This is a genomic window from Sphingomonas jeddahensis, from assembly GCF_001981525.1.
Taxonomy (GTDB): Bacteria; Pseudomonadota; Alphaproteobacteria; order Sphingomonadales; family Sphingomonadaceae; genus Sphingomonas; species Sphingomonas jeddahensis.
The window spans coordinates 1-57,671 of sequence record NZ_MPSB01000012.1 but is presented as its reverse complement, the minus strand read 5'-3'; the positions used below and the strand labels follow the sequence as shown (position 1 = coordinate 57,671).

At 65.6% G+C, this 57,671-nt stretch carries 48 protein-coding genes (1 of these 48 running past the window's edge); 19 read left to right on the top strand and 29 right to left on the bottom strand.

Annotated features, from left to right (window positions below; translation table 11 throughout):
• Positions 1-1,086, bottom strand: the start of a protein-coding gene (locus SPHI_RS12200) for a TonB-dependent receptor (RefSeq protein WP_076745231.1). 1,383 nt of this gene lie to the left of the window's left edge; only the first 1,086 of its 2,469 coding nucleotides appear in the window; its start codon is at positions 1,084-1,086; its stop codon lies beyond the left edge, outside the window.
• A gap of 158 nt (positions 1,087-1,244) precedes the next feature.
• Between SPHI_RS12200 and SPHI_RS12195 the strand changes: the two genes are divergently transcribed.
• The 5 genes from SPHI_RS12195 (at position 1,245) to SPHI_RS12175 (ending at position 7,165) form a co-directional block, all read left to right on the top strand.
• Positions 1,245-2,153 carry an aldo/keto reductase gene (locus SPHI_RS12195; RefSeq protein ID WP_408640489.1) on the top strand — a complete coding sequence of 303 codons (909 nt, stop codon included), beginning with the start codon at positions 1,245-1,247 and terminating at the stop codon, positions 2,151-2,153.
• Positions 2,150-3,226, top strand: a complete 1,077-nt coding sequence (locus tag SPHI_RS12190; RefSeq protein WP_076745229.1) for an LLM class flavin-dependent oxidoreductase — start codon at positions 2,150-2,152, stop codon at positions 3,224-3,226. The genes SPHI_RS12195 and SPHI_RS12190 overlap by 4 nt, the downstream gene beginning before the upstream one ends.
• Before the next feature lie 180 nt (positions 3,227-3,406).
• Complete coding sequence (locus SPHI_RS12185; RefSeq protein WP_076745228.1) at positions 3,407-3,991, top strand: NADPH-dependent FMN reductase; 585 nt, start codon at positions 3,407-3,409, stop codon at positions 3,989-3,991.
• The gene (locus tag SPHI_RS12180; protein WP_076745227.1) at positions 3,988-5,982 is read left to right on the top strand and encodes an alpha-glucosidase; all 1,995 of its coding nucleotides are present in this window, start codon (positions 3,988-3,990) and stop codon (positions 5,980-5,982) included. Before SPHI_RS12185 ends, SPHI_RS12180 begins: the two co-directional genes overlap by 4 nt.
• A gap of 145 nt (positions 5,983-6,127) precedes the next feature.
• Positions 6,128-7,165, top strand: a complete 1,038-nt coding sequence (locus SPHI_RS12175) for a YeiH family protein (RefSeq protein ID WP_076745226.1) — start codon at positions 6,128-6,130, stop codon at positions 7,163-7,165.
• Here SPHI_RS12175 and SPHI_RS12170 read toward each other — a convergent pair whose 3' ends face one another.
• The 5 genes from SPHI_RS12170 to SPHI_RS12150 all read right to left on the bottom strand — a co-directional run bounded on the left by SPHI_RS12170 (position 7,166) and on the right by SPHI_RS12150 (position 13,100).
• Positions 7,166-7,984: a DUF4336 domain-containing protein gene (locus tag SPHI_RS12170; protein WP_083719970.1), complete on the bottom strand. Its 819-nt coding sequence runs from the start codon at positions 7,982-7,984 to the stop codon at positions 7,166-7,168. It abuts the gene before it with no gap.
• A 119-nt stretch (positions 7,985-8,103) separates the two neighbouring features.
• The gene (locus tag SPHI_RS12165) at positions 8,104-9,879 is read right to left on the bottom strand and encodes a class I adenylate-forming enzyme family protein (RefSeq protein ID WP_076745225.1); all 1,776 of its coding nucleotides are present in this window, start codon (positions 9,877-9,879) and stop codon (positions 8,104-8,106) included.
• A gap of 68 nt (positions 9,880-9,947) precedes the next feature.
• Positions 9,948-10,475 carry a VOC family protein gene (locus tag SPHI_RS15000; protein WP_158049697.1) on the bottom strand — a complete coding sequence of 176 codons (528 nt, stop codon included), beginning with the start codon at positions 10,473-10,475 and terminating at the stop codon, positions 9,948-9,950.
• Between the two features lie 139 nt (positions 10,476-10,614).
• Entirely contained in the window at positions 10,615-11,286 is a 672-nt protein-coding gene (locus tag SPHI_RS12155) for an OmpA family protein (protein WP_076745224.1), read from the bottom strand.
• Entirely contained in the window at positions 11,283-13,100 is a 1,818-nt protein-coding gene (locus tag SPHI_RS12150; protein WP_076745223.1) for a cation:proton antiporter, read from the bottom strand. Before SPHI_RS12150 ends, SPHI_RS12155 begins: the two co-directional genes overlap by 4 nt.
• 100 nt (positions 13,101-13,200) lie before the next feature.
• Here SPHI_RS12150 and SPHI_RS12145 point away from each other — a divergent pair, with 100 nt between their 5' ends.
• The 4 genes from SPHI_RS12145 to SPHI_RS12130 are packed head-to-tail and all read left to right on the top strand — an operon-like array spanning position 13,201 to position 16,014.
• Positions 13,201-13,518, top strand: a complete 318-nt coding sequence (locus SPHI_RS12145) for a hypothetical protein (RefSeq protein ID WP_083719968.1) — start codon at positions 13,201-13,203, stop codon at positions 13,516-13,518.
• Complete coding sequence (locus tag SPHI_RS12140; RefSeq protein ID WP_076745221.1) at positions 13,515-15,104, top strand: PepSY-associated TM helix domain-containing protein; 1,590 nt, start codon at positions 13,515-13,517, stop codon at positions 15,102-15,104. The genes SPHI_RS12145 and SPHI_RS12140 overlap by 4 nt, the downstream gene beginning before the upstream one ends.
• Complete coding sequence (locus SPHI_RS12135; protein WP_076745220.1) at positions 15,101-15,385, top strand: DUF3325 domain-containing protein; 285 nt, start codon at positions 15,101-15,103, stop codon at positions 15,383-15,385. Before SPHI_RS12140 ends, SPHI_RS12135 begins: the two co-directional genes overlap by 4 nt.
• On the top strand, positions 15,385-16,014 hold the full coding sequence (locus tag SPHI_RS12130) for a DUF4198 domain-containing protein (protein WP_076745269.1): 630 nt from the start codon (positions 15,385-15,387) through the stop codon (positions 16,012-16,014). Before SPHI_RS12135 ends, SPHI_RS12130 begins: the two co-directional genes overlap by 1 nt.
• A gap of 16 nt (positions 16,015-16,030) precedes the next feature.
• On the opposite strand, the gene SPHI_RS12125 is transcribed toward SPHI_RS12130, so the two are convergent.
• The 5 genes from SPHI_RS12125 to SPHI_RS12105 form a co-directional block, all read right to left on the bottom strand.
• Positions 16,031-17,806 carry an SLC13 family permease gene (locus tag SPHI_RS12125; RefSeq protein WP_076745219.1) on the bottom strand — a complete coding sequence of 592 codons (1,776 nt, stop codon included), beginning with the start codon at positions 17,804-17,806 and terminating at the stop codon, positions 16,031-16,033.
• Positions 17,807-17,931: 125 nt separating this feature from the next.
• Entirely contained in the window at positions 17,932-19,299 is a 1,368-nt protein-coding gene (locus tag SPHI_RS12120) for a PepSY-associated TM helix domain-containing protein (protein WP_076745218.1), read from the bottom strand.
• An 11-nt stretch (positions 19,300-19,310) separates the two neighbouring features.
• Positions 19,311-21,506 (bottom strand): TonB-dependent receptor, encoded by a 2,196-nt coding sequence (locus tag SPHI_RS12115; protein WP_076745217.1) that lies wholly within the window; start codon positions 21,504-21,506, stop codon positions 19,311-19,313.
• 108 nt (positions 21,507-21,614) lie between these two features.
• The gene (locus SPHI_RS12110) at positions 21,615-22,043 is read right to left on the bottom strand and encodes a hypothetical protein (protein WP_076745216.1); all 429 of its coding nucleotides are present in this window, start codon (positions 22,041-22,043) and stop codon (positions 21,615-21,617) included.
• Between the two features lie 133 nt (positions 22,044-22,176).
• Positions 22,177-23,073: a fatty acid desaturase family protein gene (locus SPHI_RS12105; protein WP_076745215.1), complete on the bottom strand. Its 897-nt coding sequence runs from the start codon at positions 23,071-23,073 to the stop codon at positions 22,177-22,179.
• 16 nt (positions 23,074-23,089) lie between these two features.
• On the opposite strand from SPHI_RS12105, the gene SPHI_RS12100 reads away from it, so the two are divergent.
• Positions 23,090-23,920, top strand: a complete 831-nt coding sequence (locus SPHI_RS12100) for a hypothetical protein (protein WP_144036199.1) — start codon at positions 23,090-23,092, stop codon at positions 23,918-23,920.
• Positions 23,921-24,031: 111 nt separating this feature from the next.
• Here the strand turns inward: SPHI_RS12100 and SPHI_RS12095 are convergent, their stop codons facing one another.
• The 7 genes from SPHI_RS12095 to SPHI_RS12065 form a co-directional block, all read right to left on the bottom strand.
• Positions 24,032-24,667, bottom strand: a complete 636-nt coding sequence (locus SPHI_RS12095) for a CoA transferase subunit B (RefSeq protein ID WP_076745214.1) — start codon at positions 24,665-24,667, stop codon at positions 24,032-24,034.
• The gene (locus SPHI_RS12090) at positions 24,667-25,374 is read right to left on the bottom strand and encodes a CoA transferase subunit A (RefSeq protein ID WP_076745213.1); all 708 of its coding nucleotides are present in this window, start codon (positions 25,372-25,374) and stop codon (positions 24,667-24,669) included. Before SPHI_RS12090 ends, SPHI_RS12095 begins: the two co-directional genes overlap by 1 nt.
• Positions 25,371-25,841, bottom strand: coding sequence for a MaoC family dehydratase (locus SPHI_RS12085; protein WP_076745212.1), 471 nt, complete (start codon positions 25,839-25,841; stop codon positions 25,371-25,373). The genes SPHI_RS12090 and SPHI_RS12085 overlap by 4 nt, the downstream gene beginning before the upstream one ends.
• The gene (locus tag SPHI_RS12080; protein ID WP_076745211.1) at positions 25,841-27,676 is read right to left on the bottom strand and encodes an acetyl/propionyl/methylcrotonyl-CoA carboxylase subunit alpha; all 1,836 of its coding nucleotides are present in this window, start codon (positions 27,674-27,676) and stop codon (positions 25,841-25,843) included. The genes SPHI_RS12085 and SPHI_RS12080 overlap by 1 nt, the downstream gene beginning before the upstream one ends.
• 102 nt (positions 27,677-27,778) lie before the next feature.
• Entirely contained in the window at positions 27,779-28,162 is a 384-nt protein-coding gene (locus tag SPHI_RS12075) for an endonuclease domain-containing protein (RefSeq protein ID WP_233130910.1), read from the bottom strand.
• Positions 28,163-28,293: 131 nt separating this feature from the next.
• Positions 28,294-29,895, bottom strand: a complete 1,602-nt coding sequence (locus tag SPHI_RS12070) for a carboxyl transferase domain-containing protein (RefSeq protein WP_076745209.1) — start codon at positions 29,893-29,895, stop codon at positions 28,294-28,296.
• A gap of 54 nt (positions 29,896-29,949) precedes the next feature.
• On the bottom strand, positions 29,950-31,107 hold the full coding sequence (locus SPHI_RS12065; protein WP_076745208.1) for an isovaleryl-CoA dehydrogenase: 1,158 nt from the start codon (positions 31,105-31,107) through the stop codon (positions 29,950-29,952).
• Between the two features lie 96 nt (positions 31,108-31,203).
• On the opposite strand from SPHI_RS12065, the gene SPHI_RS12060 reads away from it, so the two are divergent.
• The 5 genes from SPHI_RS12060 (at position 31,204) to SPHI_RS12040 (ending at position 36,218) form a co-directional block, all read left to right on the top strand.
• The gene (locus tag SPHI_RS12060; protein ID WP_076745207.1) at positions 31,204-32,079 is read left to right on the top strand and encodes a LysR family transcriptional regulator; all 876 of its coding nucleotides are present in this window, start codon (positions 31,204-31,206) and stop codon (positions 32,077-32,079) included.
• Between the two features lie 85 nt (positions 32,080-32,164).
• Positions 32,165-34,225, top strand: coding sequence for a glycoside hydrolase family 97 protein (locus SPHI_RS12055; RefSeq protein ID WP_083719965.1), 2,061 nt, complete (start codon positions 32,165-32,167; stop codon positions 34,223-34,225).
• A gap of 270 nt (positions 34,226-34,495) precedes the next feature.
• A complete protein-coding gene (locus tag SPHI_RS12050) occupies positions 34,496-35,350 on the top strand; it encodes an MBL fold metallo-hydrolase (protein WP_076745206.1) in 855 nt (284 codons plus the stop codon).
• A gap of 30 nt (positions 35,351-35,380) precedes the next feature.
• Positions 35,381-35,902, top strand: coding sequence for a ferritin-like domain-containing protein (locus SPHI_RS12045; RefSeq protein ID WP_076745205.1), 522 nt, complete (start codon positions 35,381-35,383; stop codon positions 35,900-35,902).
• A 4-nt stretch (positions 35,903-35,906) separates the two neighbouring features.
• Positions 35,907-36,218: a hypothetical protein gene (locus SPHI_RS12040; protein WP_076745204.1), complete on the top strand. Its 312-nt coding sequence runs from the start codon at positions 35,907-35,909 to the stop codon at positions 36,216-36,218.
• A 286-nt stretch (positions 36,219-36,504) separates the two neighbouring features.
• Here the strand turns inward: SPHI_RS12040 and SPHI_RS12035 are convergent, their stop codons facing one another.
• Positions 36,505-36,912, bottom strand: coding sequence for a lipocalin-like domain-containing protein (locus SPHI_RS12035; protein WP_076745203.1), 408 nt, complete (start codon positions 36,910-36,912; stop codon positions 36,505-36,507).
• A gap of 453 nt (positions 36,913-37,365) precedes the next feature.
• Between SPHI_RS12035 and SPHI_RS12030 the strand changes: the two genes are divergently transcribed.
• Both SPHI_RS12030 and SPHI_RS12025 read left to right on the top strand, forming a co-directional pair.
• Entirely contained in the window at positions 37,366-40,092 is a 2,727-nt protein-coding gene (locus SPHI_RS12030; RefSeq protein ID WP_233130909.1) for a TonB-dependent receptor, read from the top strand.
• 71 nt (positions 40,093-40,163) lie between these two features.
• Positions 40,164-41,198: a phosphatidylinositol-specific phospholipase C1-like protein gene (locus tag SPHI_RS12025; RefSeq protein WP_076745201.1), complete on the top strand. Its 1,035-nt coding sequence runs from the start codon at positions 40,164-40,166 to the stop codon at positions 41,196-41,198.
• 235 nt (positions 41,199-41,433) lie between these two features.
• Here SPHI_RS12025 and SPHI_RS12020 read toward each other — a convergent pair whose 3' ends face one another.
• The 10 genes from SPHI_RS12020 to SPHI_RS14900 form a co-directional block, all read right to left on the bottom strand.
• A complete protein-coding gene (locus SPHI_RS12020) occupies positions 41,434-43,053 on the bottom strand; it encodes an alkaline phosphatase D family protein (RefSeq protein WP_076745200.1) in 1,620 nt (539 codons plus the stop codon).
• Between the two features lie 82 nt (positions 43,054-43,135).
• The gene (locus SPHI_RS12015; protein ID WP_076745199.1) at positions 43,136-46,030 is read right to left on the bottom strand and encodes a TonB-dependent receptor; all 2,895 of its coding nucleotides are present in this window, start codon (positions 46,028-46,030) and stop codon (positions 43,136-43,138) included.
• 72 nt (positions 46,031-46,102) lie between these two features.
• Positions 46,103-47,056 (bottom strand): FecR family protein, encoded by a 954-nt coding sequence (locus tag SPHI_RS12010; RefSeq protein WP_076745198.1) that lies wholly within the window; start codon positions 47,054-47,056, stop codon positions 46,103-46,105.
• On the bottom strand, positions 47,040-47,615 hold the full coding sequence (locus SPHI_RS12005; RefSeq protein WP_076745197.1) for an RNA polymerase sigma factor: 576 nt from the start codon (positions 47,613-47,615) through the stop codon (positions 47,040-47,042). The genes SPHI_RS12010 and SPHI_RS12005 overlap by 17 nt, the downstream gene beginning before the upstream one ends.
• 257 nt (positions 47,616-47,872) lie before the next feature.
• A complete protein-coding gene (locus SPHI_RS12000; protein WP_076745196.1) occupies positions 47,873-48,250 on the bottom strand; it encodes a hypothetical protein in 378 nt (125 codons plus the stop codon).
• A 284-nt stretch (positions 48,251-48,534) separates the two neighbouring features.
• Positions 48,535-49,146 (bottom strand): TetR/AcrR family transcriptional regulator, encoded by a 612-nt coding sequence (locus tag SPHI_RS11995; protein WP_076745195.1) that lies wholly within the window; start codon positions 49,144-49,146, stop codon positions 48,535-48,537.
• 130 nt (positions 49,147-49,276) lie between these two features.
• Positions 49,277-49,981 carry a hypothetical protein gene (locus SPHI_RS11990; protein ID WP_096348767.1) on the bottom strand — a complete coding sequence of 235 codons (705 nt, stop codon included), beginning with the start codon at positions 49,979-49,981 and terminating at the stop codon, positions 49,277-49,279.
• Positions 49,982-50,057: 76 nt separating this feature from the next.
• A complete protein-coding gene (locus SPHI_RS11985; RefSeq protein ID WP_198927872.1) occupies positions 50,058-50,366 on the bottom strand; it encodes a hypothetical protein in 309 nt (102 codons plus the stop codon).
• Between the two features lie 204 nt (positions 50,367-50,570).
• Positions 50,571-51,260: a hypothetical protein gene (locus SPHI_RS11980; RefSeq protein WP_144036198.1), complete on the bottom strand. Its 690-nt coding sequence runs from the start codon at positions 51,258-51,260 to the stop codon at positions 50,571-50,573.
• Between the two features lie 251 nt (positions 51,261-51,511).
• Entirely contained in the window at positions 51,512-52,030 is a 519-nt protein-coding gene (locus tag SPHI_RS14900) for a hypothetical protein (protein WP_144036197.1), read from the bottom strand.
• A gap of 411 nt (positions 52,031-52,441) precedes the next feature.
• Here SPHI_RS14900 and SPHI_RS14715 point away from each other — a divergent pair, with 411 nt between their 5' ends.
• Together SPHI_RS14715 and SPHI_RS11940 are read left to right on the top strand one after the other, a co-directional pair.
• Positions 52,442-56,599: a PAS domain S-box protein gene (locus tag SPHI_RS14715; protein ID WP_083719963.1), complete on the top strand. Its 4,158-nt coding sequence runs from the start codon at positions 52,442-52,444 to the stop codon at positions 56,597-56,599.
• Positions 56,600-56,878: 279 nt separating this feature from the next.
• The gene (locus tag SPHI_RS11940; RefSeq protein WP_076745193.1) at positions 56,879-57,166 is read left to right on the top strand and encodes a hypothetical protein; all 288 of its coding nucleotides are present in this window, start codon (positions 56,879-56,881) and stop codon (positions 57,164-57,166) included.
• Positions 57,167-57,671: the final 505 nt, after the last annotated feature.

Sequence of the window (57,671 nt, the reverse complement as noted above, 5' to 3'; positions counted from 1 at the left end):
GGTGTTCGAATATTCGCGATAAGCGGTGATGCTGGTGACGGTCTGCGTGCCCAGTTCGGTGTCGATCTGGATCGACGCGCCATAGCCCTCTTCCTCCGTACGGGTGATGAGGTTCTGGTTGATGCGGCGCGTCTCGTCGCCGCGGGGCGTGGGCAGCACGGCCGAGATCGGGCTGGTGATCGGATTGCCGGCGGCGTTGAGCGGGCCAGTGCCGATCACTTCGGCGCAGCAATCGTCGTCATTCTTGTGGTAATCGGCGATGATCGCGACGGTCGTGGCGTCGCTTGGCGTCCATTTCAGCTGCACGCGGCCGCCGACATGCTCATAGCCGTTGACGCGGCGGCCACCGAAAGCGTCGTTGCGGATGTTGCCATCGAAGCGGCTGTAAAAGCCGGTAAAGCGCGACAGCAGGTTCTCCGTGATCGGCACGTTCAATGCGCCGCGAATGCGCGCCTCGTTGCCGCCGGTGAAATAGCTGCCCTCGAGATAGCCGCCGAAATCGCGCGTCGGCTGCTTGGTGACGATGTTGACCACGCCGGCCGAGGCGTTCTTGCCGAACAACGTGCCCTGCGGCCCACGCAGCACTTCCATGCGCTCGATATCGACAAGGTCGCCGAACGCCTCACCAGTGCGTGCGAACACGACGCCGTCGACCACGGCGGAGACGGACGGCTCACCGGCGATCGAGAAGGTGGTGGTGCCGACACCGCGCAGGAACAGCGACTGGTTGAGTGTGGTGCCCGACTTCTGGAAGTTGAGCGCGGGGACAAGGTTCACCGCGCCATCGAGGCCGGGCGAGCCGGTGGCGGTGAGCGCGTCGCCGCCGATCACCGATACGGCGAGCGGCACGTCCTGAAGACGCTCGCTACGCTTCTGCGCTGTGACAACGATGTCGCCAACCGACGCATCTTCCGTCGCCGGCGATTCGGCGGCAACGCCCGGCGCCGGTGCGCCTTGCTGCTGTTCGCTGGCCGGCTCGACCGTCTGCCCCTCGGGCGACATGGCCTGCGCCGAAGCGCCCTGTGCGGCGACGACCAAGCCCGCGGTTGCCGCGAGCAAAAGCGCCTTGGACGAGAAACTTACCATTACCCTCTCCTACCCCAAACCCAGTCAGACGCCGGCTTTACCCTAGCCCCGTGCTCAATGCCCACTTAGAAGATCGGCATTGGCAAAGCGAGCCGATTCACGGCGCTGTCATTATTTGACGGCTTCCCCTTACGCCGATTCGGACCTATAAGACAACGGTGTCTTATTTAGCCTCCCCCGCTCGCTCCGTCGCGCTAGGCGATACTGGTCTCACCATCAGCACCATTGCCTGGGGCATGTGGCGCTTTCGCGGGACGGATGTTGCTGCCGCGCGCGCATTGGTGGAGGCAGCGTTCGACGCGGGCATCACCTTGTTCGACACGGCCGATATCTACGGCCCCGACAACAATGAGGATTTCGGCGCGGCCGAGGCGCTGCTCGGCCGGGTGTTCGCCGAAGCCCCTGCCCTGCGTGATAAGATGGTGCTCGCGTCCAAGGGCGGCATCAGCATGGGCGTGCCGTATGATTCGAGCCCGGCCTATCTCGCTAGCGCGATTGATGCGTCACTGACGCGCCTGCGCTGCGACAACATCGACCTCTACCAGATCCACCGCCCCGACCTTCTCGCGCATCCGCAGGAAGTGGCGCGCGCGCTGGACGATGCACGCACGGCGGGGAAGATCACCGCGATCGGGGTGTCCAACCACACGCCGCAGCAGACCGCCGCGCTGGCCGAATTCCTGCCGGTGCCGATCGTCAGCCACCAGCCGGAATTCTCGGCGCTGACCACCGCGCCGCTGTTCGACGGGCTGTTCGATCAGGCAATGGCGCGCGGCATGGCGATCCTGGCCTGGTCACCGCTGGGCGGCGGGCGCCTTGCGAATCCGCAGGACGCTCGCGCCACGGCGGTAGCCGAACTGCTGGACAAGAAGGCGGCGGAGACGGGCGTCGATCGCGCCGCGGCGGCCTATAGCTGGATCATGGCGCATCCCGCGCGCCCGATCCCGATCGTCGGAACACAGAATGCGGCGCGGATCGCCACGATCCCCGACGCCTACAAGCCGCAATGGACGCGTGCCGAATGGTATGACGTCCTCCAGGCAAGCATGGGAGAGAAACTGCCGTGACGGGTGCAAGCGACCAACAGTGCGAAGTCAGCTGGTTTTCCGCGCTGTGCGATGACGATTACGAATTCCTGGGCGTTCCCGACGCCAAGCTGAAATCGAGCTGGGAACATTGCCGCGACATCGTCCTGCAGGCCGAAAGCGGCGGGTTCGACAATATCCTGCTGCCGTCGGGCTATGCCTTGGGGATCGACACCACGGCCTTTGCCGCGGCGATCGCCACACTGGTGAAGCGCATCCGCCTGCTGATGGCGGTGCGGATCGGTGAGAGCTGGCCGCCGCAGCTGGCGCGCCAGATTGCGACGATCGACCGCATCCTGGGTGGTCGGCTGACGGTGAACATCATTTCCTCCGACCTGCCGGGCGAGACTTTGGCGTCGGCGCCGCGTTACGCGCGCACGCTGGAGGCGATGCAGATCCTCAAGACGATGCTGAACGGCGAGCCGCTGGATCACCAAGGCGAGTTCTGGAAGCTGAAGCTGGATCCGCCGGCGGTGACCACCGTGTCGGGCAAGGCGCCGCCGCTGTATTTCGGCGGGCTCTCCCCGGACGCGCGCGAGGTCGCGGCGCAGGGCGCGGATGTCTATCTGATGTGGCCCGACAAGCGCGAAGCGGTACAGGCGATCATCGACGACATGACCGCGCGTGCCGCCAAGCACGGTCGCACGCTGAAGTTCGGTTACCGCGCGCATGTCGTGGTGCGCGACACCGAGGCCGAGGCGCGCACGGCCGCGGGTCGGCTGTTGTCGAAGCTGGACGCGGCGCAGGGCGAGGCGATCCGCAACAAGTCGCTCGACACTACCTCCACCGGCGTCGCCGCGCAGGCGGCGTTGCGCGAGGGCGCGACCGACGATGGCTATGCCGAGGAGAATTTGTGGACCGGTGTCGGGCGTGCGCGCTCCGGCTGCGGCGCGGCGATCGTCGGCGATCCGGATCAGGTTCTGGCGAAGCTGCGGATGTACCAGGACATGGGGATCGAGGCGTTCATCCTGTCGGGCTATCCGCATGCGGCGGAGGCGGATCTGTTCGCCCGGCATGTGCTGCCCAAGCTGAGCCACGGGCCGCTGGTGCTCTGACCTGATGTACATGGAGAGGGTGTTGGGTCCCTCTCCCGATGCGGAACCTCTCCTCCCGTTCGTGCTGAGCTTGTCGAAGCACGTGTCGCGGGCGCTGTCGTGTGGGACACGCCCTTCGACGAGCTCAGGGCGAACGGTGCGGGTTGGTCTCCTCGATCAAAGAACGTGAGGGAGAGGACGATGACCCAGAACAAACCGCTGATCGTCGGGATCGGCGGCACCACCGTGGCCGGCTCCTCGACCGAGCGGGCGTTGCAGATCGCGCTGGCCGCCGCCGCCGAAGCGGGTGCGGAGACTCGGCTGTTCGGGGGCGAAGCGCTGGTGCAGGTGCCGCTCTATACGCCGGGCCTGACGGATCGCTCAGTTATCGAGAACGAGCTGGTCGAAGCGGTGCGCGCCGCGTCGGGCATCATCATCGCATCGCCCGGCTATCACGGCAGCGTGTCGGGGCTGGTGAAGAATGCGATCGACCTGCTGGAGGAAACCGCACGCGATGCGCGGCCGTATCTGGCGGACGTACCGGTAGGGCTGATCGCGACGGCCTATGGCTGGCAGGCGACCGGATCGACGGTGGCGGCGCTGCGTTCGATCGCGCATGCGCTGCGCGGCTGGCCGACGCCGTTCGCGGCTACGATCAACAGCGCGCAATGCAAGCTCGACGCTGAGGGCGGGTGCAGCGATCCCGCAGTGGCGGAGCAGCTTCGGCTGGTCGGGCGGCAGGTGGCGGCGGCGTCGTTGCGCGACCATGCAGCGAGGGCCGCATGAGCGTTCTGCTGAAAGCGGTCGCCGGCGGGTTCGACCTGTTCGCGGGCGACGTGCTGGTGGTGCGGCACCGCGCCGAGGCGCCGGCGCTGTTCGTCGGCGCGGGGCGGCCGCTGGTCGACATGTACCGCGGCAATTACTTCCTGGAGGATCGCCTCGACGAGCGGATCGCGTTGCGCGATATATCGGTCGATGGCGATACGGTGACGTTGTCGGCGGGCGGGCGAGCGCTGCTGACGCTGACCGTCCGGGATGGTGCGATCGCCTTTGCGGCGCACGATCCGTCGCTCAACCGGCTGTGGCTGCGCTGCGTCGGCGAGGCGGGCGAGCGGCTGTGGGGCGGCGGCGAGCAGATGTCGTACGTCGACATGGCCGGGCGGCGCTTTCCGTTGTGGACGTCGGAGCCGGGGGTCGGGCGTGACAAGTCGACGCTGCTGACGTTCCAGTGCGACCGCGATCATCGCTCGGGCGGCGATTATTGGAACACCAATTACCCGCAACCGACATTTGTATCCTCGCGGCATTATGCGCTGCATGTCGACACGACGGCCTATAGCTGCTTCGACTTCCGCGATGCCGATGCGCCGACGATCGAGGTCTGGGAAATACCGGCGCGGATCGAGCTGTTCAGCGCGGATCGCTTCGCGGCGCTGGTGGAGCAACTGTCGACGCGCTTCGGGCGCCAGCCGCTGCTTCCGGAATGGGCCTATTCGGGCGCGATCCTCGGGCTGAAGGAGGGCGAGCGGTCGTTCGAGCGGATGGAGGCGATGATCGCCGCGGGGGCGGTCGTTACCGGGCTGTGGTGCGAGGATTGGGTGGGCCTGCGCATCACCAGCTTCGGCAAACGGCTGTTCTGGGACTGGAAGGCGAACGAGGCGCGCTATCCGAAGCTGCGGGAGAAGATTGCCGAACTCAACGATCGCGGCATCCGGTTTCTTGGCTATGTGAATCCGTATCTGGCGGTCGATGGCTCGCTGTACGTCGAGGCGGCGGAGGCGGGCTATCTGGCGCTCGAACTGGATGCGGACGAGCCGTATCTGGTCGATTTCGGCGAATTCGATTGCGGGATCGTCGATTTCACCAATCCCGCTGCGGCCGACTGGTTCGCCGATCGGGTGATCGGGCGTGAGATGCTCGATTTCGGGCTGTCGGGGTGGATGGCGGACTTCGGCGAATATCTGCCAACCGACGTGCGATTGCACGACGGCACGGACGGGATGCTGGCGCACAATGCCTGGCCGACGATCTGGGCCGAGGTGAATGCCCGCGCGATCGCGTCGCGGGAGAAGACGGGCGATGCGGTGTTCTTCATGCGTGCGGGATTCACGGGGGTTGGCGCGCATTGCCCGCTGCTGTGGGCGGGCGACCAGAGCGTCGATTTCTCCCGGCATGACGGGATCGGCACCGTGATCCGCGGCGCGCTGTCCTCGGGGTTGGTGGGGAATGCCTATCACCACAGCGACTTGGGCGGGTACACCAGCCTGTACGACAATGTGCGCACGGCCGAGCTGCTGATGCGATGGAGCGAATTGTCGGCCTTCTCGCCGGTGATGCGCAGCCATGAGGGCAACCGGCCGGATACGAACCTTCAGCTGGACGGCGATGCGGACGTGCTGGCGCATTTCGTGGCGATGACCAAGGTGCATGCGGCGCTGGCGCCCTATGTCGCGGGCTTGTGCCAGGAGGCGGCGGAGACCGGCTTACCGCTGCAACGGCCGTTGTTCCTCGATTACGAGGATGATGCCGGCTGCTGGGGCATCGAGACGCAATTCGCTTACGGCCGCGATCTGGTGGTGGCGCCGGTGATCGAGGCAGGCGCGGAACGCTGGTCGGCGTATCTGCCGGCGGGGGCCGAGTGGCGGCATCTGTGGTCGGGCGAGACGTTCGCCGGGGGCGCGACAGTCGAGGTGGCGGCGCCGATCGGGGAGCCGCCGGTGTTCTGGCGGACGGATAGCGCGCATGCGGCGCTGTTCGCTGCGGTGGCGGATCTGTGAGCTACGCTCCTGGCCTGCACCCCGGCGAACGCCGGGGCCCAGTTACGGATTGCGCCTTGGCTGGCGCTGCGCTCCATTGCCCAAGCCTTTCCAACTGGGCCCCGGCCTTGGCCGGGGAACTGCGGGTGGCCAGGGGAGATGTTGCGTGACGAAATATCCCACCCTCCCCCTTGCCGCCGATCTCTACAACGATCTGGAGCCATCGCCGGAGAGCAGTTGGCGCGATCTCGTGCCGGGGCTGATGGTGGCGGTGCTCGCGACCATGGCGGCGGCGTTCGTGGCGGATCATTACAGCGCGCCGCTGACGCTGATGGCGCTGCTGATCGGATTGGCGCTCAACTTTCTGGGTGCCGATCCGCGCATAGGGCCGGGGCTGGGCTTTGCGTCCAAGACCTTGTTGCGCTGGGGCATCGTGCTGGTCGGCGCGCGGATCACCTTGGGGCAAATTATCGACCTGGGGCCGCTGACCTTGCTCGCGGTGGTGGCGATCCTGTTGGCGACGCTGGGCGTGGGCGTGGTGGTGGCACGGGCGACCGGGCTGGGCGGCGCGTTCGGCACGCTGGCAGGCGGCGCGGTGGCGATCTGCGGCGCCTCCGCCGCCATGGCGCTGGCGACGACATTGGGCGAGAAGCGCGCCAATCAGGCGCAGCTCGCGCTGGTGCTGGTCGGCATCTCGGCGGCGAGCGCGACCGCGATGTTCCTCTATCCCTCGCTGGCGCATCAGCTGGGGCTGAGCGATCGGCAGGCGGGGTTCATGCTGGGCGCGTCGATCCATGACGTCGCTCAGGCGCTGGGCGCGGGGTACAGCTATTCGGACAGCGCCGGCCAGATCGCCGCAATCGTCAAGCTCACGCGCGTGGCGCTGCTCGCGCCGGTGCTGGCGCTGGTGGCGGCGTTCTTCCGCGCGGAGGATGGCAAGCGGACGGGGATCACCTTGCCGTGGTTCGTGGTCGGGTTCTTCGTATTCGCGGGAATCAATTCGACGGGCGTGATTCCGGCGGCGGCGAGCGGCGGGGCGCAGGATGTGGCGACGGCGTGCCTCGCCTGTGCGGTGGCGGCGACGGGGATTCGTGCGCCGATGAGCTCGCTGCTGGAGACCGGGTTCAAGCCGCTGCTGGTGATCATCGTGTCGTCGCTGGTGGCGCTGGCCCTCTCACTCGGCGCGGCGGTGCTGCTGCTGTAACTACGCGAGCCAAGCGAAGGCTTGGCGAAGCTGCTCGGTGCCGTTGCCGCGGAAGATGTCGCCGTGGGCGAAGAGCACCGTTTCGGGCTGGAGTGCGATCATCGTGTCCATGGCAGCGCGCACCTCCGCCTTCTTGGCGGCGAGCGCGGGGCGGACCTGAAGCCCGGTGGTGGCCGACGTAGCCCGCATGCCGCGCATCAGGACCGCGGTGACGGGCCCAAGCTTTTCGGGATCGAGATTCTCGACCAGATCGGTGAGCACCAAGGTGCGGCTGGCCTTGTGGAAGAACCACGCCTCCTCGAAGCCGCCGCCGCCGCGCACCAGCCCCTGCTCCACGTCGCCGGCCCATTCGGGCGGCGCGCTTGAGCCGAGATCGCGGTCGATGCGGACGCCCGAGCGCTGCACCTGCGGGCGGGTGCGCAGGACGGGCACGCCCCAAGTGGTGGCGTCGGGGCAGGCGCGCTGCCATTCCTGAAGAAAGGTCCAATGGGCCATGGTGGACGCGACGAGGTGGCGGATCGGGCCGATCGCCGCCAAGGCGCGCGCGAGTTCGGGCGTATAGCGCGTCGGTGAGTGCAGCAGCAGGCCGCCGTCTGCGAGGCGGATCACCGTCATGCGGATCGGCAGCTTCATGCCCATTGCGCTGAACGGCCCGCTGTCGACGATCCACAGATCGGGGCCGAGCGGCTTGGGTGTATCGAGCGGCGGATAGGTAATCGCGGTGTCGTCGCCCGCCTTGCCGCGCGCGAAATAAAGCGCGAGGCCTGCCGCGGCGGCGGTGCCGAGCAGGAGCAGGCGGCCGGTGCGTCGTTCGGTCATGGTCGTTCTCTCCGCCCTATTTCGTCACCCCGGCCTTGATCGGGGGTCCGGCTTCTTCTGCCAGCGGGCCAGGCAGCGGGACACCGGCTCAAGGCCGGGGTGACGGTTCACTGTGCACGCTATGCAGCGTCGGAGGCGCGCTGATGTTCCGCGAGTAATTGTTCGCGCAGTACGGGCTTCAGCGTCTTGCCGCTGGCGTTACGCGGGAATTCCTCACTGCGCACGGCGATGCGGACCGGCACCTTGAAGGGCGCGAGCAGGCCGGCGGCATAGGCGATCAGTTCGGCCTCGGTGGCGGAGGCGCCGGGGCGCAGCTGCACCAGTGCGCCGACTTCCTCGCCCAATATGCGGTGCGGGAGGCCGACGACGGCGGCGTCCATCACCGCGGGGTGCGCGACGAGCACGTCCTCGATCTCGACGCAATAAACGTTTTCGCCGCCGCGGATGAGCATGTCCTTGGCGCGATCGAGCAGATAGACGAAGCCCTCGTCATCGATGCGGCAGATGTCGCCGGTGTGATACCAACCGTCCGTGAAGCATTGCGCGGTAGCGTCGGGGTTGTTCCAATAGCCGGCGACCACGTTGGGGCCACGGATCCATAATTCACCGGCCTCGCCCCGGGGCAGCTCGCGGCCATTGGCATCGACCACCTTCACGTCGCAGACCGGCACGGGCAGGCCCACGCTGTCGGGGTGGCGCAAATAATCCTCCGCGCTGTTGCCGATCGAGACGGAGGAGGTTTCGGTGGCGCCATAGCCCTGCCCCGGCTTGAACCACGGGAAGAGCTCGGCGAACTTCAGCGTCAGCTCGGGCGCGATCGCGGCGCCGCCATAGCCGTAGCTGTCGAGGCTGGAGAGATCGCGACGGGCGAAATCTGGTGACTCCAGCACTTGCCACACCATCGCGGGGACGCCGGTGGTGGAATTCACCCGCTCCGCCTCGACCAGTTCGAGGAAGCGTTCGGGATTCCATTTGTGCATCAGCACCAGCTTGGCACCGGCCATAACGGTGGGGATCAGCATCGAATTGGTGCCGGTGACGTGGAAGAGCGGCACGGGGAGCAGGTTCACGCGCTGCGGCGCTTCGGGGTCAGGCGCGGGCAGCGCATCACCTCGGCGAATGGTGGCGCGAGCGTTGTTGAAGGCGATCGAGATCACATTGGTCAGCACGTTGCGGTGGGTGCCAAGCGCGCCCTTGGGGCGACCGGTGGTGCCGCTGGTGTAGAGGATCGTGGCGGGATCGTCGGTATGGTGGCCGGGATCGGGCATCGGAACGTCGGGGAGGTCGGCATAACCCTCGCGCGGGCCGATCAGATCGTCGAGCGGGATCGCGCCGGTGCCGTGATCGTCGGTGGTGCGGACCGAGATGAGGCCGTCGAGCGCGCAATCGGCAACGAACGGCGCGAGGCGTTGGAGCCGGTCGCCGTCGACGATCGCGACTCGGGCGCCCGAATTGGTGATGCCGTAAGCGAGCTCGTCGCCCAGCCCCCAGGCGTTGAGCGGGGTGACAACGGCGCCGATCGAGATGCCGGCCCAGAAGGCGATCGACCATTCGGGGAGGTTGCGCATCGCCACCACCAGCCGATCGCCCTTGCGCACGCCCAAGCGATCGTGGAGCACGCGGCCGAGCTGCCCCGCGGCGCGGAAGTGCGCGGCATAGGTCTGGCGCTCGCCTTCATAGATGATGAACTCGCGGTCGCCCCAGCTTCGGCCGAGATCGAACACCTGCCGCAGATCGTTGAGCGCAGCGACATAGGTGCGCAGGCGGACACCGCGAATCTCCTCCTCGCGCGTCTCGAACGGCGCGCCGGGGGCGGTGAGAATGCGGTAGGTTTCGTCGAGTGACACCGCCGGCCATTCGGGGCCGGCTGGCGCGACGGCGGGTCGCTGCTCCATTGGTTCATCCTCTCGCCTCGCCGGTAAGCCGGCCGTTTTAGGATGAGTGTTGGATCAGCGCTGCCGGGTCAAGCCTCCTGCGGCATCCAGCGCGGGCCGCTGTGCTGGGGATCGTCGAGCGCGAGCGGGGATGGGAGGTGGATGAACTCGACTTGGAGGCCCCAGGGCGTGAGGCCAAACCAGGCGCGGTTGCCCGCGCCCCTTTCCTTGCCGCCGAGATCGATCGGGCCTTCGCGCATGGTGCCGCCGGCGGCGCGAAATCGCGCGGCGGCGGCGTCCAGATCATCGACGTAGAGCGCGAAATGGTGGAGGCCCATTCGGCTGGGGCCATGGGGTGTGGAGCCGTGGCCGCCGTCGACCTCGAACAGTTCGACATTGGCCCCCTCACCCAGCCGCATCATGCGCATGGCGACGATGGTGGTGCCGGGTTCGAGCCCGTTCTTGTGGTGCATGTCCTCGCCGTGCTGCGACTTGCCGCCCTTTTCAATCAACGCGTAGAGCGTCCGGGCGCCGAACGCCGCCTGGAAGAACCGCTCGGCTTCCTCGATCGCGGGAACGGTGATCCCGATATGCTCGATACCCTTGATCACGCCCACGATCGTCTCCTGCCTTGCCGGGAGGACAACGGCGCTGACGGCGGACGGTTGCGGCGAGATGGTCGAGTGGGACCTATGTACTGGCCGAGACCCTGGATCTCCTTGCCTGGTGCCGTCGAAAGCCAGCCGGCCCTCCGGATCAAGTCCGGGGTGACATGGGATCGCGCGAGGGTGTCGCCGCTGCCGGGACGGTGTTTGCTTCTGCCGATGGCGGCGGTGTCCGCGCAGGCGATTGAGGGAGGCTGACTTCGATCTCCACGCGGCGGTTTCGTCCACGGCCGTCGGGATCGTCGCTGCCGTCGAGCTTGGCGTTGGGGGCAATCGGGCGAGTTTCGCCGAGGGCGACCAAGGTAATACGATCGGGCGCTACCTTCTTGTTGATGAGATAGGCGCGGACCGCTTCGGCCCGCTTGCGGGAGGCGACGAGATTATCGCCGTCATGCCCGCGCGAATCGCTGTGGCCGCGAAGCGTGATCTTCCCACCGGCGGCGAAGGCGGGTTCGGCCAGCATCGCATCGAGCGCCTGCCGCGCCTGGTCGTCGAGCACAGTGCCGGAGCTGGCGAAGGAGATCACAACGTCGAGCGGCTCAAGCGGCGGGGGTGCGGCTTCGGGCTCGACCACGTCGGGGCGCAGGATGGATTTGGGCGCGGCGGCGTTGTTGCCCAGCGCTTCCTCCGGCGGGGTGGCGAGGATGTTGTCCGTATCCTCCTCCGCCACGTTGAGCATGGGTTCGGACTCGTTGCGAACCGGCGCGGGGGAGCAGGCGGCGAGCGCCAGCACCAGCATCGGGGTGATACGTGTGATCGTCATGCCGTCGCTCCCGCCGCATGTCGCCCGCCGCCCGGCGGGACGTAGGAAATGATCGTGTCGCCGGGCTGCGGCGTCGGCCGGCTGGCGTGCGAGAAAAAGCGCAGACTGCCGTTCTTGCGCAACAGCAACAACATCTCCGCCTCATCGGGCAGATCGGCCCTTACCGCATCGGCATCGAAGCGTTCGGTGAGGCGCGTCTTGCGAAACGTCCAGCCCTGGCGATCCCGCTCGACGATCTCCTCCACGCCGTGCCCGCTGGCGAACAATGCGCGGCCGCGCAGCGAGGGTGGAAGCGCGCGGGCGTCCTCCTCGTCATCAGCGCCGCTGCCGAGCTGATACACGTTGTCGCGGCCGATCTCGGGCGCGAATTCATTGCAGACAAGCGCGTTATACGCCTCATTGTCGGTCGTCGCGGCGAGCACCTGGAATTGGGACATGTCGAGCCGGTCCTCCGTCGCTTCGGACAGGATTTCGCCGTGATAGGTCGGCACGCCGGCGTGGCGCGCGGGGGCGAGCCGCTGCCAGCTGGTATCGGCGATCGTCACCGGTACGTCGAGTTGGCGCAGCTGGCTGGCGAGCTGGAGGCTCCAGGGCGTGCCGCCGACGATCAGCAAGCCGCTTTCGCGTGCGCCGGTGACGCCGAGCAGGCGAGCGACCGGCCCGATCGAAAAACCATGCGCGACGATCGTGGCCACCACCAGGGCGAAGGACAAGGTGACCAGGATCGCACCGTCACCATAACCAAGCCGATCGAGGCGCAGCGCAAACAGGCCCGAGATCGCGACGGCGACGATACCGCGGGGCGCGATCCAGGCGATCAGCAGCCGCTCGTTCCACGGCACGCGCGTGAACAACAGGCTGAGCAGCACCGTTGCAGGACGAACAAGGAAGAGCATCGCGGCGAGGAAGGCGACGAAGCGCCATTCGAAACGCTGAAGCACCGCGAAATCGAGCTTTGCCGACATCAGCACGAACACGCCCGAGATCAGCAGAACGGTGATGTTCTCCTTGAATGGGTGGATGTCGCGCAGCGAATCCAGCCGCATGTTGGCGAGCGCGACCCCCATCACGGTGACGGCCAGCAAACCGGTTTCCTGCTGAACGAGGTTCGAGCCGACAAATACGCTTACTACCGCAACGAGCAGCACGGGCGCCTTCAGATATTCGGGCACATGGCCGCGCGGGAAGGCCCAGCCGATCGCACGCGCAGCGATCCAGCCGATCAGGCCGGCGACGACGCGGGCGGCGATCAGCGACATGACAACGGTGGCAAGGGTGCCCCCCTCGCCTGCCCGGCGCAGATATTCATAGGTGACGACGCCACATAGCGCGCCGACCGGATCGTTGACGATCGCCTCCCATTTCAGGATCGCGCGCGGACGCGCCGCAATGTTGCTCTGGCGGAGCAAGGGCAACACCACCGTCGGCCCGGTCACCACCAGAATGCCGGCGAACAGGATCGCGACCGGCCAGACCAGCCCGGCGGCGTAATAAAGCGCGAGGCTGCCAAGCACCCAGCCGATCGGCACGCCGAGAAACAACAGGCGAGTAACGGCGCCATCGGTACGACGCAGTTCGCGAAAGTTGAGGCTGAGGCCGCCTTCGAACAAGATCAGCGCAACGGCGATCGACACGAGCGGCTCGAGCAATTCACCGAACGTTCGTTCGGGCACGATCAGGCCAGTGACCGGGCCGGCAAGGACGCCAGCGACGAGCATCAACGCGATGGCGGGCCAGCCGGTTCGCCAAGCGATCCACTGGGCGCCGATTCCGAGCAGGCCGATGAGCGCGATTACAAGGGCTTGATGCTCCATCCCAGCGCCTTAACGGCGCAAACCGGTAGAAGAAAGCGAAGCCGTCGCCCTTCGAGTTATCGCTAGTGACTTGCAACAACAAGGGCGATAGAAGGCCGTCATGGCTCGAGCGATGCAGACGATGAGCGAGGGTGTGTGGAAGCGGCGTGGCGATGTGGCGCTGCGCATCGTTGCCGCCGTGCCGCTCGGCTACGCCGTGGCGAGCCTGTGGGCGATGGCATTGGCGCGGCTGCTGCCGGGATCGCCGAGCGAAGCCTCGATCGCGGCGGCACTGATCGCACTTGCGCTGTGCGCGGTGGCGGCGATGTATGCCTTTGCCGCCCGCAGCGGATTGCGCGCGTTTACCGTGCTGCTGGTGCTAGGCGCGATGGCGGGCGCGATCGCGTGGGGATCGATCGCGACGGGAGGACGGGTGTGAGCCAGAGCTTCCGGCAATCGCAGGCGACGCTGCACACCTGGTCCGGCCTGCTGCTAGGCTGGGTGCTGTTCCTCGTGTTCGTCACCGGCACGATCGCCTTCTGGCGGGACGGCATGAACCGCTGGATGCGGCCCGAACTGGCGCGGGTGGAACAGCCGATGCGCGTGCTGGCGGGGACGCAGCGTTTTCTGGAGCGCCACGCCGGCGATGCCAAGACCTGGTACATCACCATGCCGAGCGCGCAGACGCCCGGCGCGCAATTGTTCTGGATCCCGCAGCCGGCGGAGGGCGCGGCGCCGCGACGTGGGCGGCGCGACAATCAGGCGCTGATCGACGCAGACGGTGACCCCGTGGTGGCGCGCGAGACGCGCGGCGGCGAGTTCTTCTATCGCTTCCACTTCGACCTTCATTACGTGCCGGTCATCTGGGCACGCTGGCTGGTCGGGGTGGCATCGATCATGATGCTGGTCGCGATCCTGACGGGGATCGTCACCCACAAGAAGATCTTCCGGGATTTCTTCACGCTCAGGCGGCAGAAGGGGCAACGATCGTGGCTGGACGGGCATAACGCCACCGCGGTGCTGGCGCTGCCGTTCCACCTGATGATCACCTATACCGGCCTCGTTACGCTGATGGCGCTGCTGATGCCCTGGGCGACCGTGGCCAATTACACCAATGAAGCGAAGCTGTTCGAGACGTTGTTCCCGTTTGTGGAAACGGCCGAGCGCAGCGGACGGCCGGCGCCGTTAACCGACCTCACCCGCATCGTCGCCGATGCCGAGCGGCGGCTGGGCGGGCCGGCGGGGTTCATCACGGTGTCCGATCCGGGCGATGCGGTGGCGCGCGTCAGCGTGACGCGGGCGCCGACGTCGATGCTCAACACGCGCACGCCGGGCCTTGCCTATGACGGTGTGACCGGCGCGCTGGTCTGGCAATCGCCACCGCCGGGCGGGGCGGCGGCGACGGCGGGAGTGATGATCGGGCTGCACGCGGGCCGCTTCGCCGATACCGTCACGCGCTGGATCTATTTCCTGTGCGGTGTCGCGGGTACGTTGATGGTCGCCAGCGGGCTGGTGATGTGGACGGTGAAGCGCCGCGAGAAATTGCCTGATCCGGAGCGGCCGTATTTCGGGTTCCGGCTCGTGGAGAAGCTGAACGTCGCGGTGGTCGGCGGCTTCCCGCTGGGGATTGCCTGCATGCTGTGGGCCAACCGGCTGCTGCCTGTGGAAATGGCGAGCCGTGCCGAGTGGGAGATCCACGTCCTCTTCCTTGGCTGGCTTGCGGCGCTGGTGCTGACCCTGGTGCGGCGGGCGCAGATCGCCTGGACGATCCTGCTGGGCAGCACGGGCGCGCTGCTGGCGCTTCTGCCTTTCTATAATCTGCTGTGGACCGACCGCGGGATCATCAACTCGATCCTCACGGGCGATTATCTGCCGGCCGGCGTGGACATGACGTTGCTGGTGTTCGGCGCCGCGTTTGTCGCGATCGCGCGGCGGGTCGCGACTTACCAGCCGAAGGCGCGCAGGGCCCGCCGCTCGCGTCCGGCGCCGGAGGCGGCAATCGGCGGGTGGGAGCCGGCGGAATGACGCTGCTGACGCTCATTTTGTGCATCATCGCCTTTGCGCTGTTCGGGCTATCGACGCATGCGCATCACCGCCGCTGGTTTGGGGGAACGATCACCTCCGCCGGCAAAGGTGTGTTGCGCGGCCCGGCGTGGCTGGCGCTGGCGCTCGGCTTCGTCTGCGCGGTTGCGGCGAGCGGCTGGGTGTTCGGCCCAATCCTGTGGATGGGGATGGTCATGCTGGGTGCCGGATGCGTGTTTCTGTTCCTCAATCTTGCGCCTGGGCGCTTTGAAAGGTCGAAATGATGAAGAAGCTGCTGATCGCCGCCGCCCTGCTCGGCACCGCCACTACCGCTTCGGCGCATGAAGTGTGGATCGAGCGCGACGGCAGCGGGCCAGCGCGCATCTATCTCGGCGAGCCGGCCGATGTGCTGCCCGCCGGGGGCGATCCGGAGTTCAAGAACCTGAAGGCGCCCAAGCTGGTGCCGGCTAGCGACGCGGCGCAGGTGCGCAAGGCCGGCTACCTCGAAGTGGCGGCGCCCGCCGGCGACGTACGCGCCTGGGATGGCGACGTGTTCGCGCCCTGGGGCGACGAGGGCAAGAAGGAAGGCATCACTTATTACGCCCGCGCCGGCCGCGCCGAGACGCGCACGGCGATGCCGTTCGAGATCGCGCCCAAGACAGCGAACGGCAGCGACTTCGTGGTGTGGCACAAGGGGAAGCCGGTGGCGGACACCGAGGTGACGGTGGTGAGCCCCGACAAGTGGACCAAGACGCTAAAGAGCGACGCCAGCGGGGTCGTCGCGGTGCCGACGCGTGGGCCCGGCCGCTATCTGCTGAGCGCCGCTGCCAAGACGGAAGGCGGGGCGAGCGCGGGCGGGGCACCGCTGGCGGTGCTGCATGAGATTACCACCACGACGTTCGTGGTGCGATGAGGCCAGTGGCGGCCGATCAGTGGATCGGCCAGCTCCACATCACCAGCGGCGTGCCGACCAGCACGATAAGCAACGACAAGGGCGCACCGAGCCGGGCATAATCGCCGAAGCGATAGCCGCCCGGCCCGAGCACCAAGGTGTTGCACTGGTGGCCGATGGGGGTGAGGAAATCGCAGCCGGCGCCGATCGCGGTGGCGATCAGGAATGCCTCCGGGCGGTAGCCGAGATCATTGGCGAAGACGGCGGCGATCGGGGCCATCACCAGCACCGTGGCGGCGTTGTTGAGGAACGGTGTCACCGCCATCGCCACGACCATGATCAGCGCCACTGCACCCCAGGCGGGCAGGCTGGTCGCCACCTCCGCCAGGCCAGTGGCGATCAGATCCGAAGCGCCGGTGGTGCGGAGCGTATCACTGACCGGGATCAGCGCGCCGAGCATGATCAGGATCGGCCACTCGATCGCCTGATAGGCCTCGCGCGTCGGCAGCGCGCCGGTGATGACGACCACCCCTGCGGCGGCGAAGAAGGCAACCGCGACCGGCACCAGTTCCAGCGCCGTTGCCATCATCGCTGCGGCAAGCACGATCAGAGGCAGCCAGCTACGCCGCGCGCTGCCCAGCCGCAGCGTGCGCTCAGCGAGCGGCAGGACGCCCAGATCGCCCAATCGCTCCGGCAACAGCTTGAGCGACCCCTGCAACAGGATCACGTCGCCCGGCGCCAGCTTGGTCTCGCCGAGCTGATGCGCCATCCGCTCGCCCGATCGCGACAGCGCGATCAGGTTGACGCCGTAGCGCTGCTGGAGCCGCAGCCGCCCCGCGGTCTGACCGATCAGGACCGAGGTGGCGCCGATCACCCCCTCGATCACCCCGACCTCGTCGCCTTCGCTGGCACCGGGCAATTCGCGGTCCTCGCCAGCGAGAGCCAGTGAATCCTTTGCGATCACTCGTTCCAGCGCGTCCGGCTCACCCGCCAGGATCAGAATGTCGCCTTCGTGCAGTTCGACATGCCTGGCCGGCACCGTGCGCATCCCGGCGCGAACGAGATTAGTGATCGTCACTTCGTGATCGTGCCGTTCAAGAAAGTCGCGCACCGTCTCGCCGATAGCCGGCGATCCCTCCCCGATGCTCGCCTCGGTGACATAGCCTGTGATGTCGAGCGCATCGCCCATGGTCGCATTCGGCTTGCGATCGCGCGGCAGCAGGCGATAGCCGAAGGACAGAAAAATCAGCCCGACGACGAGCAGGCCCAGGCCCGTGGGCAGATAATCGAACATCGTGAAGGGCACGCCGGTCATGTCCTCGCGCACGCGGCTGACGATGATGTTGGGCGAGGTCCCGACCAAGGTCATCAGCCCGCCGAGCAGCGACGCGAAGGACATGGGCATCAGAAAGACGGAAGGGCTGGTCTCGTTCTTTTTCGCCATCTGAAAGGCCGCGGGCATCAGCATCGCAAGCGCGCCAACATTCTTTACAAGGGCGGAGGCGATGCCGACCGATGCGCTGAGCACCAGCAATTGCGATCGCACGTGCTTCACCCGCCGCGACACGATCGCCAGCGCACGCTCGATCAGGCCGGAACGCTGCATCGCCGCCGACAGCACCAGCGCGGAGCCGACAATGATGACGATATCGTCGGAGAAGCCGGAGAAAGCGTCCGCCGGCTTCACGATGCCGACGGCGAGCGCCGCGAGAAGCGCGATGATCGCCGTCACATCATAGCGGAAACGGCCCCAGATGAAGAGGCCCATCATGCCCACAAGGATGGCGATCGACAGCCATTGCGGTGTCGTCATGCCAGTGTTCCGGAGGTGCGGCGCTGGTGCGGCATGGACACGCGATTGTCTGTCATGGCGCGATAACGCGCGATCACGCAAAAGGAGCTTCGTCTTTCGCGCAATCGCGTGAACCGCTGATTTTATCAGGCCCTGGCAGCTCGGCCAAGCAGCAGGCGATCGGCAGCAGCGAGCACAAGGAGCGAGGCGCCGAAAAGCGGCAGGAGCACGCCTGCCAACGCCAACGTGGCAGCAAGACCGCCGAGCCGGGCGCCCCTCATCGTCGGTGGCGCGCCGATTGTGCCGTGCGGACGGCGTTTCCACCACATGGCAACGCCGCTGATCGTCAGCAGCCAGATGGCAAGGCACGGCACCAACATCAGCAACTGGTTCGCGCGGCCGAAGTAATTGCCCATGTGGATCTGCACGCCAAGCTCGACGGCGCGGCCGACCCAGCCGTAATCGGCGAAGCGGACCTCCGGGCCGATCTGGCGAAAGCTGTAACGATCGATGTAGATCGTGCGCTGCCCCTCGGGCTGATCGGGATAGGTATAGGCGGCGTAAACGCCGGCGGGCCCGCCCGGCAGGTGCAGGCGGTAGCCGCCCGAAAGGCCATGATCGGCGAGCAGCGCCGTCACCCGATCGACGCCGATGATCGCGGCGGCATCGCTGGTGGGGGGCGGCGCATCGTGACCGACGTGACCGGCATGCGATTGCGGCATGGGCGCGGTCTCCAGCGTCCAGGGCGCCTCGCCAAGCGCAATCTTCATCGGCACGCTGTTCGGCGCATTGTGCGCGCGGAACGAGGCGGGGTAGCCCACCCCAGCCGCGGCGCTGGCACGCTGGATCACATCGCCCTGCACCCCCGCCCAGGGCAGGCCGGTGACGAGGAGAAAGGCGATCAGCCCCGCTGTCCACAGCCCGACGGGACCGTGCAGATCGCGCCACAAGCGGCGCCCGCCCCCCGAGAGGCGCGGCCACACGGTCCCGGCCAGCTGCCAACGCCCGCGCGGCCACCAGAGAAACACGCCGGTCGCGATCAGCACCAATGTCCAGCAGGCGGCAAGCTCGACGATCCGGTCGCCCAGCGTGCCGATCGTCAGCGAGCCATGCATATCGTTGGCCCAGCCCACCGGCGTCAGCGCGTAATCGAGGCTGCCGAGCACGCGCCCCGTGCCCGGATCGGCATAAACGTGCAACTGCCGGCCTTCGCGCGGCGTGACGAACAGCAGCGCCGACCGGTCTGGTCGACCGGGCAGATCGATGCGCGACACCGCGCCGCCGGGATGCGCGGCCAGCGCGGCAAGGATCATTGCCGAGGTGGGGACACTCGTTGCCTGCGGCTGCACGAAGCGCAGATGCGGATAAAGCGTGTCGTCGATCTCGTCGTTGAAAAGGTAGATCGCGCCGGTGACGCTGAGGATCAGCAGGATCGGGGCGACGATCAGGCCGGCCCAGAAGTGCCAGCGCCAGATCGTGCGATGCAGCGCGGCGGCGCGGGTGCTGGCGTTCATGGTGGGCGCTCTCAAAACCGCGTCGCCAGCGCGATCTCAAAGGATCGCGGCGCGCCGATATAGACGTTGGTGGCGGGATAGCCGGAATATTCTCCATAGAAAGCGTCGGTCAGGTTTCGGCCGCGCAGCGTCAGCGTGGCATGCGGCGACACGTTCAGCGCGAGGCTGGCATCGAGGACGGTGTGGCCCGCGACGCGGATCGTGTTCGCCGTATCGGTGTACAAGGCGCTGGCGTGGCGAAGGAAGCCGCCGAGCGTCACCGCCGTGCCGAGCGTGTACAGCGCCGAGGCGTTGAGGGTGGTGGAGGGCACGTTGATTGGGCGGTTGCCGCGCCGGTCGACGCGCGTGCCGCCGACCAGCTCGCTCAGTTCGTCATATTGCGCGTCGGTATAAGCGATGCCACCCGACAGGTGCAGCGGTTTGACAGGCACCAGCACGGCCGAAAGCTCCACCCCCTGCGAGGACTGGCGCCCGCCCTGCACCGTCAACGACGGATCGGCGGGATCGCGGGTGAGGATGTCCTTCTGCTCGATGCGATAGGCCGCGCCGGTGACGCTGAACCGCCCGCCCCAGCCGCTTGCCTTGAATCCCGCTTCATAGGCACGGCCGCTGGTGAGGCGGAAGCGCGTGTTGGCGACCGACGCGATCAGGATCGAGGACACCGGCGACACGGCGGTGGTATATTGCGCATAGAGCGTCAGATCCTGCATCACATCCCAGGTGGTGCCGAGCCGCCATGACAGCGGATTATAGGTCGGGCGGTTGCGATCGATCGCGCCCGACACGTTCTGGATCGTCGCGCGGTCGAGATCGATATGGTCCCAGCGGATGCCGCCGACCACCAGCCAGCGCGGTGTGAGGTTCAGCGCGTCCTCGGCAAAAACGGCGGTCTGCTTCAGGCGCGAAACGAACAACAGATCCGAGGAATATACGCCGGCGCCGCGCGGCAGCGTGAAGGGCGCGGGTGCGGCCACGTCGACGGCGGGCAGGATCGTGTTGGGCGCCTGGCGGCGAAGGCTTTCGAAATCGGTGTGGTTATATTCGGCGCCGATGCTGAAGCGGTTGCGCAAGCCGGCGATCCGCCCGGCGTTCCCGATCACGCCGCGCGCGTTCCAGAAATGATGATCGTGGCGGAAATCCTGAAAGGTCTGGCGGAAGCTACCGTTCGGGAAGGCCGCGGTAGGCGCCACGAAGCTCTGCTGATCGGTGAGCAGATAGACGCGATCCGCGGTATAGCCGGTGAGATCGAGACCGAAGCTCCACCCGCTGCCGATCTGCCACTCGAGCCGCGAGCGTATGGTCGTTTCGTCGGCACCGGAATGGCCGTCCTGCGCATTATAGTTGCGGCGGCGCAGCGCGCGGTCCGCGACGAGGCCGGCGGTGCTGGTTACCGCATTGCGGGGATCGCGCGCGAACTGGCCGGGGATCAGCGGCAGGCCCTGATAGGTGGCGTCGTAGCGATCCTCGAAATGATCCACCGCGACGAGCAACGAGACGTCGGCATGCGGGCGGACCAGCAGGCTGGCGGTGAGGCCGGCGGACATTGTGTCGTTATTGTCGACATCGTACAAGCTGTCGGATCGCTGGTGGCTGGCGTCCGCACGCAATGCGACATCGGGGCCGAGCGGCACGTTGACGCCGCCGGCGGCGTACACCGTGTCGAAGCTGCCGACCGACAGCAATCCGTCCATGTGCGCCTCGCCCAGTACGGGCTTGCGCGTCACCTTGTTGACCACGCCGGCCAGCGCCCCTTCGCCATATAGGACGGAGGCCGGGCCCTTCAGCACCTCGATTCGGTCGAAATGCCAGTTGTTGCTGTCACGCTGGACGACGGTGGAGGTGGAGATGCGCACGCCATCCTGGAGGAGCGACACCGCGCCACCCGAAAAGCCGCGCAGCGACACCACGGCGGGGTTGCCCGGCACGTTGCCGGCGATCGCGCCGACCACCTGGTTGAACGTCTCGCGCGCGGTGCGCAGGCCGCGCAACTGGAGATCGTCCTGCGTCAGCAATTCGACGCTGGCCGGAGTCTCCCGGATCGACAGGCCGAGGCGGCTGGCGGCGGCGGGACGTGGGTCTAGCTTCAGCGCGTCGCGCTGGCCGACGACGATGATGGTGGTATCGGCGCGGCGCGGATCGGCGGCCTCGGCGAGGCACGGCGTGGCGGTGGCGGACGCCAGCAGGGCGGCCGCGATGGATCGGTTCATGATTTCCCCTTTGCCGGCGCGCGAGGCACGGGCCGGTCCGAACTGGTCAATGATGGAGCGGCGCAGCGCCGACCGCGCGGGGCGGTGCAGCAGGCTGCGTGCCGGTGATCAGGCCGGGAGGGGTGGGCCGCGCAGCGGCGGGCGCAGATGGCGGGTGGCGGCGGGCGGCGCCGTGCTGCGGCCGAACAGCGCCAGCGTGACGATGAACAGCAGCGCCGCGGCGAGCTGAACCGGATCCGCCCCGCCGATCGCGGGCAGGGCGAGATCGGCGAAGGCGCACGGGTTCTGCGCCTGATGTTGCGCGGGATCGTGTTGCGCGGGCTGGTGATGCTGCATGCCGGGCATGGCATGCGCCTGTTCCGACGCCGCGGGCATGGGCGCGGGGCCGTAGCCGGTGCAGACCACCAACGTCAGTCGGCCGTTCTCCACCATCGGCATGAAGCCTGCGGGGACAAACATCCGCAGCAGCAGCGCCGCGAGCAGGATCGCCGCAGCGAGCAGCGGCTGCTTCAGCAGGGCGGAACGAAGCGGCTGCACGCGCTATGCCCTAGCGGTCGCGCGATGCCCTGTCACTGACCGGTGTTGGCGTTTGGCGAGAAGCGAGCTCGTCTTCCTCGCCTTCGCGCAGATGACGGTTGAGAGCGGGAGGAATGCCGCTCTCCCACCCGCGCTAGGCCGGCAGCGGCTTCACGGCGCGGCGGATCACGTCGGCGTAGCCGCGCGAGATGCAGCTGTAGCCATCATAATAACCGCGCTGGACAAGCAGGCGGTGCATCGACCCGAGCCGGTACGGCGGGACGCCCGCGGCGAGATGGTGCTCCAGATGATAATGGACGTCATTCGGCGCGACGAACAGCTTCTCCCACCAGCGCGCAACCGTGGTGGAAGTGTTGCGGCGCGGATCGAGGTCGCCGCGCTCCTCCGCCACGCCATGCTCGCCGATCTGCCGCAGGCGGACGATCGCGGGATAGACGAACAATTGCGCCACCCACCACAGACCATAGGCCCACCAGCCGCCGGCTAGCGAGAGGATCGCGAGCAGCCCGGCGTGGAACGCCAGCCACGGCCATTGCCGCGCGAGGCGGAACTGGCGCAACTCACGCAGGAGATCGCGCGTGCCGGTGCGGCCGGTGAGATCGCGGACGAACTTGCGGCGCAGCGAGGTGCGGGTGACGGGATAAGCGTGGACGAAGCCGATGTCGGGGTCCTGCGGCGTGCCGGCGTAACGGTGATGCTTGAGGTGATAGCTGCGATAGGCAGCAAGCGAATTGTTCATGGGATGGCCGGCGAGCCACTGGCCGACGCGCTCGTTGAGCGTGCGCGAGGCGAACAGCGCATGGTGCGCGCAATCGTGGACGATGATGCCAAGCCCGAGCTGCCGCCCGGCGAGGAGCAGCACCGCGAGCACGATCGTCAGCGGATTGGGCCAGGCGATCGCCAGCGCAAACGCCGCCGCGATGATCACCCAGTTCGCCGCCACCGTCCACCAGCCGCGCAGATCGGACGGCTGCATCAGCGCGGCGAGTTCTTCCTTGGAGAGAAAATCGGTGATCGGCGCCGGCTTCATGGCTAGATCCTTACTCGTGACGTTGATCAACGATGTAACAGATAACGGTGATTACCGTCAAACGGCGTTACATGACTGGCGCTCACCGCTGTCGGCGCGTGCGCTTGCGCTGGGCTTTCTTTCCACCGCACGCGCGCCGATGCGGGTTGGCGATCTGATCCGGCGAGCGGAGGTGATGGATCTGGATGGCGCGGCGATGCGCGTCGCGCTGGGGCGGCTGTGTCGTGAGGGGATCGCGCGGCAGGTCGAGCGGGGGCTCTACGCGATCGGACCGGAGGGCGCGGTGCTTGATCGGCGTGCGCGGGGCTGGGGCGAGGCGCCGCAGCGGGTGCGGGAATGGAACGGGCGGTGGGTAATCGTTCTGGCGGATCACCTCGGGCGGAGCGACCGGCGACAGGTGCGGCGGCGCGAGCGCGCGCTGACGCTTTACGGCTTTGCGGCGACCGCGGCCGGCGGCTGGGTGCGGCCGGACAATTTGGCGGAGGGGCTGCCGGATCTCGCGGCGGAGTTGCGGGCGATCGGGCTGGACGGCGACGCGACGGTGCTAGGCGATGCGGTGGCGCTGGCGGATGATGGGTGGCGTGGGCTTTGGCCGGCGGCGGCGATCGAGGCGGGTTACCGTTTCTGGATCGCGGAGATGGCGGGGAGTCTGGCCCGGATTCCTGCGCTTTCCGTCGAGGCAGCGGCGCGGGAGACGTTGTTGCTGGGGCAGTCGGTGATCCGCGCGATCAATCGCGATCCGCTGTTGCCGGCGGCGCTGGTCGATGTGCCGCTGCGCGACGAGATGGTGGCGGCGATGCGGGGGTATGATGACGCCGGGAAGGCGTGTTGGGCGCGGGTGGATTGACGCTCCCTGGCGAAGGCCGGGGCCCAGGTGCGACCAAGCCCGGCAAAGGCCACTTCGCTCGCCGAGGCTTTCCCAACTGGGCCCCGGCCTTCGCCGGGGTTACGATTGGTGTCAACGCTCGTAATGCGCGCTGGTTTTGGCGGCGATTTCATCTGCGGTGACGCCGGGGGCGCATTCCATCAGGCGGAATGGGCTGGCGTGATCGAGGCGCTGGAAGACAGCGAGATCGGTGACGATCATGTCGACCACGTTCTTGCCCGTCAGCGGCAGCGTGCAGGCGGGGATGAACTTGGGGCTGCCGTCCTTCGCCACATGCTCCATCACGACGATGATCTTCTTGACGCCGGCGACGAGATCCATCGCGCCGCCCATGCCCTTGATCATCTTGCCGGGGATCATCCAGTTCGCGATGTCGCCATTTTCCGCAACTTCCATCGCGCCGAGCACGGTCAGGTCGATATGCCCGCCGCGGATCATCGCGAAGCTCTGGTCGGAGCCGAAATAGGCGCTGCTGGGCAGTTCGCTGATCGTCTGCTTGCCGGCGTTGATGAGGTCGGGATCCTCCTCGCCCTCATAGGGAAACGGGCCGATGCCGAGCATGCCGTTCTCGCTTTGCAGCGTCACCGTCATGCCGTCGGGGATGTTGTTCGCCACCAAAGTCGGGATGCCGATACCTAGGTTGACGTAATAGCCGTCGCGCAATTCCTTGGCAGCGCGGGCGGCCATCTGGTTGCGGTCCCAAGCCATTAAGCTGCCTCCCTCTTGCGCGTCATGCGGAACTCGATCTTCTTGTCGTAGGGTGAGCCGACGATCATGCGCTTCACATAGATGCCCGGCAGGTGGATCGCGTCGGGATCGAGGCTGCCGACCGGAACCACTTCCTCGACTTCGGCGACGCAGATGCGGCCAGCGGTGGCCATCGGCTGATTGAAGTTGCGCGCGGTCTTGCGGAAGATCAGGTTGCCGCTTTCATCGGCCTTCCACCCTTTGATGATCGACAGATCGGCGCGGATGCCGCGTTCGAGGATGTATTCCTCGCCGTCGAACTCCTTCACTTCCTTGCCCTCGGCCACCAAGGTGCCGACGCCGGTTTTGGTGTAGAAGCCGGGAATGCCGGCGCCGCCTGCGCGGCAGCGCTCCGCCAGCGTGCCTTGCGGGCAGAACTCCACTTCGAGCTCGCCGGCGAGATACTGGCGCTCGAACTCCTTGTTCTCGCCGACGTAGCTGGAAATCATCTTGCGGACCTGGCGCGTGCGGAGCAGCTTGCCGAGCCCTTCGCCGTCGATGCCGGCATTGTTGCTGGCAATGGTGAGATCCCTGGTGCCCGCCGCCTGGATCGCGTCGATCAGCCGTTCGGGAATGCCGCACAAGCCGAAGCCGCCGGCGCAGATCGTCATGCCATCATGGAGCAAGCCGTCGAGCGCGGCGGCTGCATCGGGATAGAGCTTGTTCATCGGTTCTGCGGTTCCTCGCTGGACTGACGCTGCAATAGCGCGGTGCGCAGGCAGCGGCACACCACTTCGTCGCGCTGGTTGATGAGTTCGTGGCGGAAGGTGACGAGGCCAGCGTTCGGGCGGGACTTGCTGTCGCGCAGCTCGGTCACTTCGCTGGTCGCGCGCAAAGTGTCGCCGATGAACACCGGCTTGGGCATGACGAGCTGGTCGTAGCCGAGATTGGCCACCAAGGTGCCGAGTGTCGTGTCGCCGACCGACAGCCCGACCATCAACGCGAAGGTGAAGGTGCCGTTGACGAGGATCTGGCCGAACTCGCTCGCTTTGGCCGCCTCGACGTCGAGGTGAAGCGGCTGCGGGTTGTGGGTCATGGTGGTGAAGAGGAGATTGTCGGTTTCCGTCACCGTGCGGCGGATGTCGTGGGTGATGCGGTCGCCCACCTGCCATTGGTCGAAGAAGCGGCCGGCCATTATTCGTCCTCTGCCTGGATGCGGGCGAGCAATGCGCCCTCGGTGACTTGCACGCCCATCGTCGCGTTGAGTTCGGCGACGGTGCCGTCGAACGGGGCAACCAGGCCGTGCTCCATCTTCATCGCTTCGAGCGTCAGGAGCTTCTGGCCCTTGGTGACGCGATCGCCCGCGGCGACGTCGAGCGCGATGACTCGGCCGGGCATCGGCGACAGGATCGAACCGTCCCCTGCCCCGCCGGCCGCGCGGCCGTCGACGCGCCAGGGCTTCAATTCCCATGTCTGGCCGGCTTGCGAAATGAGGACTGTATCGAGGCCGTCGCCGGCGGGTTCGATGTCGTTGATCGCAACGGGCGCGCCGTCGAGCAGAAAGGTGGCTTCGGTGCGCGGCGCGGCGTTGAGGCGGAAGCCGGCGAGCGGGTGCGCGGGGACCAGCGCGGCGGCGGCGGCGGAGAGCGCCTCGTCGTCGGGGCGTTCGGGAGGCATCAGCGCCTCGCCTTCGCGGGCAATCAGGCCGGTGTCGACGGTGCCGCCGACGAAGTCCGGGTGGTCGAGTGCCTTGACGAGGAAGCCGGCGTTGGTGCGCACCGGCCAGATCACCGCATCCTCCAGCACGTGGGAGAGGCGGGCGCGGGCGGCATCGCGGGTTGCGCCATGGGCGATCACCTTGGCGATCATCGGATCGTAGAAGGGCGAGATGGTGGCGCCCTGCTCCACCCCGGTGTCGATACGCGCGCCCTCTCCCAGATCGAACGCGTCAAGCGTGCCGATCGAGGGAAGGAAGCCCTTGGCGGGATCCTCGGCGTAGAGGCGCGCTTCCATCGCCCAGCCGGTGATGGCGAGTTCGTCCTGGCGGAGCGGCAGTGGTTCGCCGCTGGCGACGCGGAGCTGCCATTCGACGAGGTCCTGGCCGGTGATTTCCTCGGTGACGGGGTGCTCGACCTGAAGCCGGGTGTTCATTTCCATGAACCAGATGCAGTCGGCGCGCAGGCCCTCGCTGGCGTCGGCGATGAACTCGATCGTGCCGGCGCCGACATAGTCGACCGCCTTGGCGGCGCGCACGGCGGCGTCGCAGACGGCGGCGCGGGTGGCCTCGTCCATGCCGGGGGCGGGGGCTTCCTCGATGACCTTCTGGTGGCGGCGCTGGAGCGAGCAATCGCGTTCGAAGAGGTGGACGACGTTGCCGTGGGTGTCGCCGAACACCTGCACCTCGATGTGGCGTGGGCTCAGGATGTACTTTTCGATCAGCACGCGATCGTCGCCGAACGACGAAGCGGCCTCGCGACGGCAGGATTGCAGGGCGTCCTGGAAGTTTTCGGCGGCGTCGACCTGGCGCATGCCCTTGCCGCCGCCGCCGGCGACTGCCTTGATGAGCACCGGATAGCCGATCGCGTCGGCCTCGGCCTGGAGGCGGTCGGGTGATTGGTCGTCGCCGAGGTAGCCCGGGGTGACGGGGACGCCGGCGGCGATCATGCGTGCCTTTGCGGCGTCCTTCAGGCCCATGGCGCGGATGCTGGCGGGGTTGGGGCCGACCCAGACGAGGCCGGCGGCCTGGACGGCGGCGGCGAAATCGGCGTTTTCGCTCAGGAAGCCGTAGCCGGGGTGGATCGCCTCGGCGCCTGATTGTTGCGCAGCGGCTATGATCTTGTCGGCGACGAGGTAGCTCTCGCGCGCGGCGGCGGGGCCGATGGGGATGGCTTCGTCGGCGAGGCGGACGTGGAGCGCGGTCGCGTCAGCGTCGGAATGGACCGCGACGGTGCGGATCCCGAGGCGGCGTGCGGTGCGGATGATGCGGCAGGCGATCTCGCCGCGGTTGGCGATGAGGAGTGAGCGGATCATGCTGCAACACCGCGAATGTTGAGGAAGTTGAGGCGGTGGAGGGTTTTTCTCCAACGGGTGTCAACATTCGGCGGGGCGGGCGCGTGGGGCATGGTGGGGAGATTACCTTGACGGGCGGGGCGTAGGACAGCGCACATCATTCCTCCCCGGCACGGGGAGGGGACCAGCCGTAGGCTGGTGGAGGGGCTGGTTGGGCGAAGCGGCTGCCAAGATCGCTTCTACGACGCTGGGCAGGTCGGAGAGGATTGCTTGTGCGGGAATGCGCAGGACGCGGACGTTCCAGCGTGCAAGCCATGCGTCTCGGCGGCGATCTCGGGCGATCCGGTCGGGGCTGGCGTGGGCCCCGCCGTCAACTTCGACTGCCAGGCGAGCGGACGCGCAGTAGAAATCAAGGATATAGTCGCCGGCGGGATGCTGTTTGCGGAACTTCAGCTCTTGTGATTGACGCCGCAGGGCTTGCCAGAGGATCACTTCGGGCAACGTCATCTCGCGGCGCAGCTTGCGGGCTTTCGTGACGGTCGCTTGGGGGCCGGTCAGTTTGCCGCCAGCCCCTCCACCATGCTTCGCATGGTCCCCCTCCCCGTTCCGGGGAGGAATTGATGGCAGCGCGCCTTCGCTCACATGCGGAACACGCCGAAGCGGGGTGCCTCCTCTACCGGGGCATTGAGGCACGCCGTTAGCGCCAGGCCCAATACATCGCGGGTTTGCGCGGGGTCGATCACGCCGTCGTCCCACAAGCGGGCGGTGGCGTAGTACGGGTTGCCTTCGTCTTCGTATTTCTGGCGGACGGGGGCCTTGAAGGCTTCGGCTTCCTCCGGTGTCCAGTTGTCGGCGTCGCGGTGGACGGTCGCCAGCACGCTGGCCGCTTGTTCGCCGCCCATCACGCTGATGCGGCTGTTGGGCCAGGTGAACAGGAAGCGGGGCGAATAGGCGCGGCCGCACATGCCGTAATTGCCCGCGCCGAAGCTGCCGCCGATCAGCACCGTGAGCTTGGGGACGCTCGCCGTCGCCACCGCGGTGACGAGCTTGGCACCGTGCTTGGCGATCCCTTCCGCCTCATACTTGCCCCCAACCATGAAGCCCGAGATGTTCTGGAGGAAAAGCAGCGGCACGCGGCGCTGACAGGCGAGTTCGATGAAATGCGCGCCCTTTTGCGCGCTTTCGGAGAAGAGCACGCCATTGTTGGCGAGGATCGCCACCGGCATGCCGTGGATATGCGCGAAGCCGCAGACGAGGCTGGCGCCGTACAGCGCCTTGAACTCGTGGAACTGGCTGCCGTCGACCAGTCGCGCGATCACCTCGTGCACATCGTACGGCGCGCGCACGTCCTGGGGCACGATGCCGTAGAGATCGTCAGCAGGGTAAAGCGGCGCGCGGGCCGCGGCGAGGTTGACGTCCGGCTCGCGCGGGGGCAGCAGCGTGGCGACGATGTCGCGGACGATGGTCAGCGCATGTTCGTCATTCTCCGCGACATGATCGACCACGCCGGATTTGCGGCCGTGCGTTTCCGCGCCGCCGAGTTCCTCGGCGCTGATCACCTCGCCCGTCGCGGCCTTCACCAGCGGCGGGCCGGCGAGGAAGATCGTGCCCTGGTTGCGGACGATCACCGTCTCGTCGCTCATCGCGGGGACATAGGCGCCGCCGGCGGTGCAGCTGCCCATCACGCAGGCGATCTGCGGGATCTGGCGCGCGGACATGTTGGCCTGGTTGAAGAAGATGCGGCCGAAATGCTCGCGGTCGGGGAAGACCTCGGCTTGGTGGGGGAGGTTCGCGCCGCCTGAATCGACGAGGTAGATGCAGGGGAGACGGTTCTCGAGCGCGATCTCCTGCGCGCGCAGATGCTTCTTGACGGTGAGCGGATAATAGGTGCCGCCCTTCACCGTCGCATCGTTGCAGACGATCATGCACTGGCGGCCGGCGACGGTGCCGATGCCCGCGATCATGCCGGCGCCGGGGATGTCTTCGCCGTACACCTCGTGGGCGGCGAGCTGCCCGATTTCGAGGAAGGCGCTGCCGGGATCGAGCAGGCGCTCAACCCGGTCGCGGGGGAGGAGCTTGCCGCGCGAGGTGTGGCGTTCGCGGGATTTGGCGTTGCCGCCGAGCGCGGCTTGCGCGACCTTGGAGCGGAGGTCGTCGGCGAGCGCGCGGTTGTGCGCGGCGTTGGCGCGGAAGGTGTCGGTGTCGCGGGCGATGGTGGTGGTGAGCGTGGGGGCGGTCATGGCTTACAATCCCTCCCCAAGCTGCGCTTGAGGAGGATTTGACAAGAAACGCCCTCACGCGCCTGCCCCGATCAGTTCGCGGCCGATCAGCATGCGGCGGATTTCGTTGGTGCCTGCGCCGATGTCGAGCAACTTGGCGTCGCGCAGGAAGCGTTCGACCGGCCAGTCCTTGGTATAGCCCGCGCCGCCGAGCGCCTGGACCGCTTCGCCGGCGACCTTAAAGGCGTTTTCGCTGGCGAGCAGGATCGCTCCGGCGGCGTCGAAGCGCGTCGTCCGGCCGGCGTCGCACGACTTGGCGACGGCATAGACATAGGCGCGCGCCGAGTTGAGCGCGACGTACATGTCCGCGACCTTGGCCTGCATCAGCTGGAAGCTGCCGATCGGCTGGCCGAACTGCTTGCGCTCGCGCAGATACGGCACGACCACGTCGAGGCACGCCTGCATGATGCCGAGCTGGATGCCGGCGAGCACGGTACGCTCGTAATCCAGCCCGCTCATCAGCACGCCGACGCCGCCGTTGAGCGGGCCCATGACGTTGGCCTCGGGCACTTCGCAGTCGGTGAAGACCAGTTCGGCGGTCGGCGAGCCGCGCATGCCCATCTTGTCGATCTTCTGCCCGATGCTGAAGCCGGGCATATCGCGCTCGATCAGGAAGGTGGTGATGCCACGCGAGCCCTCCCCCGTCTTGGCATAGACGACCAAGGTATCGGCATAGGCCGCGTTGGTAATCCAGAACTTCGTGCCATTGAGGACATAGCCCGCATCCGTGCGCTCGGCCTTGAGCTTCATCGACACGACGTCGCTGCCTGCCCCCGTCTCGGACATGGCGAGGCTGCCGACGTGTTCGCCGCTGATCAGCTTGGGGAGAAACTTGGCCTTCTGCTCCGGCGACGCCCAGCGCGCGATCTGGTTGACGCACAAATTGGAATGCGCGCCATAGCTGAGGCCGATCGAAGCGGAGGCGCGGCTGACCTCCTCGCAAGCGATGACATGTTCGAGATAGCCGAGGCCGAGCCCGCCATCCTCCTCCGCCACGGTGATGCCGTGCAGCCCGAGTTCGCCCATCGGCGCCCATAGCTCGTCGCGCGGGAACCAGTCATCGGCGTCGATCCTGGCCGCGATCGGGGCGATCCTGTCCTGCGCGAAGCGGCGGGTCGTCTCCCGGATCATGTCGGCGGCGTCGCCCAGCGCGAAATCGAAGTCCGGCGTCATCGGCTTATCACATCCTGTCTCCTGGCGCCCTCGATAGCAGGCCCGGTGGCACCGAGGAAAATTGAGGCTGGCGAAGGCATTCTATAGATACGCTCTATGATCGACCGGTATCTGCTCCGTTATTTCCTGGCCGTGGTTGACCAGGGCAATTTCTCCCGCGCGGCGGCGCAGTGCGGCGTTTCCCAGCCGACGCTGTCGGTGGGCATCGCCAAGCTGGAGACGATGCTGGACCGGCCTTTGTTCCAGCGCAGCAACCGGCGGGTGGAATTGACCGCGGCGGGCGCGCGACTGGTGGCGCACGCGCGGCGGATCGAGGGCGAGTTCGCCGAGGCCGAACGCACCGTACGCGACGATCCGGCGGCACGGCTGGTGCGGCTGGGGATCGTGTCGACGATGCCGGCGCACTGGATCGAGCGGGCGCTGATGGCGGCGCGCGATACGGGCGAGCGGCTGGAATTGGTGGAGGGGCGGATGCGCGACCTGTCTCCGAAGCTGGATCGGGGGCGGATCGATGCGATCCTGGGACCGCTACCGACGGGGACGTCCGGCGATGCGCTGTTCACCGAAGGCTATGCGATGACCATGGCGGCGGATCATCCGCTGGCGGCGCGCGACACGGTGAGCGCCGACGAAGTGGCGGCGGAGGTGATGATCGTGCGGCGGCATTGCGAGGCGCTGACCGCAGTGAGCCGCTTCTTCACCGCTCGCGGGGTGCGGCCATTCATGGCGGCGCGCACGACCAGCGACGAACGCGCGGTGGGCTATGTCCGCGCCGGGTTGGGGATGACCGTGATGCCGCGCTGCTTCGCGCAACCGGGGCTTGCGATGCCAGCGCTCGCCGGGTTCGACGCGACGCGCACGATGGGCTTCCGGACCGCGCCAGGCGGGGACGGCCGCCTGGCTGCGAGCGCGGCCTATGTGCGCTTTCGAGACGCGATCGCTGCGCTGCATGGAGGCGGCGCGTTAGCGTGACAGACGCATTGCGCGGCTTCAGGAGCGGATCGCCGATCGCCGCTGGGACGTTCGGTGCAGGCGGCATAGTCAAACGGGGCAATCGATGAAGCTGTTCTCTCTCCTGGCACCGACGGTGCTGCTGGCGACTGCGACGGGTGCAGCCGCGCAGGACGATCTGTCGCAGAAGCTGGCGGGCAAGATCGTGGCGAAGGGCCAGTCACCCGATGGACGCATCACGGTGACGGTGAGCATGGATGGCGAGGGGCGGCCGCTTTACGCGGTGCAGGCCGGGGGCAAGCCGTTGCTGAAGGACAGCCGGCTCGGCTTCCTGCTCACGGACGCGCCCAAGATCGAGCGCGGCATGGCGTTCGTCGATGTGCGCCGCGCCTCGGCCGATACGACGTGGAGCCAGCCCTGGGGCGAGTGGAGCCAGATCCGCGACCACCACAACGAAATGACGGTGCGCTTTCGCGAGCAGGCGGACCTGAAGCGCGAAATGAGCGTCACCTTTCGCATCTTCGACGATGGCGTGGGGTTTCGCTACACGCTGCCGGCGCAGCCAAACCTGAAGCAGGTGAACATCGCCGAAGAGCTGACCGAATTCGCCTTCGCGGAGGGCGGCACCGCCTGGTGGAAGCCGGCCTATCTGTGGAACCGCGAGGAGTACCTTTACCAGAAGACGCCGCTCGACGCGGTCGGCACCGCACAGACGGTGATGACGGTGAAGCTGGCGAGTGGCACGCATGTCGCGCTGCACGAGGCGGCGCTGGTGGATTATGCCGGGATGAACGTCCAGCGCAGCGAGGGCGCGACGTTCAAGGCCTCGCTGACGCCCGGGTCGGGCGGACCCAAGGTATCGCGCGCGGCGGGCTTTTCCACGCCGTGGCGGACGATCGCGATCGCGAACGATGCGCCGGGGCTCTACAAGGCGAGCCGGATCGGGCTGAACCTCAACGAGCCGAACAAGCTTGGCGATGTCTCCTGGGTGAAGCCGGGCAAGTTCGTCGGCGTGTGGTGGAAGATGATCCGCGGCCCCTGGACCTGGTCCCGCGGGCCGCAGCACGGCGCGACCACGGCCAACGTCAAGCAGTACATCGACTTTGCCGCCGCGAACGGGATCGAGGGCGTGCTGGTCGAAGGCTGGAACGTCGGCTGGGACGGCAATTGGTTCGGCAACGGCAAGGAAATGCGCTTCGACACGCCAACCGAGGATTTCGACGCCGCCGAGATCCAGCGCTATGCCAGGGCCAAGGGCGTGTACATCATCGGCCATCACGAGACGGGCGGATCTGCGAGCCATTATGACGCGCAGCTCGACCGGGCCTTCGCTTATGCCCGGGCGCATGACATTCCAGCGGTGAAGACCGGCTATGTCACAGATGCCGGGCAGATCGAACGCACCGATCCCGACGGCTCGCAACATCGCGAATGGCATGAAGGGCAGTGGATGGTGAATCACCATCTGCGCGTGGTGGAAACGGCGGCCAAGTATCGCGTGTCGATCGACGCGCACGAGCCGGTGAAGGACACCGGCCTGCGCCGCACCTATCCCAACATGATCGCGCGCGAGGGCGGGCGCGGCATGGAATATATGAGCTGGGAGGCGAAGAACCCGCCCGAGCACGAGGCCAATCTGGCGTTCACGCAACTGCTGGGCGGGCCGATGGACTTCACTCCTGGGATCGTCAGCCTGAAGGGCTCGAACAACAGCGACATTCCGTCCACCCTGGCCAAGCAGCTGGCCAATTACGTGGTGATCTATTCGCCCGTCGTGATGGCCGCCGATACGCCCGAGACCTATGCCAAGGTGCCCGACGCCATGAAGTTCATCCGTGACGTGCCGACCGACTGGCGCGACACGCGCGTGTTGAACGGCGAGGTCGGCGATTACGTGACGATCGCGCGCAAGGCGAAGGCGAGCGACGACTGGTTCCTGGGCGCAGTGGGCGACGAACAGGCGCGCACGTTGACCGTGGCGCTGGACTTCCTCGATCCCGGGCGGCGCTACACGGCGGAGATCTACCGCGATGGCGATGGCGCGGATTATCGATCGGAGACTCGATTCAGGATGGCAACCGAACGGCGCCCGGTGAAGCACAGTGACACGCTGACGATCGACCTAGCACCCGGTGGCGGACAGGCCATTCGATTCATCGCGGAGTGAATGCCCCTCCGCTGTCGGCTTCCCGTACAATGATGGCCGCGCGCAAAGATGGCGGCGCCTTGATCCAAGTTACCGAGAAAGCCGGTCAGCATGGCGGCATGGGCGCGACCATTCGGCCGGTCGATTGTTGAACGACGCATACCGCCGCGTTTGTTCAAACAATTGGCTGGGGCCGAGCATGGATCATCGTTTGAAAGGGCGCCGCAGCGCGCCGGGCAAGATCAAGCGCAGCGACAGGCGCTCCGATGCGGCAGCGCGGGAGGTGCGACGTTGCGCATCCACCATCTGAACTGTGGCACCGATTGCCCGCTGGGCGGCGCCTTGTTCGACGGGCGCAGCGTCAGCCCGTTCGGCAAATTGGTGTGCCATTGCCTGCTGATCGAAACCGACGCGCACGGATTGGTTCTGGTCGATACCGGCTTTGGCTTGCGCGACGTGGATCATCCGCATGCCGGCTCCGATCCGCGGGTCTCGCGGCCATGGCGAGCGATGCTCAATATCCAGCTGCGCGAAGAAGAAACGGCGATCCGGCAAATCGAGGCGCTGGGCTTTCGTGGCAGCGACGTGCGACATATTGTCGTGACGCACCTCGATTTCGATCACGCTGGCGGGCTGGAGGATTTTCCCAGCGCCACCGTGCACGTGATGCAGCGCGAATATGATGACGCCACCGGCCCGCATGCAGGGACCGTCGCACGCAATCGCTGGCGCTATTCGCAGCTGGACGAGGTGCAGCAATGGCGCGGTTATGGCGCACAGGGCGAGCCTTGGTTCGGCTTCGACGCCGTGCGCGATCTGGCCGGGCTGCCGCCGGAAATCCTGCTGGTGCCGCTGCCGGGGCATACCTGGGGCCATGCCGGCGTGGCGATACGGCGCAACGACGGCCGCTGGCTGCTCCATGCGGGCGACGCCTATTTCTATCGCGGCGAGATGCGCCAGGCGCGGCGCCGCTGCACGCCGGGGTTGCGCGCCTATCAGCGGCTGATGGAAGTTGATGCCGACAGCCGGATGCGGAACCAGGAACGGCTCCGGCGGCTTTCTATCGAACGGCGGGACGAAGTGTCGATCGCCTGTGCACACGATGCCGTCGAACTGGAACGATGCCAGGCGGGCGAACCACTTTAAACCATTCAACCACCAAGGAGCCTTATCGACATGGCAAATCAGGACATCATGCGCGAATTGTTCATCACCGGGCTGGTCAACGCCCATGCGGTGGAAAAGCAGGCGCTGTCGATCATGACCCCCCAGGTCGAGCGGATCGAGAATTACCCCGAAGTCGCCGATCGCCTGCGGCTGCACATCGAGGAAACCAATGGCCAGATCGCGCGCCTGGACGAGATCCTCGCCGGTTTCGACACCAGCAGCTCCGCGCTGAAGGATCTTGGCCTCAGCATGACGGGCGGCATGGCGGCGCTGACCCACAGCGTGGCAGGCGACGAAATCATCAAGAACAGCTTCGCCAACTACGCGTTCGAGCATTTCGAGATCGCGGCATATAAATCCCTGCTGGTGATGGCCGAGGACGGCGGATTTGCCAATGCGACCCCGCTGCTGAAGCAGTCGCTGGGCGAAGAAGAGGCGATGGCGCAATGGATCGATGAAGCCCTGCCGATGGTAACCCGCCGCTACGCCACGCTTTACGCAGAAGGCGGTTCGGGCGTGGCCAAGGTCTGAAACCATGGCCAGCGACAAGCGCCCGGATGTCGATCCCGAACGTGATCGGTCGAACAATCCGTTCGACCATGATGAGGGGTCGTCCGGCCAATCCTATTCGCGCGAGCGCGAGGAGGCGATGCGCCAGGCCGATCCATCCGGCGCGGTAAACGCAAACCCCGCTAGCTCAGGGGACGGCGCAGGCAGGCGTGCCTCGGTCGATCCCAGAACGGGTGAGGCGATGGGTAGCGGCGCGGAAGCGGCGGAAGACCCCGCGCGTAAGCCGGGCGCCTGGAGGCCGGGCAGCGGCAAGAACGCCGTGCCGGAGCAAGGGTGAGATCACGCTATTCGTGTAGCATCCGCCGCCATGGTCGGGGTCCAGTTGCGAGGTCGTGATGATGGCGCCGTAGCTGTCACCGCCGACTTTCCGGCTGGACCCCGGCTTTTGCCAACTGGTCGCGGCACCGCTCGGGGGGGCGGCTGCGACATCCTGCCGCCAGATGCACCAATGAACCGGCGTCTTCGGGAACGCCGGCAGGAACGGTCGTGACGAGAGACAGCGGGCGAACAAAGTTTTGGTCACGCGGCTTCTGCTGCGTCAGGCGGGAACCATCCGGGCGCGGCTATGCTGCTGCCGATGCGCGTTTCCACACCAATCGGGTCACATATGTCCGCCCCGATTTCGATACCTCGGGCTGGGTGACCAGCTCGATCGTGTCGTCATCGACGGGCACGATCTGCCGTACAAAGCTGGTGCCGACGCGCGACGGCTGCGAGGCAAACAGGATATCGTGCGTCACCATGTCACCGTTCCTTCGCCAATGGCCGGCGTAGGAGAAGAAATCGGTAAAACTGTCCGCATGCGGATCGCCGGCGGCGGCCCAGGCCGGGTCCATCAAGAACGCGGACATACGGCCGTCGGCGGTATATTGTAGCTGGCCGGCGGGCGGGGTGCCGAAGCTGGCCACCTCGGTTTCGCCACGGTGGCTAACGCATGAAACAAGCACCCAGGTGCCGAGCAATTCCGTCATTACCGCTTCCTGTTCAACGTGCGGGGCGGTGAGACCCCCACCCGCTCCGTAGCTTGTAGCACTCGCATCGGCGCAGCGCGCCGGAAAGATCGGCTTTCGTCACAAGCGCGTAACAACTTACCGCCATCGGGCCCGCGGGGCAGATGTTGGAAGGAACGAGTGAATTGTTTTTGGCGCTGATCGCAGCACAAGGCGGGTGTCGGTGCGCGCGGTTTCAATGCAGCACCGATGAAGTAGCTGGAAAATTCTGAACACCCCTTCGCCGAACGAGGCGTGACCTTAGTTCCTGGAAGGCCGGCGAGCCGCCGTTTCACGACATGGACGATTGAGAGCGTCACTATTTCGAAGTCTTCACTTCGGAATACGCCGGCTTTTGCGTGTTCAACTCAATTCTGCCGATCAAACAACATTTTCAGGGGTCATATGCGCAGGACATCGAACGGTTTCGGCCGAGTGACGCATCTTCTCGTTGGCGCTGCGGCTGCCGCACTGTTCGCCGTTCCGGCCGCCGCGCAAACGGCGCCGGCTGCCCCGGCCACCATGGATGAAGCGGGCGACGATATCGTCGTCTCCGGTTACCGCCGCAGCCTCGAGGAAGCGATCGACCTGAAGCGCGACACGATCGGCTTCTCCGATTCGATCGTCGCCACCGACATCGCCGACTTCCCCGAGCAGAATCTGTCCGAAGCGCTGCAGCGCGTGCCCGGCGTGACGATCGAGCGGGATCGCGGCCTCGGCACGCGCGTCAACGTGCGCGGCCTGCCGAGCGATTTCACCTTCGTGTCGATCAACAAGCTGGCGACCGCGTCGGGTTCGGGCGGGCGCGACGTGGAGTTCGACATCTTCGCGTCCGAACTCGTCCAGTCGGTCACGGTGCAGAAGTCGCCGACCGCCAAGGATGAGGAAGGCGGCATCGCCGGTTCGGTGTACATCCGCACCGCGCGACCGTTCGACAATCCCGGCTTCCGCCTGGTCGGCAGCGCCGAGGGCGCGTATAATTCGATCTCCGAGAAGATTGATCCCAACTTCTCCTTCCTCGCCAGCAACACGTTCGGCGATTTCGGCGTGCTGTTCTCGGCCGCCAAGCAGCAGCGCTCTAACCGCACCGATTCGAACTCGGGCATCAACTTCCGCCCGATCTCGCGCTGGACCGATCGCGCCGGCAACAACCGCAACCAGGCGATCGCGGTGTTGCAGCGTGACGCCGGCATCACCTTCACCGATGCCGACAAGAACCGCATCCTGTTCCTCGATAAGGTCGGCGATCGCGTCTATCAGAACGACCAGGACCGGCTCGGCTTCTCCGGATCGGTGCAGTACCAGCCGAGCGACACGTTCAACATCGCGCTCGATGCGTTCATCGGCTCGTACGAGACGGTCGAGGACGAATATGACGCCGCCGGCTATTCCGCATCGAGCAATTCGACGCTGGAGACGATCCACGAATTCGACGCGACGACGCTCAGCAGCGCCGGCCTCGTCGTGCTGCGCGACGTATCCTACACCAACACGCAGCACGAATTCCTGAGCAAGGAATATGTGAACGAGACCGATTACCGCCAGTTTGGCGGCGAGATGAATTGGGAAACCGGCAATTGGAAGATCAACGCGCTCGGCGGCTATTCGGGCGCCGAGAAGACGCTGGACTTCGCCAACCTGAAGCACGTTGCCTACGCCCCGTCGCGCACCCGCTATACCGAAACGGGCGGCGAGACGATCCCCAGCGCCAACCCGCGCACGATCGACATGTACAATGCGCCGTCATCCTATCTGTTCGAAGCGTATGAAACGACGCGCGAGCGGATCAAGGACGACAAATATGCCGCGCAGCTCGACGTCACCTATAATTTCGACTTTGCCGGCTTCGAGGCGCTGAAGCGGTTCAACTTCGGCGGGCGCTACACCAACAAGACCAACGAGCGCCAATATGGCGAGGAGAAGATCCAGGGCCCGACCCGCGGCAGCGTCGCTTATGTCAACAAGCGCACCCTCGCCGACAGCCCGCTGGAGAATGTCATCGATATGGTCGGTGGCAAGCCGTACCAGGCGCGCAACCTCGACTGGGCGCAGATCTCCAACGATTATGCGCGCGACTTCTTCCGCCCCGCCGGCTTCGAGACGCCGTTCAACGACGGGCAATATTACAAGGTGAACGAAGAGACGATCGCGGGCTTCGCGATGGTCGATTTCGAATTCGACCTGTCCTTCCCGCTGTTCGTCAACCTGGGCGGCCGCTACCTGCGCACCACCATCCGTTCGGAGGGTTTCCACCAGGTCCAGAACCCGAATGGCACGACCGGCCTCACCCCGGCGCCGATCGCCAGCGAGGGCCGCTATGAGAAGTTCCTGCCGTCGTTCAACGCGCATGCCCAGCTGACCGACAGCCTGTACCTGCGCGCCGCCGCCTCGCAGACACTGATCCGCCCGGCGCTGACCGACCTTGCCTATAAGCGCACCGCGAGCTGGAACGATTTCCGCTTCACCGACGGCAATCCGAACCTGAAGCCGACCTATGCCGATCAGTGGGAAATCGGCGCCGAGCAATATCTCGGCCGCGGCGGGATCCTGGCGGCGTCCTATTTCTGGAAGAAGATCAAGGGCATCGTTCAGAGCCAGCTGACCGGCGTGGTGCCCGACGTGACGAAGTATAACGCCAACGGCTCGATCGACGGGATCTATGATTTCGACGTCTATCAGCCGGTCAACGCCGATGGTTCGTACAACGTCAGCGGCGTCGAGCTGAACGCGGTGATCCCGTTCGGCATGTTCGCGCATTGGGCGGAGGGTTTCGGCGTCAACGCCAACGTCACCTTCCTCGACAGCTCGCTGACTGGCCAGTCGGATCTCGACATCGCGACCTCACCGATCGGCCTTGCCGACAACACCTATAACGCGACCGTCTTCTACGATCGCGGGCCGCTGTCGCTGCGTGTGTCCTACAACCGCAAGGGCGCCTATGTGGAGCGGATCGAGCGCAACATGTATCCGGTCTACCGCGATGCCTATGGCCAGTTCGACGTCGCCGCCAGCTATCAGCTGACGCGCAATTTCCGCGTCGAGCTACAAGGTATCAATGTCGGCAATGCCAAGACGACCGGCTACACGATGGATCCCAGCTTTCCGACGACCTACGAATTCTCGGGCAGCCGCATCAGCCTCGGGCTACGCGCGCAATTCTGATCGTCACGGAGCTCCCGCCGGTCATGTCGGCGGGAGCCGTTTCTTTTCTACCTCTGCGCGAAAGGGTTGCGATGTTCTGGCTGCCACTGTTGATCGCCACGCCAACCGCCGCCGAGCCGGTGCGGATCAACGATCTGGTGATGCTGGGCACGCACAACAGCTACAAACAGGCGATGCCGGCCGATCGCATGGCAAAGCTGCGCGCGGCGGATCCAAAGAGCGCCGATGCGCTGGATTACTCACATCGCCCGCTTGTCGAGCAGCTCGACGCCGGTGCACGGCAATTGGAGCTCGACGTCTGGTATGATCCGGAAGGCGGCCTCTACGCCGACGGCTCGCCCGATCCAGCGATGCGGCGCGCCGGGTTCAAGGTCCAGCATATGGCCGGGTTCGACAATCGATCGAGCTGCGCGACGCTGGTGCAATGCCTGACGATCATCCGCAACTGGTCCGACGCGCACCCCGGCCATGTGCCGATCCTGCTCATGTTCAACACCAACGACAATGGCCGCTTCATCAAGGGCAAGGCTTACACCGAAGCGGCTTATGATGCGCTGGATGCGGAAGTGCGCAGCATGCTCGCCCCGTCCAAGCTGATCGTGCCGGACGATGTGCAGGGCAAATATCCCACGCTGCGGGAGGCGGTGCTGGCCAACAACTGGCCGACGCTGGAGGCCGCGCGCGGCAAGTTCCTGTTCGCGCTGGACCAGGGGCCGGACAAGGTTGCGCTGTATCGCGGCAAGCGGCGCTCGCTGGAAGGACGCGTGTTCTTCGTCAACACCGACGAGACGTCACCCGCCGCGGCTTATATGACGATCAACGATCCCGTTGGGGATGCCGAGCGGATCAAGCAGGCGGTGAAGGCGAACTTTCTGGTCCGCACGCGCGCCGATGCCAATACGCGAGAGGCGCGCACCAACGACACGCGCCCGCGCGAGGCGGCGTTCCGCAGCGGCGCGCATTATATCTCCACCGATTATCTGTGGCCTGACGCGCGCCTCCCGGGCGGCTATCGCGTGATGATGCCGCACGGCGCCGTGGCGCTATGCAATCCCGTCCGCCGCCCGAGCGGCTGCGGCCCCATCGTGGAACCGGCGGCGCACTGACCTTAGGGCGGGCGCTACTGTCCCTGGGATCATTCGCAAGGCGACGCGGAGGCCCACCCGCCCTCACCACCGTTCCAACCAGTATTCGCACGCTCCCCTTCGCCAAGACGTTCTGATGGGGAGCGTGCGCTGCGTATCGCCGCCGGCGTGGACGAATTCGCTGACATGGGGAGTTAGCAGCCCGGCCGCCATCGATGCAGCGGCCGCGCGCGTTCATTTCAGATCGGCCGACGCATCATGCTGCCTGCAAGCCGATCCTCCCGTGTTCCGTCACGAATACGGCATGGTTGCCGAGCGTGCCATGACGCTCGGTGACGCTGCTCAACACCTTGAGCTCGCCGCGCCAGCGCTCGCGATCGACGTCGCACAACAGGTAACCGCGACGATCGGTCATCGCCTTCAGGAAATGGTTGTTGCCGAAGCGGATCGAGCGGGCGAGCGCATCCTCGGCATCGGTGCCGTCGCCGCCTGACGTCACCGAGGTGGCGAGATATTCGCTGGCGACCGGCTGATCGCTGTCGTCCGGGATCAAGTCACCGGCGTAATGGCGGTGCGCATCGCCGCTGATCGTGATGACGTTGGTGAGCTTGTTCTCCCGAATGTGGCGCAGGAGGCGTTGGCGCGGCGTGCGATAGCCGGACCAGACGTCCATGGGATAAGCGAGATCGGCGGTGCCGGGTGCGTCGCGGCGGCCGATCGCCATCAGCATCACTTGCTGCGCGATCAGGTTCCACCGTGCGTCGCTGCGGGACAGGCCATCGTACAGCCATTTCTCCTGCGCGGCGCCGAGCATGGTGCGGTCTTGCGCGAACACCTCGGGCACCGGCACGCCGTCGCGATCGCCGCCGACCTGGTCGCTGCGATATTGCCGCGTGTCGAGCACATGCGCATCGATCAGGTCGCCGAAGCGCGCATGGCGGTACATTTGCATATGGCCGTTCACCGGCAGCGAGCGGCGACGCAGCGGCATATGTTCGTAATAGGCCTGCATCGCGGCGGCGCGGCGCAGGCGGAAGATTTCGGGCGGCGTGCCGTCCTGATCCAGGTCGGCGGCCCAATTGTTGTCGATCTCGTGATCGTCGAAGCTGACCAGCCACGGCGCGGCGGCGTGCGCGGCCTGGAGATCGGGATCGGTCTTGTAGAGCGCGTAGCGGCGGCGATAATCGTCGAGCGAATAGATTTCCTGCCCGGTATGGCGGCGGATCGGGTTGATCGGGCGGCCGTTCAGCAGGCGCGTGGCATCGCCATTGTCGCGGCCTTCGTAGATGTAGTCGCCATAGTGGAAGACGAAGTCGAGCGGGGTTTCGGCAATGCGGCGCCAGGCGGTGTAATGGCCTTCCTCATAATGCTGGCACCCCGCGACGGCGAAGCGCGCCCGCGCCGTGCGTGCGCCGGGCAGCGGGAAGGTGCGGCTGCGGCCGGTGAAGCTGCGCTCCGACCCGCAGCGGAAGCGATACCAATAGGGGCGGTCGGGGCCGAGGCCCGCAACCTCGACATGGACGGCGTGGCCGAGTTCGGGATGGGCGATCGCATCGCCCTTCGCGACGATCGTGCGGAAGTGTTCGTCCGCGGCGACTTCCCAATTAACCAGCACCGGCACCATTGGCATCCCGCCGCCCGGCGCGAGCGGCTCGGGCGCGAGGCGCGTCCAGATTACGAACCCGTCTGCTGACGGATCGCCGGAGGCGACGCCGAGCTGGAACGGGGTGGTGAGAAATACCGGGTTCTCGCGCAGGTTGCGCGGGCGGACCTTGTCCTCGCCCAGCGCGAGGGCGAACGAGGGCGGGGCGGCGATGATGCCGCCGCCGGCGACGATCAGGCCGGTGAGCAGGCGGCGGCGGTCGATGCGGGACATGGCATATTCCTTGACTCAGGCCGAGCAGATCGGCGAGCATCGGGGCAGCGGATCGCACGGCGGCGCGCTGCCCCGGCGACAGTCAGAACTTCATGATGGCGTGGAAGAACAGCGCCGAGCCGTAGTCGTTCTTCTGGCGCACCCAATCATCATTCTCGCCGACGCGGAACTGCGGCTGGTTGTCGAACAGGTTGTTCCATTCGTACTTGAACACGACGTTCTTCGTCACGTCATGCCAGGCGGCGAGGTTCACCGTGGTGAGCGAATCCGCGCTTTGGTCCTGCCACGGATTGGCGCCGATGCCGCTGAGGAAGCGATCGCGATAATTGGCGTTGACGCGGATGCCGCCGTTCACCGCGGGGATGTGATATGTCGCGGAAACGTTGCCGATCCACTTGGGCTGCGACTCCAGCCGGTCCAGCTCCCGTGCCCCAGTATCGGTGACGTAGTTCATCTTGCCCCAGAGGCGCGACAGGTTGAACGACAGATCGACCATGTGATCGGCGACCGGCACCGGCAGCGAACGATGCACCCAGGCGAATTCGACGCCCTGGATCTGCGAACTTGCGGCGTTGAGCGGCTGACGGATGGTATAGAGATCGCCGTCGATCACTTCTTCCTGTCGCAGCGTGAAGATGTCGTCGCTGATCTTCTTGTGGAAATAGCCGAGCAGCAGCATCCCGTTCACGCCGGAATAATAATGCTCCACCGTCGCATCGAGGTTGCGCGAGCGGCGCGGCTTCAGGTTCGGGTTGCCGCGGGTGATGGTGCATTCCAGACCGCCCTCGCCGCTGTCGCCGCAGGTGGTGCTTTCGGCGGCGGCGATGCTGTTGGGCGTTGGGCGGCCGAGCGTCTGCGAATAGGACAGGCGGATGTTGGTATTGTCGAGCCGGTGGACGATGTTCAGCGACGGCAGGAAATAATCGTAATCGCCCTCGTTGCGCGTGAACTCGCCCGTCGCGCTTCCGCTGGTGATGACGGGGGTGGTGCCCGTAAACGACACGTTCTCGTAACGCACGCCGCCGACGATCGTGGTGTTCGGCAGGTTATAGTGTAGCGAGAGATAGCCGGTGAACAGATCCTCCTGATAACGATAGTCCGACGTCAGGCTGTTGTGCCGGCTGGCGGACGCATTGACGGGGAAGCTGTTCCAGCGTTCGTCATAATAACGGTTGAAGTCTAGCCAGGCGTAGGAATGCGGGCTTTGCGGCGGGCGATAACCGGCATCGTAGATATAATCGTTGATCGTGCCCAAGACACTGCGATCGACGCGATCGATGTTCTTGCGCATGTCGAGCCGGCGGAATTCCCAACCAGTGACATAGCCAAGCCCGCGCGAGCCGCGCTCGACATTGTTGAGCACGTCCATACGCGTGTTGAACACCCGCTGGCGGGCGTTGCTGTACACATCGCGCTGCGCGTTCATGCGATAGGGTGCGCCAAGCAGCACGGAGGGATCCTCGATCCCGCGCAGCGTCGGGATCTCGCCCTCCGGCGCGTCGTAAGTGAGATAATAGCCGGTCGGGTTGGTCAGGATGCTGACATACGGCTCCCAATCACGGAACGTCTCTTCGGTCAGGCCGGTGCGGGCGGTGACGCGCGTGTCGCCCACCTCGAATGCAGCGTTGGTCAGGATGCCGCGGTTCTCACGGCGATACTGGTTATGGCGATAATTCTCGACCAGCTGGCTGATGCGCATGCGGCCGCTGGTCGGCGTCTGGTCCTCGACGAAATTGGCGGTGTCGACATAGTTGATGTTGGTCGACTGGTCCTGCTTGCGAACATAATCATAGCCGATGATGCTCGCCTGCACGCTGTCGTCCGCGGCGCGATATTCGAGCTTCGCCGACCCGCCGTAAGTGTCCGACACGTCAGCATATGTGCCATAGCCGAAGTTCCCGGGCAGCGCGCGGCCATTCCAGCCGAGTTCGGGGTCGGGGCGTGCGATGGGGCGATTGTCGTCGGTGAAGAAGCGCTTCGTATTCTGCCAATTCTGCGAGAAGTTGCGCGGTGTGCTTTCATAACGGCCTGAGACAATGACGCCGAACTCCTCGTTGGCGCCGAAGCGGGTGGCGTAATTGCCCTTGACGCCATAGCCCCAGTGTTTGCGCGGCTCGCCATAGGAATTGCTGCCGCCCTCACCTTCCATGGTGCGATAAAGGCCATACACGTCCAGGAAGAGGTCCTGCGCGCGCTTGTCGAAGGCGCTGCGGGTGACGATGTTGATCGCGCCGCCGATGGCGCCGCCGTCCTGCTCGGCGGTGAAGGTCTTGAACAGGTCGACGCGGCCCGACAGGTCGCTGGGCAGCAGCTGGAGGTTGACGCGCCGGGTGCCCGCGCCGCTTTCGCCCACCGTCGCCAGCGTCAGGCCGTCGATGGTGGTGTGGTTGAGATCGGGCGAGATGCCGCGCACGGTGACATAGCGGGGATATTCGCCGTCCTCGACGGTGCTGATTCCAGGTAGCTGGGTGAGCAGGCCGGCGATCGAGCCGTCTGCCGTCAGCGTCTCCACATCATCATAGACAACCGATTCCACGATGGTCGTGGAATTACCCTTTGAACGGAACGGCGAAGTGATGCCGATGACGAGGATTTCCTCCGATCCGACATTGCGCGCGTCCTGTTGATCGTCATCCGGCGCCGTTGCCGGCTCCTCCACGGCGAGCGTCACCACGTCACCATTCCAGCTGGCTATGCGCAGGCCGGTGCCGTTCAGCATTCGCTCCAGCCCGCTCCGCGCCTTGTGGCTGCCCTTCACGGCACGCGTGCGCACGCCCTGTGCGGCATTGGCGGACATCAGGATCTGGATGCCGGCCTGACGCGCGAACTGTGGCACCGACGACAGCGCCGGCCCGGCGGGCACGGAAAAGTCGCGCACCATCGTCGCGGCCTGCGCGACGCTCGCCCCTGCGCTGGCAAAGGTGGTTCCGGCAAGCAGCGCCGCTGCACACCGCGTCGCAAAAACTGACTTGAACATTGACGCCCCCAAAAGGTTTTGGACCTCTTGACGACCTGGGCAGCCTTTTCCGTCAGCGGAACGAAGAAGTTTTTAGTTACTAATTTCTGACGTTGTTATGACGATGTTGTTACCGTCGTGGCGTACGGTTCCGTGCACAATGCCCGATGCTGCCAGCGCAAATTGCTCCGGCTGGTTGATCTTGAAGTATCCCAGCATCGGCGTGTCGGTCGCACCCGGTGCCTCGACGCGGATCTTGCGCAGATTGTAGCGATTGAATTCCGCCGCGGCCTGACCGAGCGTCATGCCGTCAAGCACGATATCGCCGTCGCGCCAGGCGAGCGCGCTGTCTTGGGCGCGGGCGAGCGTGAGCAGGCTGTTTGCGGGCATGGCGAGCGCTATTTTGGCGGATTGACCAGCGCGTGCAGGCGTGCGGCGACCGGGCGCGGCGGTGTTCCATATCTCCACCGCTCCCTCGGTCACCGTGACGGTGACCGCATCGGCATCGCGGCGCACGGCAAAGGCGGTGCCGGTCGCGCGCACGCGGATCGGCCCGGCGCTGACCACGAAGGGGCGGCTCTTGTCCTTGGCGACCTGAAACCAAGCCTCACCCGTATCGAGCGCGACCAGCCGCTCGCTGCCGTCGATTGCGGTATCCATGCGCGTGTCGGTGTTGATGATCGCGCGCGATCCATCCTCCAGCGCGACGCGGCGGATCTCGCCAGTCTCGGTGGCGAAGCGCGCGTGATCGGGTTGCTTCCATGCGGTCGTCACCGCCACGCCGGCGAGCGCGGCGGCAGCGGGCAATGCGGCGAGTGCCCAGCGATGGCGGCGACGCGGTGGCGCAACGGCGGGCGCGGGCGCTTCGGCCGGCGCCTTGCCCGGCGCGTCATAGACGAGGCACAGCATCGCTTGCGCGCGCAACAAGGCGCCCTTGTTCAGCGGATCGGACGCCAGCCAGGCATCGAGTTCGGATCGGGCGGACGCCTCCAGTGCCGCAGCGTCGAGCCGTGCCGCCCAAGCGGCGGCTTCATCGGTTCGGGACATGCGTCCTCCGTACCGGCGGCTCGGCCTGGGGCGCGTGGGACACGCCGCGCTCGGCGAGCGCCTTCAGCAACATCCTCAATCCCCGGGCGACATTATTTTCTATCACATTCTCGCTCACATCCAGCCGCGCTGCCGCCTCCTTCTGCGACAGCCCCTCGATCCGCCTGAGGTGAAGCACCTCGCGATAGGCTGGCGGCAGCGTATCGAGCAGATCGAGCACATGCTGCAGCTCCAACCTGTCGCCGGCGACCGTTTCCGGCGACGGACTTTCATCCATGATGGACGACACATCCAAATCCGTCATCGCGCGGAATTGGACGATGCGCGAACGGCGCAACCGTTCGATCAGGAGCGACTTGGCGGTCGTGAAGAAGTAGCGCCGGCCGCTTCGAATATGGCCGATATAGTCGAGCTCGGCGAGGCGGCAGTAAGCGTGCTGGATGATGTCGTCAGCGTCGTCAGGGTTGCCCGCATGACGGATCAGCCAGCGTCGCACGTCGGCTTCGTGCGGCAGGACATGATGCGCGACCCAGCGGACAACTTCAGGCTTGCCCGGCATTCGTCCGGTGAGTTCCCCATGGAAAGAAGGCCGCCGCTAAGAGCGTTGCTGTTACACGCTAATGACATGCCGCTCGGCGACCACGTCCTCTGCCGGCTCCGGGCCTTGTCGCTTTGCATGGAGCAGCCGATCAGCGCCGCGCTTTCAGCACCGGGTATGATCAGCTCGGCGAGGTTGCGCAGGCTGGCGCAGCAGATTGCTGTCGCGTGCGCCCAGGGCGACTGGCCCAGCCGCGTCCTCGATCTTGCCATGCACGTTTATGCGCGTTGCGCCTTGTTGAACGCCGCCGCACGGATGCTGGCGCGCAGGGTCTCATATTGACCGTTGGTGAAGCCAGCCGCGAGAAAGTCCGCGATCTCCTGCGCCGGCACAGCGATCCGATCATGCCAGGTCAGCACCGCCAGCCGGCGCAGCGCCTCGAGCCGCGGATCAGCGAGGCGCGGGTTGGGCCGTTTGCCAAAGAGATTGCCCAGCGCCACGGACAAGCGGCCGGGTTCGCGCAGCGTCGCCAGCGTGTCGCGACGGGCGAGCACGACAACGGCCCATTCGAGCGCGGACAGGCGATCGTCGGCCGCACGATCGGGCGTTGCGGCCTGCTGGACGGCACCGAATTCGTCGAAGGCAAGATAGGCCATGAGATTTCCCCTTTTCTGGTGCGGGCATGCGCCACCCTCCGGCGACCCGGATCAGCGACGAACGCGCGCAAGAGTGATTGCCGCCGCGCCAACGCGGCCGACCGTCACAGGATTGAAGATGCAGAAACGCCGCGCGGATTACGTTCCGCGGGTTGCTCCGAAAGAACAAGGAAGCATCACAGCGCCCTTCAGATGAGAGCACCGACCGGGGCTCTTTCAGTACCACATGGTATAGAAATCGCGCTGCCCTGCGTCAACCGCCTTTTTGTACCGTACGGTATTTTTTACGCGCTCGGCCACATCATGAGGCTGGTCTCGACCACCCGCTCCAGCTCCGCGCGAGTCGCGCCAGACCCGGCCTGCACCGCCATGCCCTGAAGAATGGCGTAAAGGTACACGGCCAGGTTCTCCGGATCGACATGATCCGGCAGATCGCCATCCCGCTTGGCCTGGTGAAAACGGTTCACCAGTGCGGCCTGAGAAGAGGCGCGGCGAGTGATGATATCGGCCTTGATCGACTCCGCTTCCGCACCGCACGCGGTAGCGCTGATGACGCCGAGGCATCCTTTCGGATCACATTTGCTCATCTGCGCATCAATCGCGCCACGCATGAAATTCTCGGCCACTGCACGCGCGGTCGGCTGCTTCAGCGCCTCGCGGGTGTAAGCGAGCTTTTCGGACTCGTAGAGGTCCAGCGCCTTGTGAAACAACGATTCCTTGTTGCCGAACGCGGCATAAAGGCTGGGCTTGGTAATGCCCATCGCCTCTGTAAGATCGGCCATTGACGCGCCTTCATAGCCCTTTGACCAGAATACGGCGAGCGCCTGACTGAGCGCCTGATCGACACAGAACTCCCGCGGGCGTCCCTTGGTGGAAGGTGCGGTAGTGGTTTCCATAACGGACGGTATATAAGCTTGGTCGCGGCGATGCTCAAGCGCGTGCGGCCACCTAACGCGCTGACTTACGGCAATTCACGGCGGTTCGGGCGGTTGCGAGACATCCGCGTTCCTAATCTGACGGCAGGCGTCACAAAGGCGCAGCCCGCGCCGCCAGCGTGTGAACGCGAAGGCGCGGAAAGACCTCCTCCAAGGGCCTAGTGTCGGGCAGGACATACACATAGCCCCCTTTTTTCTGGAACAGCGGACGCAGGCTCTTGCCGTAAAAGACGCGTGGCACATTGATGCAGCCAAAGGTGATGCGATTGTCGTCACCCTTTGCCGACAGCATGCGCTCGCGTCTTTGCTCCTTCTTAGGGCTGTCAGGCGGGATGGTGTGGATCGCCACGCTGTTGGTGTAATCGACCCAGAGCACACGTTGGTGCCCGGCTGCATAGCCGAATTTCGCGAGAAAGCGGCCAGCAGGGGTGGTTTTCTCGGCCGGGCCGATTTGGCTGAGATTCTTGCTGCCGACCCCCGGCGTGGCGTCGTCGCCGGCGGCAATGCCGATCAGCACAGGCACCTGGTACAGCGGCTTTCCCTTGGCGCTGTACAGGATGAGCGTTGCCGCCTTCTTGTCCAGAACAGCATAAGGAAGCGCGTGATTGTCGTTCGACGCCGCAATCCACTCGGCGACCCGCTGCCCCTCCATCGTTGGCAGGATAGGCGCCTCGATGCGGGCAGTGGCGACCGCGCGGGCCGGCTCCGGCTTGGCGCGCGCCTTTGCCTTAGGGGCGGCTTCCGCGCCAGCGGCAAACAGCATCGCGCTGGCGAAAAACGCGAGAATCTTGATCATCAGGCCTCAAGCTCAAGGCGGCCGCCCCCTGTCGGGGACAACCGCCGCGATTGTTCACGATGGAAACGATGGCGGATCAGTTGCGCGGCCGCTTGCCGCGACGCTCCTGCTCCTGAAGCCGCTGTTCAACGCCATCGACGCGGCCGTTAAGCTGGTCGAGCCGCTGGCCGTGCTGCTGGACTTGGCCGGATGCAGCCTGCGCTTCGGCCAGCGCTTGCTTGGCGGTGCCGTCGGTTGCTTGCAGCTGGGTTTCCAGCGCGCCGACGCGCTCGCTGACCGGGGCGATCTGCTCGCGTACATATTTCTTCGTGGCACAGCCGCCCAGGGTTGGCGCGGCGAGCATGATCATGACCATCGAGGTAAGCTTGGTCGCAGGTGAGAGCATTGCTGTCTTCCAATAATTACTAGCCGAACAAAGGAGCCCGGCTAGCGACGGCCCGACAATACAGATGGCGACCAAACGCACTGTAGGAACGGCAAATGGAGCGCCAAACCACTCTGACCAGCAACTTAGACTTACCGACATCTTATCATTGAGGACGCTGACTTTTTAGCATGAACAAAGGCTGAACCATTGCTCGGCCGAACGTTACTTCGTCGATTCGACCCTGACCTTCACGGAAAAGGGGTCGAGCGGAATCCCGCTCGCATCTTCCTCCACCGTACCACCTGCGGCACGCGCCTCGCGCTGGCGATCAACGCATTTGCGCAACTCCACCATCGCCGCGCCGCTGCCGTCCAGGCGCAGGTCCTCAACCGGAACAGCGCCGCGACTGATCCGGAGAAACTCGGACGCGGCGAAGATGCCCGGGAATGTGCGGCCGAAGCTCGTGACGAACCCCTTCTTACCCTCGGGGGCGATGCCGATGGCGAGATGCCGGGGGAATGCAGCCTTGGAGAGGCGGAAGTCGAGCCTGAGCCGCTCTTTTTCCCCGATGGACCAATTGGCGTTGAGGATCGTGAGCCGATTGCTGCCATCGACATCAAGGCCGAACTGCACGGTCGTTGCCCGCGGGCTGGGATAGGTTCTCGTCAGGAAACAGCCCTGCCCATCGCTGCTTGCCGAGACCACCCACGGGCCGACATCACGGGTGGCATAGACCGCCGCGACAGCCTGGGTGGCGAAAAACACGAGGACGGCAAGCGCCGGCAGATGGATCAGCGGGCGAAACTGCGCCTGCACACGGCCGGAAGTGGCGCTTGCCAGCTGCCGCGAGCAGCGATCCGCATCTCGCGTGCTAAACCGGGAGAACGCTTTCCCGAACCATCTGACCGTCATTCTTGTCCCTGTAGCGCACGAAAGGTGGCATGTCCCACCGACGGGAGGGCCGCCATTCATCGTGCGGTTGCCACCCTGCCAGGCAGACCCAGGCTGTTGCGGCTGGCGTCCTCACGTCGAACAGTGCAGCCGGCAAGGCCGCTGACGCACTAAGTCCTCGAGCGGCAATTTCTTAGCGTCGTTGATCTCGCCACTTCTGCGACGCCGAGCGTTCAACGGGCCGAAGCTTGTGCTCCGGCCCGTTGACATCACTATGCCGTCAATCGGCCCTGCGCCGAATTGTGTCCGCCATTGCGGTGGAGAATGTCGCGAGCACGCTCAGCGTCGATGTCCGAACCTCCGACAGTCACCACCACACCCCCGTTCTTCATGCGACCACCGTAATAGTTCGCATCTTCCTCGCTCACACCGTGCTTGGTCAGCACTTCGTTGAACGTGCCGGTCAGTGCACCCACTCCGGCACCGATCGCCATAGCTTCGGGCACGGCACCGGCGGCGATCGCACCCGCGGCGGCGAGAGGGCCCACCCCGGGTATTGCCAGCGCCGCTACGCCGAGCCCTGCCCCGAGAGCACCGCCTCCAAGGATCCCCCGCAGCACGTTGCGGTGGTGCTCGTCCGTGATCTCGCCTTCACCTGATGTCGCCGTGGTTGTACCACCATGATGAGCGATGATCGAAAGGTCCGCGTCTCTCACTCCTGCTGTGCGCAGTTCGGACACTGCCCGCTCTGCCTCTGCATGGGTGTCGAAGATCGCCGATGCATGAACCATGGATATTTCCTCTCTGACTACCGCTCGACCGCGGTCGCTCTCTCAACAGAGCAGTAGCTCGCTCGTTCCACGACGATCTTGACAGCGGGCAGAGGCCACCGTCCTGCGCCTCGGTCAGCGCAGGACGCCATAGCCGATCCGAGCCGGCTCCGGCGCGAACAGGAGAGCGCGCAGCTCCGTAATTGGCACACGCCGCTTGGCTATGGTGCTCACCCTGGACCGATCTACTGAGCCCTCGGGCTCTCGTGTGCGCAAGCTCATGGCAGTCTTGCACCCGCTGTGGCTCGATCACGGACGACAAGCAGCTTTCGCCGGTACTCGTGGGGCGGCGAGGGCCGCACCGTTGAGTGCGGCTCCAGCCGCGCGTAGGGAGCAAGAGCGCCGGGGGGCGCTTCCTCGTTAAGGTATTTGATGGCTGCTCCTGTTGAAACACAAACCGGCTCGCACTTTCTGCGAACCGGCGGTGAAGCCGGTTTGCTGATCGAGCGGTTCGACTGGTCCACCACTCCCCTTGGGCCAATCGAACATTGGCCTGCGAGCCTGCGGACCATCACCAGCCTCGTGCTGCGCTCGCCTGTTCCGATGGCGCTGTTGTGTGGGCCTGAGGGCGTGATGCTCTACAATGACCGCTATTCGGAGTTCGCCGGCGGGCGCCATCCACACCTGCTCGGTACGAACGTTCGAGAGGGCTGGCCGGAGGTCGCCGACTTCAGTGACAACATCATGAAGGTCTGTCTGGCCGGAGGAGCACTGTCCTACCACGACCACGAACTGACACTGCGCCGGAATGGAAGAGCAGAACAGGTTTGGATGAACCTCGACTGTTCGCCGGTGTGTGACGACGCGGGAAATCCCCTCGGCGTGCTTGCCGTGGTTATGGAAACCACCCAGCGCGTTCAGGCTGAGCATCGTCAGCACGCGGCGGAGCGAACAGCCCGAGAGGAGGAGGCGCGGCTGCGTGGTGTGCTGCAGAACATGGACGAAGCTTTCGTCCTCATGGACCGCGATTTCCGGGTGGTGGATATCAACACCGTTGGCATTCACCTAGAGAACAGGCCTCGCGATGAGATCATTGGCAAGACCCATTGGGAAGCTTGGCCGGGGAGCGAAGAATCCGCACTAGGAGAACTCTACAAGCGCGCCATGCGCGATCATGTATCCGTTACGCTCGACCATCGCTATGTCTGGCCTGACGGGCATCAGGCCTGGATAGAGGCGCGCGCCTATCCCACCGATGACGGGCTCGCCTGTTTCTACCGCGACATCACCGAACGGCTCGACGCCCATCGTGCGCTGGAGGAGAGCGAAGCGCGGCAGCGTGCAATCATCGACGCCACCCCCGAGTGCGTGAAGATTGTGGCGGGGGATGGTCGGCTGCTCCACATGAATCTGGCCGGACTCGGCATGATCGAGGCGGATACCTTTGATGCCGTTTGCGATGCGGACACCATCGCCATCATTGCGCCGGAGGATCGGGAAAATTGGCGGCGAAACCACGCCCGCGTGCTCTCGGGCGAGAGAACGAGCTGGGAGTTCGACATCATCGGACTGAAAGGCACACGCCGCCATATGGAAACTCACGCCGTGCCGGTGACACTTCCCGACGGCAGCGTTGCACAACTCGCCGTTACCCGCGACTTGTCACAGCGCAAGCGTACGGAGCAGGACCTTCGCCGAGCCAATGAGACGCTCGAAACGTTGAACCGGATCGGCCATTCTCTCGCCGCAGAGCTTGATCTTGAGCGGATCGTTCAAATGGTCACCGACGCGGGCGTTGAGCTTACGGGGGCAAAGTTCGGGGCGTTCTTCTACAATGTGCACGCCGAGAACGGCGACAGCTTCCTTCTTTACACACTTTCGGGCGCTGCCCGCTCAGACTTCGACGGTTTTGGTCTTCCGCGCGCCACCGAGGTTTTCAAGCCGACGTTCGATGGCGATGGACTCATTCGCTCACACGACATCCTGGAGGACCCGCGCTACGGCAAGAACGCCCCCAACTCGGGCATGCCGCCCGGGCACCTGCCCGTGCGTAGCTATCTGGCGGTGCCTGTTACCTCTCGCTCTGGAGAAGTGATCGGCGGGCTATTTTTTGGCCACCCGGACGCCGGCGTGTTCACGGAACGCCATGAGCAATTGATGACCGGCATCGCGGCGCAGGCCGCGATCGCGATCGATAACGCTCGTCTCTACCGCGCAGCGCAGCGCGAACTGGAGGAGCGAGCCCGGGCAGAAGAAGCGCTCCGCGTAAGCGAGTTGCGCTTCCGCCAGCTTACAGAACTTGCTCCCGCGATCACATGGTTCGGCAATCCGGACGGATCCCTCAGCTATCTCAGCCCCCAATGGTACGAATATACGGGCCAAAGCGAAGATAGCGCCCTGCCGCTCGGATGGGCCGGCGTGATTCACCCCGACGATGCCGACCGGCTTGCTGCAATCTGGGAAGATGCCCGGAAACGAGGCGTTCTTTACGAGCTCGAAGCGCGACTACGGCGACACGATGGCGTCTACCGCTGGTTCCTGATCCGTGCCCATCCGCTCCAGCAGCAGGATGGGATGATCAGTGGCTGGCTCGGCAGCGACGTCGATATCGATGACCAGAAGACCGCCGAGCAGGCGCTCGCAAAACTCAACGAAACGTTGGAAGAGCGCGTAACAGCTAGAACGGCGGATCGTGACCGGATGTGGCGCCTGTCGACCGACGTCATGTTGGTGGCCGACTTCGAAGGGCGGATAGAAGCGGTAAACCCCGCCTGGACGACTCAATTCGGCTGGGACGAACGCGAGTTGGTCGGCAAGATCTTTCTCGATCTCGTTCATCCCGAGGATCTCGCCAGCACGATCGCCGAAGTAGGAAGGCTGGAACAGGGGCAGACGACTTTGCGGTTTGAGAACCGCTACCGCCGCAAAGACGGCACGTACCTGTGGCTGTCTTGGACCGCGGTTCCGGATGATCGCTTCATCCATGCAGTCGGGCGCAATATTGACGCGGAAAGAGCTGCCGCCGCCGAACTGGAGCGCGCGCAGGAAGCGCTACGACAAAGCCAGAAGATGGAGGCAGTAGGACAGCTTACCGGCGGCGTAGCTCACGACTTCAATAACCTGTTGACGGTCGTCACGGGCAATATCGACATGGCGGGCCGGGCTCTCGACGCCGCAGGGGTTAGCGATGCCCGCGCGCGGCGGGCTTTGGATAGCGCGATGAAGGGCGCCGAACGGGCAGCCGCGCTGACGCAGCGACTGCTTGCTTTTTCCCGCCGTCAGCCGCTCGCTCCGAAGCCGATCGACGTCGACAAGCTTGTGATCGGGATGTCGGACCTCCTCAATCGATCGCTGGGGGAGACGGTGAAGCTGGAGATCGTCACCTCACCCGGCCTCTGGCGTGTGGAAGCTGATCCGAACCAGCTGGAAAGCGCGATCCTGAATCTAGGCGTGAACGCGCGCGATGCCATGCCCAAGGGCGGCGAGTTGATCGTCGAGACAACCAACGCCCGCCTGGACGAGGAGTACAGCGCCGCGCACGCCGAGGTAGCGCCCGGGCATTATGTGGTGATCGCGGTCACCGACACAGGCGAAGGCATGCCGAAGCACGTGCAGGAAAAGGTTTTTGAGCCCTTTTTCACCACCAAGGAAGTGGGCAGGGGGACGGGATTGGGCCTGTCGATGGTCTACGGATTCGTCAAACAGTCCGGCGGTCACGTTAAGATCTATTCGGAAGAGGGTAAGGGTACCACCGTCAAGATCTACCTGCCCCGCTTGATGAGCGATGCGCCGAGCGAGGCCGAGGCTCATCTGACGGCCGGCATCGAGACAAGTGCGCGTGCCGAAACAATCCTGGTCGTGGAAGATGACGACGATGTCCGCGCCTATACGGTCGAGTGCCTTCGGGAGCTCGGCTATCGCGTGCTGGAGGCCCACGACGGACCGTCTGCGCTTCGCCTTTTGGAGCGACAGGAAGATCCGGTGGACTTGCTCTTTACCGACGTAGTGATGCCGGGAATGTCTGGCCGCGAGCTTGTTGATACGGTGCGCGACCGGCACGGAAACGTTCGCGTGCTTTACACCTCGGGATACACGCGCAACGCTATCGTCCATGGCGGCCGGCTGGATCCTGGCGTCGAGATGATCGCCAAGCCGTTCACTTACGCCGCGCTCGCGCAAAAGATACGGGACGTGCTCGACGCTGGGCGCACCGGCCGAGTGCTCGTCGTCGAACATGAGCCGACGGTGCAGGCGCTCGCCATAGAAGCCCTGATGGCGGCCGGATATGCAGCGGATGAAGCGGCGAACGGGGCGGAGGCGCTGGGCAAGGTGCGATCTGCACAAGGCCGCTACGACGTGGTTTTCCTCGACCAGGATTTACCGGACCGTCCCGGCGACACGATTGCAGCCGAGCTGCGCGCGCTTCACGCTGAACTTCCGGTTCTCATCACGACGCGAACGGACGAGGATCGGCTCGTCGCCCAACTCTCGGATGACAAATGCACTGCCATCCTTGGAAAGCCATACACCGGCGCGAAGTTGGCTGAGGCACTGAGGGTGCTGGGCGTTACCTGTCGTGAGATGCCCTGACCGGCGGCACCTGGGCGTGCCAACCGTGTACCCGAGACCAAGCGAGATCACGTGCGCCCGGATCGTTGCTGTGATGGCATCGGAAAAGCGCCTCGCCCGGGAGCGCCGAGCCGCGGCCCATATGTGGCTAACGTCGCATGGCGGCGGCCCTAAAACGCCTGTTAGGCGAGGAGGGTGTCGGCCGGTCGATCACAAAGGTGTCCAACGGCGCGTAGGGACAAACCGTCTCATGCTGGCGCCGCACCATACCGAGCGGCCAGGCCACGGCGTGACCGCGTTATGGAGGCGATCCGCCCGGACGGCCTCAAGTCCGAATGCCGGAACGCCGAGATGATACGCCACAGCCTCATTATCGATGCACATAACCGCGAGATCATCACCTGCGGGCGGTCACCAACCTGGCACCAGCGGATCCGAATCTGCGACATCGTGCAGGAGGCTTTGGAGGCACGTTTCGGCAGAGTGTGCGTTATCCCGGCAGCCGAAACGCTGTCCGACGCCTGCATTGCCCGGGGAAAGCCGCATCTTGGTCGGAAAACTGAGATTCAAACCCTTCTTCACGTCTGACCGAAGTCCGCAATCCGCAATCCGCAATCCGCAATCAAACTCCATCTTTGAAGCTGTCGCGAACACCCTTATTCGCGACTACGTTGGCGTGACGCCACTCGCCGGTGGAGTTACCGCGTCGACTTCCCTGCCCGGATGGGTCGGCGACCACAATGACAACCACCCACATTCAGCGCTCAGACTGCGTTTGCCGTGCGAGTATCGCTGGCTTGTTTCTGTGGCGTTTGGAAAGCGTCCGGCGGAAGGGGGGCAACATCACGATCATTGCGGGGTGTGGGTGGGTGCCCGCGGCGAGCCCCCTGGAGAGCAATTGCGAGAGCAGATCGACGTGCTGACGTCCAGCCTGTCGCTGTGTCCGGAAAGCGCAAGCGATGTGAGGGAGGCACAAAAACGCCGCCGCGGGTTGAGCCGGGCGGTTTTGACACATGGGATGGTTGGTTGCGGGGACAGGATTTGAACCTGTGACCTTCAGGTTATGAGCCTGACGAGCTACCGGGCTGCTCCA

Coding starts and splice junctions, on each gene's coding strand:
- SPHI_RS12185 (WP_076745228.1), top strand. CDS start 3,407: ATGACCCAGAACAAACCGCTGATCGTCGGGATCGGCGGCACCACCGTG.
- SPHI_RS12180 (WP_076745227.1), top strand. CDS start 3,988: ATGAGCGTTCTGCTGAAAGCGGTCGCCGGCGGGTTCGACCTGTTCGCG.
- SPHI_RS12170 (WP_083719970.1), bottom strand. CDS start 7,984: ATGACCGAACGACGCACCGGCCGCCTGCTCCTGCTCGGCACCGCCGCC.
- SPHI_RS12165 (WP_076745225.1), bottom strand. CDS start 9,879: ATGGAGCAGCGACCCGCCGTCGCGCCAGCCGGCCCCGAATGGCCGGCG.
- SPHI_RS12155 (WP_076745224.1), bottom strand. CDS start 11,286: ATGACGATCACACGTATCACCCCGATGCTGGTGCTGGCGCTCGCCGCC.
- SPHI_RS12150 (WP_076745223.1), bottom strand. CDS start 13,100: ATGGAGCATCAAGCCCTTGTAATCGCGCTCATCGGCCTGCTCGGAATC.
- SPHI_RS12145 (WP_083719968.1), top strand. CDS start 13,201: ATGGCTCGAGCGATGCAGACGATGAGCGAGGGTGTGTGGAAGCGGCGT.
- SPHI_RS12135 (WP_076745220.1), top strand. CDS start 15,101: ATGACGCTGCTGACGCTCATTTTGTGCATCATCGCCTTTGCGCTGTTC.
- SPHI_RS12130 (WP_076745269.1), top strand. CDS start 15,385: ATGAAGAAGCTGCTGATCGCCGCCGCCCTGCTCGGCACCGCCACTACC.
- SPHI_RS12125 (WP_076745219.1), bottom strand. CDS start 17,806: ATGACGACACCGCAATGGCTGTCGATCGCCATCCTTGTGGGCATGATG.
- SPHI_RS12120 (WP_076745218.1), bottom strand. CDS start 19,299: ATGAACGCCAGCACCCGCGCCGCCGCGCTGCATCGCACGATCTGGCGC.
- SPHI_RS12115 (WP_076745217.1), bottom strand. CDS start 21,506: ATGAACCGATCCATCGCGGCCGCCCTGCTGGCGTCCGCCACCGCCACG.
- SPHI_RS12105 (WP_076745215.1), bottom strand. CDS start 23,073: ATGAAGCCGGCGCCGATCACCGATTTTCTCTCCAAGGAAGAACTCGCC.
- SPHI_RS12095 (WP_076745214.1), bottom strand. CDS start 24,667: ATGGCTTGGGACCGCAACCAGATGGCCGCCCGCGCTGCCAAGGAATTG.
- SPHI_RS12090 (WP_076745213.1), bottom strand. CDS start 25,374: ATGAACAAGCTCTATCCCGATGCAGCCGCCGCGCTCGACGGCTTGCTC.
- SPHI_RS12085 (WP_076745212.1), bottom strand. CDS start 25,841: ATGGCCGGCCGCTTCTTCGACCAATGGCAGGTGGGCGACCGCATCACC.
- SPHI_RS12080 (WP_076745211.1), bottom strand. CDS start 27,676: ATGATCCGCTCACTCCTCATCGCCAACCGCGGCGAGATCGCCTGCCGC.
- SPHI_RS12075 (WP_233130910.1), bottom strand. CDS start 28,162: ATGACGTTGCCCGAAGTGATCCTCTGGCAAGCCCTGCGGCGTCAATCA.
- SPHI_RS12070 (WP_076745209.1), bottom strand. CDS start 29,895: ATGACCGCCCCCACGCTCACCACCACCATCGCCCGCGACACCGACACC.
- SPHI_RS12065 (WP_076745208.1), bottom strand. CDS start 31,107: ATGACGCCGGACTTCGATTTCGCGCTGGGCGACGCCGCCGACATGATC.
- SPHI_RS12060 (WP_076745207.1), top strand. CDS start 31,204: ATGATCGACCGGTATCTGCTCCGTTATTTCCTGGCCGTGGTTGACCAG.
- SPHI_RS12055 (WP_083719965.1), top strand. CDS start 32,165: ATGAAGCTGTTCTCTCTCCTGGCACCGACGGTGCTGCTGGCGACTGCG.
- SPHI_RS12045 (WP_076745205.1), top strand. CDS start 35,381: ATGGCAAATCAGGACATCATGCGCGAATTGTTCATCACCGGGCTGGTC.
- SPHI_RS12040 (WP_076745204.1), top strand. CDS start 35,907: ATGGCCAGCGACAAGCGCCCGGATGTCGATCCCGAACGTGATCGGTCG.
- SPHI_RS12035 (WP_076745203.1), bottom strand. CDS start 36,912: ATGACGGAATTGCTCGGCACCTGGGTGCTTGTTTCATGCGTTAGCCAC.
- SPHI_RS12025 (WP_076745201.1), top strand. CDS start 40,164: ATGTTCTGGCTGCCACTGTTGATCGCCACGCCAACCGCCGCCGAGCCG.
- SPHI_RS12020 (WP_076745200.1), bottom strand. CDS start 43,053: ATGTCCCGCATCGACCGCCGCCGCCTGCTCACCGGCCTGATCGTCGCC.
- SPHI_RS12015 (WP_076745199.1), bottom strand. CDS start 46,030: ATGTTCAAGTCAGTTTTTGCGACGCGGTGTGCAGCGGCGCTGCTTGCC.
- SPHI_RS12010 (WP_076745198.1), bottom strand. CDS start 47,056: ATGTCCCGAACCGATGAAGCCGCCGCTTGGGCGGCACGGCTCGACGCT.
- SPHI_RS12005 (WP_076745197.1), bottom strand. CDS start 47,615: ATGCCGGGCAAGCCTGAAGTTGTCCGCTGGGTCGCGCATCATGTCCTG.
- SPHI_RS12000 (WP_076745196.1), bottom strand. CDS start 48,250: ATGGCCTATCTTGCCTTCGACGAATTCGGTGCCGTCCAGCAGGCCGCA.
- SPHI_RS11995 (WP_076745195.1), bottom strand. CDS start 49,146: ATGGAAACCACTACCGCACCTTCCACCAAGGGACGCCCGCGGGAGTTC.
- SPHI_RS11990 (WP_096348767.1), bottom strand. CDS start 49,981: ATGATCAAGATTCTCGCGTTTTTCGCCAGCGCGATGCTGTTTGCCGCT.
- SPHI_RS11985 (WP_198927872.1), bottom strand. CDS start 50,366: ATGCTCTCACCTGCGACCAAGCTTACCTCGATGGTCATGATCATGCTC.
- SPHI_RS11980 (WP_144036198.1), bottom strand. CDS start 51,260: ATGACGGTCAGATGGTTCGGGAAAGCGTTCTCCCGGTTTAGCACGCGA.
- SPHI_RS14900 (WP_144036197.1), bottom strand. CDS start 52,030: ATGGTTCATGCATCGGCGATCTTCGACACCCATGCAGAGGCAGAGCGG.
- SPHI_RS14715 (WP_083719963.1), top strand. CDS start 52,442: ATGGCTGCTCCTGTTGAAACACAAACCGGCTCGCACTTTCTGCGAACC.
- SPHI_RS11940 (WP_076745193.1), top strand. CDS start 56,879: ATGGAGGCGATCCGCCCGGACGGCCTCAAGTCCGAATGCCGGAACGCC.